General features: G+C 65.4%; 39 protein-coding genes and 1 tRNA gene (1 of these 40 only partly in view). 11 read left to right on the top strand and 29 right to left on the bottom strand.

Annotation, left to right across the window (positions count from 1 at the left end):
- The first annotated feature begins 561 nt into the window (after positions 1–561).
- The 5 genes from QX010_RS22375 (at position 562) to QX010_RS22355 (ending at position 5,468) form a co-directional block, all read left to right on the top strand.
- Entirely contained in the window at positions 562–780 is a 219-nt protein-coding gene (locus QX010_RS22375; RefSeq protein WP_315803983.1) for a hypothetical protein, read from the top strand.
- Between the two features lie 154 nt (positions 781–934).
- Complete coding sequence (locus tag QX010_RS22370) at positions 935–2,146, top strand: ABC transporter substrate-binding protein (RefSeq protein ID WP_315803984.1); 1,212 nt, start codon at positions 935–937, stop codon at positions 2,144–2,146.
- Between the two features lie 10 nt (positions 2,147–2,156).
- A complete protein-coding gene (locus QX010_RS22365) occupies positions 2,157–3,890 on the top strand; it encodes an FAD-dependent oxidoreductase (protein ID WP_315803985.1) in 1,734 nt (577 codons plus the stop codon).
- On the top strand, positions 3,887–4,648 hold the full coding sequence (locus QX010_RS22360) for a glucose 1-dehydrogenase (RefSeq protein ID WP_315803986.1): 762 nt from the start codon (positions 3,887–3,889) through the stop codon (positions 4,646–4,648). Before QX010_RS22365 ends, QX010_RS22360 begins: the two co-directional genes overlap by 4 nt.
- A gap of 31 nt (positions 4,649–4,679) precedes the next feature.
- The gene (locus QX010_RS22355) at positions 4,680–5,468 is read left to right on the top strand and encodes an IclR family transcriptional regulator (RefSeq protein WP_315803987.1); all 789 of its coding nucleotides are present in this window, start codon (positions 4,680–4,682) and stop codon (positions 5,466–5,468) included.
- Positions 5,469–5,471: 3 nt separating this feature from the next.
- Here the strand turns inward: QX010_RS22355 and QX010_RS22350 are convergent, their stop codons facing one another.
- The 3 genes from QX010_RS22350 to QX010_RS22340 all read right to left on the bottom strand — a co-directional run bounded on the left by QX010_RS22350 (position 5,472) and on the right by QX010_RS22340 (position 9,471).
- The gene (locus QX010_RS22350; protein WP_315803988.1) at positions 5,472–6,095 is read right to left on the bottom strand and encodes a glutathione S-transferase family protein; all 624 of its coding nucleotides are present in this window, start codon (positions 6,093–6,095) and stop codon (positions 5,472–5,474) included.
- Between the two features lie 111 nt (positions 6,096–6,206).
- Complete coding sequence (locus QX010_RS22345; RefSeq protein ID WP_315803989.1) at positions 6,207–7,808, bottom strand: FAD-binding protein; 1,602 nt, start codon at positions 7,806–7,808, stop codon at positions 6,207–6,209.
- A 1-nt stretch (position 7,809) separates the two neighbouring features.
- Positions 7,810–9,471, bottom strand: coding sequence for an acetolactate synthase large subunit (locus QX010_RS22340; protein ID WP_315803990.1), 1,662 nt, complete (start codon positions 9,469–9,471; stop codon positions 7,810–7,812).
- A gap of 155 nt (positions 9,472–9,626) precedes the next feature.
- Here QX010_RS22340 and QX010_RS22335 point away from each other — a divergent pair, with 155 nt between their 5' ends.
- Complete coding sequence (locus tag QX010_RS22335) at positions 9,627–10,685, top strand: LysR family transcriptional regulator (protein WP_316181916.1); 1,059 nt, start codon at positions 9,627–9,629, stop codon at positions 10,683–10,685.
- Between the two features lie 21 nt (positions 10,686–10,706).
- On the opposite strand, the gene QX010_RS22330 is transcribed toward QX010_RS22335, so the two are convergent.
- The 13 genes from QX010_RS22330 to rpoZ all read right to left on the bottom strand — a co-directional run bounded on the left by QX010_RS22330 (position 10,707) and on the right by rpoZ (position 23,940).
- A complete protein-coding gene (locus QX010_RS22330; RefSeq protein ID WP_315803992.1) occupies positions 10,707–11,114 on the bottom strand; it encodes an ACT domain-containing protein in 408 nt (135 codons plus the stop codon).
- 9 nt (positions 11,115–11,123) lie between these two features.
- Entirely contained in the window at positions 11,124–12,110 is a 987-nt protein-coding gene (locus tag QX010_RS22325) for a glutathione S-transferase family protein (protein WP_316181913.1), read from the bottom strand.
- 154 nt (positions 12,111–12,264) lie between these two features.
- Positions 12,265–13,311 carry a DUF2278 family protein gene (locus QX010_RS22320; protein ID WP_315803994.1) on the bottom strand — a complete coding sequence of 349 codons (1,047 nt, stop codon included), beginning with the start codon at positions 13,309–13,311 and terminating at the stop codon, positions 12,265–12,267.
- A 30-nt stretch (positions 13,312–13,341) separates the two neighbouring features.
- Positions 13,342–15,090 (bottom strand): phospholipase D-like domain-containing protein, encoded by a 1,749-nt coding sequence (locus QX010_RS22315; RefSeq protein ID WP_316181911.1) that lies wholly within the window; start codon positions 15,088–15,090, stop codon positions 13,342–13,344.
- A gap of 290 nt (positions 15,091–15,380) precedes the next feature.
- Positions 15,381–16,121, bottom strand: coding sequence for a DNA repair protein RecO (gene recO, locus QX010_RS22310; protein ID WP_316181910.1), 741 nt, complete (start codon positions 16,119–16,121; stop codon positions 15,381–15,383).
- A 246-nt stretch (positions 16,122–16,367) separates the two neighbouring features.
- Complete coding sequence (locus tag QX010_RS22305; protein ID WP_315803997.1) at positions 16,368–16,748, bottom strand: hypothetical protein; 381 nt, start codon at positions 16,746–16,748, stop codon at positions 16,368–16,370.
- 2 nt (positions 16,749–16,750) lie between these two features.
- On the bottom strand, positions 16,751–17,677 hold the full coding sequence (gene era, locus QX010_RS22300) for a GTPase Era (protein ID WP_315803998.1): 927 nt from the start codon (positions 17,675–17,677) through the stop codon (positions 16,751–16,753).
- On the bottom strand, positions 17,667–18,752 hold the full coding sequence (rnc, locus tag QX010_RS22295) for a ribonuclease III (protein WP_316181908.1): 1,086 nt from the start codon (positions 18,750–18,752) through the stop codon (positions 17,667–17,669). The genes era and rnc overlap by 11 nt, the downstream gene beginning before the upstream one ends.
- Positions 18,749–19,510, bottom strand: a complete 762-nt coding sequence (lepB, locus tag QX010_RS22290; RefSeq protein ID WP_315804000.1) for a signal peptidase I — start codon at positions 19,508–19,510, stop codon at positions 18,749–18,751. The genes rnc and lepB overlap by 4 nt, the downstream gene beginning before the upstream one ends.
- 287 nt (positions 19,511–19,797) lie before the next feature.
- A complete protein-coding gene (gene acpS, locus QX010_RS22285) occupies positions 19,798–20,217 on the bottom strand; it encodes a holo-ACP synthase (protein ID WP_315804001.1) in 420 nt (139 codons plus the stop codon).
- A complete protein-coding gene (locus QX010_RS22280; protein WP_316181906.1) occupies positions 20,214–20,996 on the bottom strand; it encodes a pyridoxine 5'-phosphate synthase in 783 nt (260 codons plus the stop codon). The genes acpS and QX010_RS22280 overlap by 4 nt, the downstream gene beginning before the upstream one ends.
- 81 nt (positions 20,997–21,077) lie before the next feature.
- Entirely contained in the window at positions 21,078–23,378 is a 2,301-nt protein-coding gene (locus tag QX010_RS22275) for a bifunctional (p)ppGpp synthetase/guanosine-3',5'-bis(diphosphate) 3'-pyrophosphohydrolase (RefSeq protein WP_316181904.1), read from the bottom strand.
- Between the two features lie 169 nt (positions 23,379–23,547).
- On the bottom strand, positions 23,548–23,940 hold the full coding sequence (rpoZ, locus tag QX010_RS22270; RefSeq protein ID WP_006612728.1) for a DNA-directed RNA polymerase subunit omega: 393 nt from the start codon (positions 23,938–23,940) through the stop codon (positions 23,548–23,550).
- A 347-nt stretch (positions 23,941–24,287) separates the two neighbouring features.
- Here rpoZ and QX010_RS22265 point away from each other — a divergent pair, with 347 nt between their 5' ends.
- Complete coding sequence (locus tag QX010_RS22265; RefSeq protein ID WP_315804003.1) at positions 24,288–24,941, top strand: NYN domain-containing protein; 654 nt, start codon at positions 24,288–24,290, stop codon at positions 24,939–24,941.
- The gene (locus QX010_RS22260) at positions 24,922–25,605 is read left to right on the top strand and encodes a uracil-DNA glycosylase (protein ID WP_315804004.1); all 684 of its coding nucleotides are present in this window, start codon (positions 24,922–24,924) and stop codon (positions 25,603–25,605) included. Before QX010_RS22265 ends, QX010_RS22260 begins: the two co-directional genes overlap by 20 nt.
- Positions 25,606–25,622: 17 nt before the next feature.
- Here the strand turns inward: QX010_RS22260 and QX010_RS22255 are convergent, their stop codons facing one another.
- Genes QX010_RS22255 through dapA form a run of 4 tightly spaced genes read right to left on the bottom strand, consistent with a single transcriptional unit; the run spans position 25,623 to position 28,071 of the window.
- Positions 25,623–26,204 (bottom strand): peroxiredoxin, encoded by a 582-nt coding sequence (locus QX010_RS22255; protein WP_315804005.1) that lies wholly within the window; start codon positions 26,202–26,204, stop codon positions 25,623–25,625.
- 56 nt (positions 26,205–26,260) lie between these two features.
- Positions 26,261–26,734 (bottom strand): SsrA-binding protein SmpB, encoded by a 474-nt coding sequence (smpB, locus tag QX010_RS22250; protein ID WP_315804006.1) that lies wholly within the window; start codon positions 26,732–26,734, stop codon positions 26,261–26,263.
- Position 26,735: 1 nt separating this feature from the next.
- Complete coding sequence (gene mscL / locus QX010_RS22245; protein WP_316181903.1) at positions 26,736–27,152, bottom strand: large conductance mechanosensitive channel protein MscL; 417 nt, start codon at positions 27,150–27,152, stop codon at positions 26,736–26,738.
- Between the two features lie 28 nt (positions 27,153–27,180).
- The gene (gene dapA / locus QX010_RS22240; RefSeq protein ID WP_316181901.1) at positions 27,181–28,071 is read right to left on the bottom strand and encodes a 4-hydroxy-tetrahydrodipicolinate synthase; all 891 of its coding nucleotides are present in this window, start codon (positions 28,069–28,071) and stop codon (positions 27,181–27,183) included.
- A 348-nt stretch (positions 28,072–28,419) separates the two neighbouring features.
- Here dapA and QX010_RS22235 point away from each other — a divergent pair, with 348 nt between their 5' ends.
- Positions 28,420–30,774 (top strand): lytic transglycosylase domain-containing protein, encoded by a 2,355-nt coding sequence (locus QX010_RS22235; protein ID WP_316181900.1) that lies wholly within the window; start codon positions 28,420–28,422, stop codon positions 30,772–30,774.
- Between the two features lie 63 nt (positions 30,775–30,837).
- Here QX010_RS22235 and QX010_RS22230 read toward each other — a convergent pair whose 3' ends face one another.
- Both QX010_RS22230 and QX010_RS22225 read right to left on the bottom strand, forming a co-directional pair.
- Complete coding sequence (locus QX010_RS22230; protein WP_316181898.1) at positions 30,838–32,367, bottom strand: porin; 1,530 nt, start codon at positions 32,365–32,367, stop codon at positions 30,838–30,840.
- Positions 32,368–33,041: 674 nt separating this feature from the next.
- Entirely contained in the window at positions 33,042–34,571 is a 1,530-nt protein-coding gene (locus tag QX010_RS22225; RefSeq protein ID WP_315804010.1) for a porin, read from the bottom strand.
- A 400-nt stretch (positions 34,572–34,971) separates the two neighbouring features.
- Here QX010_RS22225 and QX010_RS22220 point away from each other — a divergent pair, with 400 nt between their 5' ends.
- Complete coding sequence (locus QX010_RS22220) at positions 34,972–35,493, top strand: MarR family winged helix-turn-helix transcriptional regulator (protein ID WP_315804011.1); 522 nt, start codon at positions 34,972–34,974, stop codon at positions 35,491–35,493.
- A gap of 64 nt (positions 35,494–35,557) precedes the next feature.
- Here the strand turns inward: QX010_RS22220 and QX010_RS22215 are convergent, their stop codons facing one another.
- Together QX010_RS22215 and QX010_RS22210 are read right to left on the bottom strand one after the other, a co-directional pair.
- The gene (locus tag QX010_RS22215) at positions 35,558–36,652 is read right to left on the bottom strand and encodes a hypothetical protein (protein ID WP_316181895.1); all 1,095 of its coding nucleotides are present in this window, start codon (positions 36,650–36,652) and stop codon (positions 35,558–35,560) included.
- A 586-nt stretch (positions 36,653–37,238) separates the two neighbouring features.
- Positions 37,239–38,768 (bottom strand): porin, encoded by a 1,530-nt coding sequence (locus QX010_RS22210; protein WP_315804013.1) that lies wholly within the window; start codon positions 38,766–38,768, stop codon positions 37,239–37,241.
- A 756-nt stretch (positions 38,769–39,524) separates the two neighbouring features.
- On the opposite strand from QX010_RS22210, the gene QX010_RS22205 reads away from it, so the two are divergent.
- A tRNA-Ser gene (locus QX010_RS22205) sits at positions 39,525–39,618 on the top strand.
- Between the two features lie 132 nt (positions 39,619–39,750).
- On the opposite strand, the gene QX010_RS22200 is transcribed toward QX010_RS22205, so the two are convergent.
- The 5 genes from QX010_RS22200 to gatA all read right to left on the bottom strand — a co-directional run.
- Positions 39,751–40,104, bottom strand: coding sequence for a hypothetical protein (locus tag QX010_RS22200; RefSeq protein WP_315804076.1), 354 nt, complete (start codon positions 40,102–40,104; stop codon positions 39,751–39,753).
- A gap of 126 nt (positions 40,105–40,230) precedes the next feature.
- A complete protein-coding gene (locus tag QX010_RS22195) occupies positions 40,231–40,497 on the bottom strand; it encodes a hypothetical protein (protein WP_315740271.1) in 267 nt (88 codons plus the stop codon).
- A gap of 1,394 nt (positions 40,498–41,891) precedes the next feature.
- Complete coding sequence (gatB, locus tag QX010_RS22190) at positions 41,892–43,370, bottom strand: Asp-tRNA(Asn)/Glu-tRNA(Gln) amidotransferase subunit GatB (RefSeq protein ID WP_316181893.1); 1,479 nt, start codon at positions 43,368–43,370, stop codon at positions 41,892–41,894.
- A gap of 4 nt (positions 43,371–43,374) precedes the next feature.
- Entirely contained in the window at positions 43,375–43,671 is a 297-nt protein-coding gene (locus QX010_RS22185) for a hypothetical protein (RefSeq protein WP_316181891.1), read from the bottom strand.
- Positions 43,662–43,877, bottom strand: partial view of an Asp-tRNA(Asn)/Glu-tRNA(Gln) amidotransferase subunit GatA gene (gene gatA / locus QX010_RS22180; RefSeq protein ID WP_316181889.1) — the 3' portion only. The gene runs 1,260 nt beyond the window's last position; 216 of the gene's 1,476 nt are visible here — the last part of the coding sequence; the start codon falls outside the window, past its right edge; its stop codon occupies positions 43,662–43,664. The genes QX010_RS22185 and gatA overlap by 10 nt, the downstream gene beginning before the upstream one ends.

The following is a 43,877-nucleotide window of genomic DNA, read 5'->3' as shown; positions in this document are numbered from 1 at the left end:
GAAGGCCGGACCTCGACTGAGGCCCGTGGCCCGCCTGCGAAAAAAATGCAGGCGGCAGGTACCACAGGTCAGCCGGACGACCCGGCCCTCCCTGCGCGATGGGCTTACGATTTATACGCAGTCTCCCCGGTGTCCGGGCTTGTTAGCCACCGTCGTCAGCGCGATGCCTGAGGCATCCATCGCCGGCTTGACGCCAGCATCGGGGCGCCAGGACGCTGCGATTTCATCGTCCTGCCGGACTCGTTCGTCCACGCGCATAGAGCACGCTGCGATCCGACAGGCCACCGCTCCCCGCCTCGCGTATCGTGACGATCGCGCGTAACGCCCCTTCGGTGAGGCGGGATGGGCGGAAGCATCGTCCTGATTTGCCCGACGACACAAGCTGATCGGCCTGCGGCAGATTGGCTCGACGGGCAGTTTGCGCATGGCAGATCAGCGATTCTGCTGATCCGAAGCTCGGAAGAGCCGGAACCGGAGCCGCGGCTGGCGCGTTGCCGACAACATCAACACGCGTTGCGTCAACCGATTTTCGACTGAAGCCCCTGCTGCGGACAGTTCTGCATGAAGGATTTTTCAGACGCTGCGTTTTCGCCTGATGTCATCGTGCTGATGACGCAGGCCCTCGACAGTGCCATCGCCGCGCTGCCCGAGCCGGTGAGCTCGACCCATGTCACCCTGCTTGCCGAATCGGTGCTGCGTGCCGCCAAGACCGGAGAGCGGGATCCTGCCGCGATGCAACGACTGGCGCTGCTCGAATTGCAGATCATGCCGCGCGTGTAGCGCGCATCGCGCTACCCAGCCGCCATCCGATATCCGCGACGACCTCCACAGTCGTTGTGCGCTGCATCGCACCCATTCGTAATTGACAAACCAATTCGTCAATGTCTAACTCGCTGCCACCGCCGACAGAGCGGGGCAAACGGGGAGGATCTTCATGCGACGGCAGTGGCTCGCCTGCGCGTTTCTGGCAACGACGACATTCATTTCGACCCACGCCTCGGCCCAGGTGTCCGACGACGTGGTGCGGATCGGCGTGCTCACCGATCTCTCGAGCTGGGGGCGCGACAACAGCGGGCCGGGCTCGGTCGAGGCGGCGAAGATGGCGGTCGAGGAATTCGGGCCCACCGTGCTGGGCAAGCCGATCGAGATCATCAGCGCCGATCACCAGATGAAGACCGACGTCGGCACCACGGTCGTGCGCGACTGGTTCGACAACGGCAAGGTCGACGCCGTCGTGGACATCCCCAACTCCGGCATCGCGATTGCCGTGCACAACATGGTGCGCGAGCGCAACAAGATCGCGCTGCTGTCCGGTCCGGGCGCGAGCTCGCTCACCGACGAGCTGTGCAGCCCGAACACCGTGCATTTCACCTACGACACCTATGCGCTGTCGAAGGTGACGACCTCGGCCGTGATCGGCCAGGGCGGCAAGTCCTGGTACTTCATCACCGCGGACTATGCCTTCGGCCAGCAACTGGAGAAGGACGCGACGCGCTTCATCAAGGAGCTCGGCGGCACCATCCTGGGCGGCGTCAAGCATCCGACCAACACCGCCGATTTCTCCTCGTTCGCGCTGCAGGCGCAGAGCTCGAAGGCCGACGTCGTCGCCTTCGCCAATGCCGGCCAAGACACCGACAACGCCATCAAGCAGTCCGGCGAGTTCGGCCTGGTCAAGGGCGGCCAGAAGCTGGTCGGGCTGTTGATGTTCGACACCGACGTGCATGCGATCGGGCTCGAGGCGGCGCAAGGCACCTACATGACGACGGCGTCGTACTGGAACATGGACGATGCCACCCGCGCCTGGTCGAAGAAGTTCTACGCCCGCGCCAAGGTGATGCCGACGATGATCCAGACCGGCGTCTATGGCTCGGTGCTGCACTATCTCAAGGCGATCAAGGCGGCCGGTACAGACGATCCCAAGGCTGTCATGGCGAAGATGCGCGAGCTGCCGATCGAGGATACCTTCGTTCACGGCGGCAAGCTTCGCGAGGATGGTCGCGTCATCCGCGACATGTATCTCGCCCGCGTCAAGAAGCCGTCGGAGTCGAAGGAGCCGTGGGACTACCTGGAGATCGTCAAGACCGTAAAGGGCGAGGATGCGTTCCGGCCGGTCTCCGAATCCAAGTGCCCGCTGCTGAAGAAGTAGGAGCGCGCGCATGAGCGGAGCAGATCACCAGGCCGGCGAAACCCATGATTGCGACGTGCTGGTGGTCGGCTCGGGCTGCGCCGGGCTGTCGGCGGCGGTCACCGCCGCCCAGGCCGGGCTGAAGGTCGTCGTCACCGAGAAGGAGCCGCGCTTCGGCGGCACCACGGCGCGCTCCGGCGGCTGGCTGTGGATTCCGGGCACGTCGCTGGCCAAGGCCTGGGGCATCGACGAACCGCCCGAGCTGGCGCGCAGCTATCTGCGCCACGAGGCCGGCAACAGCTACGATGCAGCGCGGGTCGACGCGTTCCTGAGCAAGGGCCCGGAGGCGGTCGACTTCTTCACCAGCAAGACCGCGCTGAAGTTCGACATGCCGCTGACCTTTCCGGACTATCACGCCGAGGCACCGGGCGGCACGCAAGGCGGCCGCTCGATGGTCACGCGGCCGTTCGACGGTCGCGAACTCGGCGACCACATCAAGGATCTCGGCCAGCCGCTGCCCGAGCTCACCGTGTTCGGCATGATGCTCGGCTCCGGCAAGGAGATCATCCATTTCATGCGCGCGACCAAGTCGCTGGCGTCAGCGTTCTACGTCGCCAAGCGGCTGTCGAAGCATGCGCTGGACGTGCTGCGCCACGGCCGCGGCATGACCTTGACCAACGGCAATGCGCTGGCGGGGCGGCTGGCGAAGTCGGCATTCGATCTCGGGATTCCGCTCTGGCTGTCGTCGCCGGTGGCCGAGCTGATCCGCGACGGCGAGGCCGTGCGCGGCGCCGTGGTGATGCGCCAGGGCCGACGTATCCGCGTCAATGCGCGGCTCGGCGTGGTGCTGGCCTGCGGCGGCTTCCCGCATGACGTCGACAGGCGCAAGGCGATGTTTCCGCATGCGCCGACCGGACAGGAGCATGTGTCGCCCGGCCCTGTCGGCAACACCGGCGACGGCCTGCGGCTCGCGGAAGCCGTCGGCGGCCGGGTCGAGGATGGCCTGCCGCATGCGGCGGCCTGGGTGCCGGTCTCCGTCACCACGCGCAAGGACGGCAGCAAGGGCGTGATGCCGCACTTCATCGACCGCGCCAAGCCGGGCGTGATCGCGGTGACCGCGGATGGCGTGCGCTTCGCCAATGAAGGCAACTCCTACCACGACTTCGTGCAGGCGATGGTCAAGGCGGCCAAGCCGGGACGCGAGATCGCGGCCTGGCTGATCACCGACCACCGCTCCTTGCGCCGCTATGGCCTCGGCTGCGTGCCGCCGTTCCCGATGCCGCTCGGGCATCATCTGAGCACCGGCTATCTCAAGCGCGGCGCGACGCTGGCCGAACTCGCGAGCACGACGGGCATCGATCCGCGGGGGCTCGAAGCAACCGTGGCCGCGTTCAACGCCGATGCCGCGCTGGGCCAGGATCCCACGTTCGGCAAGGGCTCGCGCGCCTACAACCGCTATCAGGGCGACGCGCTGCATGGGCCGAACCCGTGCGTGGCGCCGATCAAGGACGGGCCGTTCTACGCGATCAAGATGGTGATCGGCGATCTCGGCACCTATGCCGGCATCCGCACCGACGAGCATGCCCGCGCGCTCGACGCCCAGGGCCAGCCGATCGAGGGGCTGTATGCCGCCGGCAACGACATGGCGAGCATCATGGGCGGCAACTATCCGGGTGCCGGCATCACGCTGGGACCGGCGCTGACCTTCGGCTACATTGCCGGCCGGCACCTCGCGGAACGCGCGGGCCAAAGGAGCGCCGCATGAGCGACCATCAGATGTTGGCCGGAAAGCTGGCGCTGGTCACCGGCGCCGCCAACGGCAATGGCCGTGCGATTGCGCTGGGACTCGCGGGCCGCGGCGCCGATGTCGTGATCACCGACATCGACATGGAGGGTGCGGAGCGCTGCGCCGCCGAGATCCGCGGCCATGGCCGCAAGGCGTGGGCCTACAAGCTCGATGTCACTGACGCCGCAGGCTGCGCGGCATTGGCCGCGCAGCTACGCGCCGAGGTCGGACCGATTTCCATTCTCATCAACAATGCCGGCATCATCATCCGAGAGAATATCGACTCGCCGCGGGCCGCGCAGAACTGGCAGCGGGTGATCGACGTCAATCTCAACGGCGTGTTCAACGTCACCTACGCGTTTCTCGCCGCGTTGCGCGCGACGCGCGGCACGATCGTCAACATCGCTTCCGTCGCCTCCTTCATCGGCATCAGCAACACGCTCGGCTACTCGCCCTCCAAGGGCGGCGTGAAGTCGCTGACCCAGGCGCTGGCGCGCGAGCTCGCCGCCGACGGCATCCGCGTCAACGCCATCGCGCCCGGCGTGATCGCCACCGCGATGACGGAGACGACCCGCAACGATCCGGAGCGGCTCGCCGGCTTCATGAGCCGCACGCCGCTCGGCCGCGTCGGCCAGCCGGAGGAGCTCGCCGGCCCAGTGGCGTTCCTGGTCTCGGACATGGCGTCCTACGTCAACGGCGTGACCCTGCCGGTCGACGGCGGCTTCCTGGCGGTGTAGGCACGGCGCCGAACCAGGGGCACAACAAGACATGGGACGAGAGAGCCGCGGCATCCAATCGATCGAGGTCGGCGGCACCTTGCTGCAGGCGCTGGCGCGCAGCGGCGAGCCGATGATGCTGCGCGACCTCGCGCGCGAGGCCGGGCTGCCGCCGGCCAAGGCGCATCCCTATCTCGTCAGCTTCTCGCGCATCGGTTTGATCGAGCAGGACGAAACCACCGGACGCTACGAGATCGGCCCGCTCGCGCTCGAGCTCGGCCTGATCAGCCTGCGGCGGCTGTCGGCGGTGCGGATCGCCACTCCGAAGATCGCGGCGCTCGCCGGCGCCATCGATCACGCGGTCTCGCTCGCGGTGTGGGGCACCAATGGCCCCACCGTGGTGCGGCTGGAGGAGCCGAGCCATCCGGTGCACATCGTGATGCGCGTCGGCTCGATCATGGCGCTCTTGGAAACCGCGACCGGCCGCGCCTTCGCGGCGTTCCTGCCGCCGAAGACGGTGAAGGCCGCGCTCGACGCCGGCCTCGACCGTCTCGGTGTCGGCTACAATCCGAAGCGCGCACTGAGGAGCCCGAAAGTGGCGGAGATGCTGGCCGAGGTGCGCGCGCAGGGACTGGCGCGCGCCGTCGGCGATCCCCTGCCTGGCGTCAATGCCTTCGCCGCGCCGGTGTTCGATCACGCCGGTCATGTCGCGCTGGTCATCACCGCGATGGGACCAGCCGGCACCTTCGATGCCGGCTGGCAATCGCCGCTCGCCAACCGCCTGCGCGCCTGCGCGGCCGAGATCTCCAAGCAGCTCGGCCACGGCATCGCGCAGCCGTGAGCCTCAGGCCGCGACCGAGCGCTTCTCCGGCCACGGCTCGGCCCACGCCGGCAGCCGCATCAGCCCGTCGAGCCAGCGCACGATGTTCGGAAACGCCTCCATCGGCATCTCGGCCTCGCGCCAGTCGGTCGCCATCGAAGCGGCCGCGAAATCGGCAATGGTGAGCCGGTCGCACGCGATGTGGCTGCGCGCCCGCAGATGCGCATCGAGCACGGCGGCGAACGTCTTCAGGTTCGGCACCTTCGCGACCAGCGCGGCACGGTCCGGCGCACCGATCCCGAACGTCTTCTTCACGATGTGCTCGAAATAGAACGGCCCGACCGCGGGCGCCCAGTGGCAATCGGTCCACGCCAGCCAGCGCAGCACCTCGATCTGCTCCTGCGGATCGCGCGCCGGCCACATGTCGCAGCTCTCGCGGATGCAGAGGTGCGCCATGATGGCGGTCGACTCCCACAGCACGGTCTCGCCATCGACCAGCACCGGCGCCTTCATGTTGGGATTGAGCGCGGCATAATCCGGCGTCTTCATTTGGCCGGTGATGTCGATGAACTCGGCCGGGACGCCGAGATGCTTCACCAGCGCCAGCACGCGGCGCGGCGCCTGAGCCTTGATCCAGTAGATCTTCATGACGGGTCTCCATCTCATGTGCCTCGAAGACGAACGTAGCAGCACCGGATCGACAGTGACCGAGCAATAATTCAGCGGCGGTTCCGCTGACTCGTACGGTTCCCGTAGCCGTCACATCGCGCGCACCGCCGCCCGTGCGGTGAGAATGCAACCCGGCAGGAACGTGCCCTCCAGTGACCGCTTGCCCGACGCGCCGCCGCCGCCGAAACCGGCGGCTTCGCCGACCGCGTAGAGGCCGCCGATCGGCGCGCCCGTGGTGTCGAGGACCCGACTCTGCAGATCGGTCTTGAGGCCGCCGAGGCTCTTGCGGGTGATGAGTTGCATATGAATGGCGATGTAAGGCCCGGCGCCCGGCGCCTGCAGCGGCGCAGGCTTGCAGGTGCGGAGCTTGTCGGGCCCCCATTGCCGCGCGTGCAGGATGCGGCGCAACTGGTCGTCGTTGTGGAGCTTGTCGCCATTCCCAAAGTTCGCGTCGAAGGCGTCGGCGGTGGCCTGGAGCACCTCCGGCTTCACGTCGCCGGTGCCGGTCAGCGCATTCATTTTGGCGGCGAGGCCAGCCAGCGTCTCGTCGACCAGGAAATGCCGGCTCTCGCGCTGCATCTGCCTTACCAGGCGATGATTGCCGAGCAGCGTCTCCTTGAGGAACATCGGCATCTGCCGGTCGCGGATGCGCGGATTGTGCTCGGCGCCGGAGATGGCGAATTCCTTGGCGGCGATGCGCCAGTTCAACAGATGCCACGTATACGGCTTCTCCTGCGCCGCGACGCGCTGGCACAGATCATGGGTGTCGAAGCCGGTCACCAGCGGCTCGGGCCCGATCCGCTCGCCGCGATGGTCGAGCCACAGCGCCGATTTGCACGGCACCAGCGACAGGCCGTGGCCGTCGAAATGCGGAAACGGATGCGGGATGCCGGCGGCGTAGTTCCACATCTCGCCGGCATGCGTGATCTCAGCGCCCAGCGCCTCGGCCGCAAGGTGATGCAACTTGCCGTCGGAGAACGGATGCGCGCCATTGAGCATCGCCGCCGGCAGCGGCCGGCTCTTCAGCCAATTGGCGCGGGCCTCCTGGTGGCTGCCATTGAGGCCGCCCATCGCCAGCACTGTCAACGGGGCCGCGATGCGGATCTCGGCGCCGGTCTCCTCGTTGACGGCAACGACGCCCGCCACGGCGCCGCCGGCGCGATCGAGGCCGACGACGCAATGGCGGTGCAGAACCGTCAGTCTGCCGCCACGATCGGCCGCGCGCATCGCCGCGATCATCACGCGCGTCAGCCGCTGCGAGGTGCCCCAGACGATGTGATAGCGCGGCAGCGCATTGCCGTCACCCTGCCGGCCGCGCTCGACCCAGTTCACGGCCGGCATGAAGTTCACGCCATGCGACAGCAGCCAATCGTAGACCTCGGCGCGCGAATGCTCGACGTAATAGCGCGCCCATTGCAGCGGCCAGTGCTCGGCCGCGTCGAGCTCGCCGAACCTGATCCAGTCGCGCAGCGCGATCTCCGGCGTATCCGGGATCTTCATCCGGGCCTGCAACGGCGTGCCGACCAGCGCCATGCCGCCGAATGCCCACAACGCCAGCCCGCCGAACCGCTCCGGCGTGTCCCGGTCCACGATGGTCACCGATTTGCCGGCGCGCAGTGCCTCCAGCGCGGTGACGATGCCGGCGAGACCGCCGCCGGCGATGACGAGGTCGGATTGCAGCGTCGCGCTCATGTCACGGCGCGATCTTGCGCTTGAGCATCCGCGCCACCGGCAGCGGGACGCGGTCGAGCGATCCCAGGAGATGCGGCAGGAGCTTCAGCTTGAGGCCGGTCAGCGCCGGCGGCACCATCGCCTCGATCAGATGCGGCCCCGGCCGTGCCAGCGCCCCCTGCAACGCGCTGGTGAGTTCGTCCGGCGTGGTGACGCGTGTCGATCGCACGCCCATGCCGTCGGCGATCTGCGCGAATTTCAGGACCGGCCCGTGCAAATCGAGCTGCGCCCGCGCCTTCGGTCCGATCTCCTCGGCGCCGACCCGCTCCAGCTCGACATTGAGCACGGAGTAGGAGGCGTTGTTGAAGATGATGGCGGTGACGTTGAGCCGCTCGCGCGCGATCGTCCACAGCGACTGGATCGTGTACATCGAGCTGCCGTCGCCGATCAGCGCGATTACCGGCCGGTCCGGACAGGCGATCGCCGCGCCGATCGCGTTCGGCAACCCCTGCCCGATGGCGCCGCCGGTCAAGGTGATCAGATCGTGGCGCGGCGCGCCCGCGGTGAACTTCGACAGCATCAGGCCGGAGCTGATGGCCTCGTCGATGATGATGGCGTTCTCGGGCAGGAGATGACCCACGGCCTTGCAGACCTTTTCCGCGGTGAGCTTCTTGCCGCGCGGACGCCCGGGCCGCGAGGCCGGTGACAATGCCGGCGTGGCGCTGTTGGCCTCCAGCGCGGCCGCAAGCTTGACCAGGCTGCCCGCGGCGCATTGCGCCGGCGTCGACAAGGTCAGCACCTTGCAGCCGTCATGCGGCAGATAGCTCTTCTTGCCGGGATAGGCGAAGAACGACACCGGCGCCTTGGCGTCGACCAGGATCAGCGTGTCGATCTCCTTGAGCTGGATCTGCGCCATCTCGGCGAGATAGGCGATGCGCTCAACGGCCGGCAGGCCCGCTCCCCGCTGCATGCGCGTCGGAAAGGTCTCGGCGTAGACTTTCACGCCGCAGGCCGCCGCGATGCGCGCGGCCGCCAGCAGCGACTCCTCGTGCAGCGCGGTGCCACCGAGCAGAAAAGCGCTGCGGCCGCCCGCCCTGATCGCCTCGGCGACCGCCTGCACGGTCGCATCGTCGGCGGCCGCCGGCGGCTCGATCACCGGCGCCGGCTCGGCGACGCCGCCCTCCCCCCAGGACACGTCGGCCGGCAGGATCAGCGTCGCAACCTGTCCGGGCCAGGAGCACGCCGCCTTCACGGCCGCCACCGCGTCGCGGCACAATTCCGACGTCACCTGCGAGGTCCAGACGAATTCCGGCGAGACGTTGCGCGCGACGGTCTCGATGTCGGACTGGAGCTGCGCGTCATACGGGACATGGTAGGTGGCGTGGTCGCCGACGATGTTCACGACGGGCACCTTGCCCTTGCGCGCATTGTGCAGATTGGCGAGGCCGTTGCCGAGGCCGCAGCCGAGATGCAGCAGCGTTGCCGCGGGCGTGCCGGTCATGCGGGCGTAGCCGTCCGCCGCGCCGGTCGCCACGCCTTCGAACAGGCACAGCACGGCGCGCATCTCCGGCGCGGAATCCAGCGCCGCGACGAAATGCATCTCCGAGGTGCCGGGATTGGTGAAGCAGACCCGAATGCCGGAATTGACCAGGGTCCGTATCAGAGCTTGCGCGCCGTTGGGCATGAGAAGAGCCTGTTGCCGGGAGACTGCCGCAGCGCGGGGCGACTTGGCCAACCCCGCCATGGCATTTCCCCTGTTTGTATTTGCGCCATTTTGGAATTGACGGTCTCAGAAATCCAATGAATTGTTATGGCTGGATCAATGATTTCGGCTCATCGATGTACACCCCCACCCTGCGCCAGCTGCAGCAGTTGGTCTACCTCGCGGAAGAGCGGCATTTCGCCCGGGCGGCCCAGCGCGCCCACGTCACGCAGTCGGCGCTGAGCCGCAGCTTGCAGACCTTGGAGGACGCCGCCGGGATGCGGCTGTTCGACCGCAGCTCGCGCTCGGTGGAGATCACCCCGGTCGGCGAACGGCTGGTGGCACGGGCCCGGTCGCTGTTGTCTGGCGCCGACGATCTCGGCCGCGAGATGCGCCTGCTCCGCTCGGGAGATGCCGGCGAGGTGACGGTGGGCGTCGGCGCCTTCACCGGGCTGACGCTTCTGCCGGATGCCATGGCGCGGCTGTATTCGGAGCACCCGTCCGTGCGCATCATCGTGGTGCAGGACAATTGGCGCGCCCTGATGGAGGTGCTGCAGCAAGGCAAGCTCGATTTCTTCCTCGCGCACATCACCGACATCCGCGCCGACGACAGCCTCGACATCGAGCCGCTCGGCGGCCTTCCGGGATACTTCTACTGTCGGGCGACTCATCCGTTGGCGCGCCGACGGGAGCTTTCGGCACGCGAACTTGCCGGCCAGCACTTCGCCTCCGTTGCGCTGCCGCCGGAATTCAGCAGGCGCCTGGAAGCGCTCATCGCTGCGCCGGAGGGCCGCGGCTTCGACGTCGCGCTCGAATCCGAGAACGCGAGCCTGCTGGTGCAAATGGCCATTCGCTCCGACATCGTGCTCGTCGCGGGCGACGCCGTTCTCACCCACGAGCTGGCCTCCGGTCAGTTGATCCGCCTCAACGTAGCCGAGCTGAAAGAGCCGCGCGCATCGGATCTGCTGATGGCGCAGTTCGGCATCCTGCGGCTGAAGGGGCGGACCCCGTCGCCCGCAGCGATGATGTTGATGGACCTGGTGCGCGCGCAGGCCGAGCGAACGCTGATCGCGCCACGCCGGCCTCCGGCCCCCCGCGCCGCGCGTGACACGAAGCGGTCGCCGGCCACGACACGCAAGAAACCGAGTGGACTCCGGCGAGGCCGATCGCATCACGTCGGCAGAAGCAAAGCCTGACTGATCGTCGTCCTGCCATCGCTAGGTGGCGGCGCTGCGAGACAGCTCATGCAAGAGTAGCACGGCTTCCTTGCCTCGTGCTTCCGGCACGAACAGATGATCGTGGTGAAACGCCGAGACCGCGTTGACGCTGATGCCGGCGGCCGCGAGCTTCGTCGTCACCGCGGCAAGGAAACCCACCGCATCAAGCGCTGATAGCACCGAGAGCGTGATCAGGCGCGAGGCGAACCGGCAGGGCAACCCTGCCCGCTCTGCTTCCTCGCGCCGCACGATGAGCGTGATCGCTTCGCGCTCCCGGAACAGCATGAGGGGCGTCAGCCCGGCCGGGATGTCCTGATGCGTGTCGACAGTGCAGAACACGAACACGCCGTCCTGCAGCTCGGGAGCCATCGTGCGCAGCAGCGTATCGAGGTTGCGTTCACCCGCCATGGATCCTCGTCAATTCGTCGCCAGGCGCTCGCGCCCATGCGGCGCGGTGAAATCCTGCCGCGGCCCGACCGGGACGATGCCGGTCGGATTGATGGTGCGATGGCTCTCGTAATAGTGCCGCTTGATGTGCTCGAAATTCACTGTCGCGGCGATTCCCGGCCATTGGTAGAGATCGCGCGTGTAGGCTGCGAGATGCGGATAGTCGGCGATGCGACGGATGTTGCACTTGAAGTGGCCGACATAGACGGCATCGAAGCGGATCAGGGTCGTGAACAGCCGGATGTCGGCCTCGGTCAAGGTGTTGCCGAGCAGGAAGCGGCGCGCCGACAGCCGCTCCTCCAGCCAGTCGAGCGTGGCGAACAGCGGGCCGATCGCCTCCTCATACGCCCCTTGCGTGGTCGCGAAGCCGCATTTGTAGACGCCGTTGTTCAGCGTGTCGTAGACGCGCGCATTGATGGCGTCGATCTCGTCACGCTGGGCTTGCGGATAATAGTCACCTTGACTGGCGCCGACGCCGTCGAACGCCGAGTTCAGCATGCGAATGATCTCGGACGACTCGTTGTTGACGATGGCGCGCTTCTGCTTGTCCCACAGCACGGGCACGGTGACGCGGCCGGAATAATGCGGCTCTGCGGCGGTGTAGACCTGGTGCAGAAGGCCGGCGTGATTGACGCTGTCGGCCACGACGCCCGGACCCTCGGCAAAGGTCCAGCCCTGCTCGCGCATCAGCCAGTGCACGACCGATACCGAGATCATGTCATCGAGCCCCTTCAGGGCGCGCATGATCAGGGTGCGGTGAGCCCACGGGCAGGCCAGGCTGACATAGAGATGATAGCGGCCCGCTTCGGCCGCGAAGCCGCCGGTGCCGGACGGGCCCGGACGGCCGTCAGCCGTGACGAAGCTGCGGAATGCAGAATCCTTGCGGATGAAACGGCCGCCGGACGCCACCGTGTCGTACCAGACGTCGTGCCATTCGCCGTCGACCAGCACTCCCATGACGCTCTCCTCTCACGCCGTGACCTGCGCGGGGGCGCAGCAATGTGCCGCCCTCTTGCCTTGGCCCTTACGTGACAGGAGTACACGTCACCCCGCCTCTGCGCCAGCAGAGAGCCCACGCTTCGACGAGACGGCTCCGCCGCGCGACACGCGGTCACGACTGGAACGGGATGGTGCGGCCCGGCTGCGCCGCCTGTTCCCGCGTATAGGAGACGCCGTGCACCTTCACGCCTGCGGCATTCAACAGCGTGATGATGCCGCCCCGGTTCGACAGCGCGACCGGCGCGACGATGGGCACCACCAAGGTGGCGCCGCGCGCGATCGTGCCGCTGAGCTGCATGGCGTTCTTCTGCTTGTCCTTGATCTGCCAGCCGGTGAGATCGACGTCGACATCGGCGGTGTTCAGCAGCGTGACCGTCTCGTGCTCCGGCGTGCGCACGTCGTTGACATAGGCCGCGATGATCCGCACCAGCCCGTCGGGCACGTCGAGCGGCGGAATGTGGTCGCGGTCGGGCGGCGTATGCGGCGCGTTGGGGTGATCGGGATCGGGCGGCAGGATGACCCCGCCGCTGACATCGTCCGAATGCCAGGCCTGGGTCTGGAACTTCAGGAAGATGGCGACCCATTGCTGCTGGTCGGGAAACTCGAAGATCAGTCCACCGTCCTGCCAGGGACCGTTGTCCCCGGCGTATTTGCCGGCCGGATTGCCCTGGTTGAAATGGATATCGTGGATACCGCGGCCGGGCTTGAAGCCGAAATAGCGGTCGGCCTTCTCCTCCGGTCCCCATGCGACGCCGAAGGCATAAATGAGAGCCGTCTCGTCGGACATGGCGCGCTGAACGTAGGCGTCGATTTTCTCGTTGAGATCGTTGTCGGGGCCCGCGGCCGACAGCGGCAGCGGCTTGAGCTCCCACGGCTGCATCAGATTGCCCCGGATGAAATCGAGCGCCACGCCGCCGGGCTTGCTCTCCAATGGATGCAGCCCCTCCGAAAACGCCTTCAGGCCGTCGACGATCGGATGTTCGAAGCGCGAGCGGACCAGGAACTCGACCTCGCTGCCATCCTGGGAACGGACATTGATGGCGATGCGATAGAGCTCACCGTCGGCGGAGACCTGCACCTGATAGTGCGGACTGCTTCCCGACGCCAGACGATTGTTGATGGGCCGACCCTTGAGAAGCGAATAGTCGTTCAATGGCATGGTCGTCTCCAACTCTGTCCGTAACGATATCTAGGACGAGAACAGCAATCGATCGCGTTCGGCCTGCGAGCCGTCGACGTAGAAGCGCTCGAACCAGGCCGGCTTGCCGGACAACGCCGTCGGCTTGCGCAGCGTGATCGCCGCAGGCGCGGACGCGGAGCGCTGCCGCTCGGACTTGCCCTTGAACGCATCGCGCATCCGGTTGCGAAACTGCAGGTGATCGAACACGCGGGTGGCCTCGATCGCATAGGAGGTGGCGATCTTTCGGTCCTCGATCATGATGAGGTGGTCGCCGTTGCCCTTCTCTCCGCTCGGCGAGAAGTTGCTCGATCCGGTGAACACTTTCGCGGTCGGCAGGCTGAAATCGGTCACCAGGAATTTGTGATGGATGTTGCGGCCCTTGCCGCCGGACCATTCGCTGCGGAACGGCTCCGGCGCCTTGCTCGCGAGATAGGCGAAATCGACGAGACCGATCGAGCCGTCGGGCTTGCGCAGCTCCAGGGCGCCGCGCTTGTCGACCGTGCCGTAGCTGAAGATCGGCCGCTCCATCACGCGGTCGAACGCGTCCTTGGTCGGACCGTCGCCGAGCTGGCTCAGAAACGCGACCGAGTAGAACACCGACGAGGTGGCCTGATCGATCGCGGCCCGGATCGGATTGAGCGAGAGATCGGTGGCCTGGTGCGGCGAGAAGCAGAGCTGTACGGTCGGCTTTCCCTCGGTATGGACGGCGTGCCACTTCTTGGAGAAATCATTCTTCCGGAAGACCGAGGGGTCCTCGAAGGCGATATCGAACATCTCGCCGAACAGCCCGGCGACATCAGGCGAATGAAAGACCAGCATGTTGTTGGCCTGAATATAGAGGCCGCGGAAGGTGAAATTGGTCGAGCCGCACAGCACTTTCTCGGGCCTGCCGTCGCGGCGCGTGATCAGGACCTTGTTGTGCTGGAGGTTGCTGAAATGCGTGCGCAGCACGGCAGCACCCGCCTGCTTGAAGCGCTTGGCGCTGCGCGACTCCGCGCTGCCCGGCAGCTTGTGACTGTTATCCTTGGCGTTGGAATCGTCGATGATCGCCCGCAGCCGCGGACCGAACTGCTCGAGCTGGCCGATCACATCGGGCTCGTTGAGGTCATAGGCCATCACGTCGAGCGTGAGCCCGGGATCCGCAAGGGCCTCTTTCAAGAAGCCGAACAGGAGGTCGTAGGCCTCGAACCCCAGCCACTCATAGACGCTGTCGCCGGCCTCGTTGGTGAGGTCGAGCTTGTCGAAGCCCGGCCCGTCGCGGCTCTCGACGGGAATGATCTCGGCATTGTTGCCGAACTGATCGCGATAGGCCTGAGACGAGGCGAAGTTGCGGGTGAAACCGACGTCGACCAGGCCGTCATAGGTCACGGCGCTCTGCGTGATGTCGAGCGTGAGGCTGGTCCCCGCCACCAGCGTGCCGTCGTTGCGCATGTGCTGCTTGGCGACACGATACGTATAGACGCCATCCTTGGGCCGGTAGGGAAAATGGATCCAGCGGAATTTCTGGAACGGCGCCTCGGTCGACGGGAAATTCCGGTTGCCGTCGACCGCCGCGCCGGCTCCCGCCGGATAGGAAAACGCGATCCTGTTGCGCAACTGAGAAAAATCCCGTGCGCCCGGCGACTTCACTTCGATCGAGAATCCGACCAGGTCGGGTTCGGGCTCGGCAACGTCGAAGCCGATCATCGTCATGCGCTCGCCACGCCACAGCTTGGACGTGAACCCGTTGCTGGATTTGCGGTTCTCGAAATCGCTCATGATCGAAATGCCCCACGGTGATGAAAAAAGGCGCGCACGAAACGCATCTCGTCGAAGGGCTGCAATCTTCGCCAGGACCCGCGGCCGACGCAACCTCAAAATGATCTGAGAACTATCATCAACCAGGATTGTTGCACGATCCTGCGTCGGTCGTGTGAAGACGGATGTGAATGACGTCACAATCGGAGACGGTATCGGGATCAGCTTTGCCGCGATGCCCGCGGTGTCGTCAGTCTCGACGTTGGCGAACGAGCGCGCGGGCACATGACGACGAACGTCGAAAACGAGCCCTATCGCAAGGCGGGCCTTGCCCGCGTCACCGCGTTGATGAAGCCCTCGCGGGCGTCGGAATGGCCCTGCCCGCGCGGCTCCAGCACATGACGCAGAAGGAACAGGCCGGTCAGCCGGAAACCGTCGAGCAGATCCTGCTGCGACCAGCCATCGCCCTGCTCGCCCTCGCGCAGGAAGGGCGGCAACGGCAGCAGGCGGTCGGCCCATGGCGCGCCGGCCGTGCGCGACACCGCGCCGCCCGACTTCGGCGATACGTAGATCAGGTCCGAGGTCTCGCCGGTCGCAGCGCAGGAGTCGAGATCGAGCCCGAAGCCGAGCTCGGCGAGGATCGCCAGCTCGAAGCGCACGATGTGGACAGCGGCGCTGCCCACATCCTCGAAATCATCGAGCGCATGTTCGAGCCGCAGATACATGTCTTCGTGCGGATCGCGCTCCGGCAACAGCCGGGCCAGCGAGGCAAGATGCGTCACGCCGTAGGCGCCGTGTTGCGCGGAGATCAGCCCCGCCGCCCGCAAGGTCAGCGCGTCGATGGCGTACATGCCGAGATGCTCATCGAGCCGCGCGCGCCAGATCGCGCGCACCGTATTGCCCGGCTGCAGCACCGGCCGCATGCGCTTGCCGCTCGCCCCGCGCACGAGACCGAGATGCCGGCCATGCTCGCGGGTCAGCAGCTCGACGACAGCCGAGGATTCGCCGTGCCGCCGCACGCCCAGCACGATGCCATCGTCGGTCCATTCCATCTCACGAGCCGCCCAAATGATTCCACACGCGCTTGCCTCCTAGTGCCGGCCGCGGGTGGACAATCAACGTAGCTTGTGCGCGCTGCCGCCACAAAACTCGTCATTGCGAGCGCAGCGAAGCAATCCAGAGTCGGATCGCAGCCCTGGATTGCTTCGCTGCGCTCGCAATGACGTCTTGGTGGCCTTCTGCGCTAGCCCCCAACCTTGGTGGGCGCGCCGCGCTCTACGGCCCTTACGGTCAAAGCGTCACGCGTTGAACCAGCCGCGCGCATCGCCCGTGAACGAGTAGTACAGACCCATCGTCGTCAGCGCGCAGGAGATGACCTCGATGCCGGCATCGAGCGTCATGCCCTTCTGGCCGATCACCTGCACCAGGGAGATGTCGGACAGCACCAGCGCCCCCAGCAGCACCCAGCGCGGCCAGTTCCTGCGGCGCTGCGCCGCCAGATAGACGAAATAGAACAGCAGCAGGATGACCACCCCGTTGAGCACGGTCTGCGCGGTGATCATGTCCTCGGTCATGTCGAAGGTCGGCGTCCGGTCCGACACCGCAACGGACAGCGCGTCCAGCATCAGCGAGATGTAGAGCAGCACTTCGAACCACAGCACGTTGCGCGGCACGCTCATTGTCATTCCCTGGGGAACTCGAGCCCCATCTCCCGGTAGCGGTCGGGATCGTCGCCCCAGTTCTCACGCACCTTCACGAACAGAAACAGGTGCACCGGCACGCCGGTGATCTCTGCGATTTCCTTGCGCGCCTGCGCGCCGATCGACTTGATCGTCGCGCCGCCCTTGCCGAGCACGATCTTGCGCTGGCTGTCGCGCTCCACGAAGATCGTCTGCTCGATGCGGATCGAGCCGTCCTTGCGCTCGGTCCAGCTGTCGGTCTCGACCGTGGACTGGTAGGGCAGCTCCTGATGCAGATGCGAATAGATCTTCTCGCGGGTGATCTCAGCCGCGAGGTGCCGCATCGGCGCGTCCGACATCTGGTCCTCGGGATAATGGAACGGGCCGGGCGGCACCATCTCCGCCAAGGCCCGCCTGAGATCGTCGACGCCGTCGCCGGAGATCGCCGAGATCATGAAGGTGCGCGCGAACGACAGCTTCTCGTTGGCGGCCGCGACCAGCGCCAGCAGCTTCTCGCGCGGCACCAGGTCGACCTTGTTGACCACCAGGATCTTTTCGTGCGCGACCGCAGCCGCCTTGTCGATGATGGACTGCGCCTCGTCGTCGATGCCCTTCTTGGCATCGAGCAGCACGCAGACGACATCGGCGTCATGCGCCCCGCTCCAGGCCGTCGTGACCATGGCGCGGTCCAGCCTGCGCTTCGGCGCGAAGATGCCGGGGGTATCGACCAGGATGATCTGAGACGCCCCCTCGATGACGATGCCGCGGATCAGCGCCCGCGTCGTCTGCACCTTGCGCGAGACGATCGTGACCTTGGAGCCGACCAGCGCGTTGACGAGCGTCGACTTGCCGACATTGGGCGCGCCGATCAGCGCGACGAAACCGCAGCGGGTCCCGGCAGCCGGCACCGATTGTTGTTCAGCCGTCATTGCTGCCGCCGCTGACGCCTTCGCGCTCGATCATGACAGATGCCGCCACCTTTTCTGCCGCGCGCTTCGAGCCGCCGATGCCTTCGGCCGGCTCCAGCCCCGGCAGGTCGACGGCGACACGGAACTGCGGATCGTGATGTGGGCCGGTGCGCTCCACCTCCCGGTAGACCGGGGTCGGCAGGCCCTTGCCCTGCGCCCATTCCTGCAGCACCGTCTTCGGATCGCGCAGCGGGCGCCGCGGCTTGTGCATGCGCTCGGTCCAGTTGCGCTCGACGAAGCCCGCCGCGGCGGTGTAGCCGCCGTCGAGGAAGATCGCGCCGATCACCGCCTCGCAGACGTCACCCAGCACCGACTTGCGCAACCGCGCCCCGGCGCCGGCGCCGACCGCGCCGAGCTTGATGTCGTCGAGCAGGCCGAGCGACTTGGCGACGTCGGCGCAGCTCTCCTTGCGCACGAGATCGGCGAGCCGCTTCGACAACTCCCCTTCGTCCGCGCTCGGAAACGAGCGGTACAGCATGTCGGACACGATCAGGCCGAGCACGTGGTCGCCGAGAAATTCGAGCCGCTGATAGCTGTCGCCGCGCTTCTTGGACGATTTCAGCGCCGAGACGTGGGTGAAGGCGGTGCTGAGCAGCGACGGATCGGCAAAGTGATGGCCGATGCGCGCCTCGATCGCCGCATTGGCGGCCTTGTCCGCGGCCTTGGCGCCCTTGGCGGCGCCGGTCCCCGCGCTCTTGGCACGGCGGCTGCCCTTCGCCTTGCTGCGCGCTTTGCCGTCGGATTCGGCCTCGGCAACGAGCGCGGTCGGGTCGGCCCCATCGTCGGTCGGGCCAGCGGACCCCGATTCGGACTCGACGGTCTTCATGTCCGGCTTGGAGACCGGCTTCGCCTCGGTCCTGGAATCGGCCTTTGGCTCGGTCTTTGGCTCAGTCTTGGGCTCGCTCTTCTGCTCGGGCTTGATCTCAGACTTCGGCCGCGACACAGCCTTGGGCGACGCCTCCAGCGCACCCGTGCCGGGTTGCGGGCTCGATGCGGCAGCCTGCGTGGTCTGGATATCGGGTGAGTCGTCGATCATCGCACGAATTTGAAGATTCGATTCCAGCGCACCGATACCGGCCAGCGCCAGAACGCCCAGGCATGCTCGCCTTCGGCAATGGAAAAGAAGATCAGCTGCGCACGGCCGACGATGTTCTCGAACGGCACGTAGCCGACCTGGCTGAGGAAGCGGCTGTCGGTCGAGTTGTCGCGGTTGTCGCCCATCATGAAGAAGTTGCCGGCCGGCACGGTATACACCGCGGTGTTGTCGACATAGCCGTTGTCGACGCAGTCCAGCGTCTCATAGCTGACGCCGTTCGGCAGCGTCTCCTTCCAGCGCTTGACGCGCGCGGTCGAGTCCGGCTGCCCGCAGGGATCCTCGCCGATGAAGTCGGACAGCCGCTCGCGCTGCACCGGCTTGTCGTTGATGTAGAGCAGCCCTTCGCGCACCTGGATGCGGTCGCCAGGCAGGCCGATCACGCGCTTGATGTAGTCGGTGGTATCGTCCTTCGGCAGACGAAACACGACGATGTCGCCGCGGTTCGGCTCCGAGCCGAAGATGCGGCCCGAGAACAGCGGCGGCGACAGCGGGATCGAGTAGTGGCTATAGCCGTACGAATATTTCGATACGAACAGATAGTCGCCGACCAGCAGGGTCGCCTTCATCGATCCCGACGGGATGTTGAACGGCTGGAACAGGAACGTACGGATCACCAGCGCGATCAGTAGCGCATGAACGACGACACGAACGGTTTCACCGAGGCCGCTCTCAGTCTTGGTTCCGGAGGTCACGCTCATCGCTCTTTCAATGTCCCTTGGCGAATGGTCCGACGATTCGCCAGCCGTTGCCGAACACCCCTCCGTCCGCGAACACCATACCGTTCCGCGGCTTAAGGGAGTCTGTCCTGATTCTGGTGGTTAAGGCCAACTCCGGTTTGACCCAGAATCCGCCCGTGATGCAGCCGGTTCGATCCCGGCGGGTTTTAGACGACTGCGCGGGGCCGCGCAATCAATCGCCGCATCAAAACTACATAACTCGCTGAAATCGATCGCATTTTTGTTTTTCCTGCTGGGGCGGCCGCCCGTCAGGATGTCTCGCGGCGCACCGCCGAAATTATGACGAAGGCTTGCGCCAGCGGCCAGTCGTCGGTGATCGACAGGTCGATGCGCGGCTCGTGGCCCTCGGGGGTCAGCGCCTTCAGCCGTTCGGCCGCGCCCCCCGTGAGCTGCATGGTCGGCCGGCCGCCGGGCAGATTGACGACGCCCATGTCGCGCCACCACACGCCCTGACGGATCCCGGTGCCGAGCGCCTTGGCGCAGGCCTCCTTGGCGGCGAACCGCTTGGCGTAGGTGGCGACCACCATCTTCTCGTTCTTGGCCCGCCGCTCCGCCTTGGCGCGCTCGGCCGCGGTGAAGATCCGGTTCAGGAAGCGCTCGCCGTGCCGGTCCATCACCTCGGCCACGCGGCGGATGTCGATCAGGTCGGAGCCGATGCCGATGATCATGCCGCCGTCCCCAGCCGCGCACGGCCGCGATCCATGGCCGCGCGCATGGTCCGGACGCTCTCGGCGAGGCCCACGAACAGCGCCTCCCCCATCATGAAGTAGCCGATGTTGAGCTCGACGATCTCCGGCAGCGTCGCGATCCGCTCGGCGGTGGCATAGTCGAGCCCGTGGCCGGCATGGACCTCGAGCCCGGCTGCATAGGCCTGCCGGGTGCCGCTGACGATCCGCTCCCACTCCGCGTCCGCCTTGTCGTGGTGGCCGTCGGTGATGGCATCGCACCAGCCGCCGGTGTGGATCTCGATCACGGGCGCGCGCAGCCGCGCCGCCATCTCGATCTGCGCCGGATCGGCGGCGATGAACAGCGACACCCGGATGCCGGCATCGCCGAGCCGGGCGATCGCCGGCGCCAGCGCGTTGTGCTGGCCGACCACGTCGAGGCCGCCCTCGGTGGTCAGTTCCTCGCGCCGCTCCGGCACCAGGCAGCAGGCATGCGGGCGCGTCGCAAGCGCGATCCGCACCATCTCCTCGGTGGCCGCCATCTCGAAGTTCAGCGGCTTGGAGATCTCGGCCTTCAGCCGCGCCATGTCGTCGTCGCGGATGTGCCGGCGGTCCTCGCGCAGATGCGCCGTGATGCCGTCGGCCCCGGCCTCGATCGCAAGCAGCGCGGCGCGCACCGGATCGGGGCTGCGGCCGCCGCGGGCATTTCGCAAGGTGGCGATGTGGTCGACGTTGACGCCAAGGCGCAGCTTCGGAGGATGTGACTTCGACGGATCGGACATGGGCCGGCTCGCAGGACTTTCGAGTAGACTACGGCTTGTTTAGCGCATCCCGAAGCAGAACGCCGCAGCCATCCCCGCAGATTAGCCATTCACCCGGTCGACCCGCGCCACGATGGTCTTGGCGCGCAACTGGTTGATGATCGCCGAGAGATGCTTGAGGTCGTAGACCTCGAGATCGATCGTGAGCTCGGTGAAGTCAGGCGAGCGGCGGCTCATGCTGATGTTGTCGATGTTGCCGTCATGCTCGGCGATCACGGTGGCGACCTGGGCGAGGCTGCCCGGCTCGTTGACGTTCTCGACGCGAATGCGCGCCGGAAAGCGCTGCGGCGAGGTCTCGTCGACGTCCCAGCGCACGTCGAGCCAGCGCTCTGGCTCCTCCTCGAAATCCTTCAGCGCCGGCGACTGGATCGGATAGATCGTGATCCCCTCGCCCGGCGTCACGATGCCGACGATGCGGTCGCCCGGCACGGCACCGCCGTTGGGCGCGAACTTCACCGGCAGGCCGGAATTGAGCCCGCTGATCGGGATGGCAAACGGGCCGCGGTGGGGCTCGGCCGCAGGCGCGGCAGCCTTGGCTGCCGGCGCGGCGGCCGTCTTCTTGGCGCCGTAGCGCACGACGCGCTCTTCCTTGTAGTCCGGATACATTGCGCGCGCGACGTCGGAGGCCTTGATCTCGCCGCGGCCGACCGCCGCCATCACGTCCTCGATCGAGGCGCGCGCCAGACGCGGCAGCGCGCCCTTGAGCTTGTCGTCGGCATATTCGAGCTTGGTCCGCTCGAACAGACGTTCGACGATGCGCCGGCCCAGCCCGGCATATTGATCGCGCACGGCGGTTCGGGTGGCGCGCCGGATGGCGGCGCGTGCCTTGCCGGTGATGGCGAGCGTCTCCCAGGCCGAGGGCGGCGCCGACTGCGCGTCCGAGGTCAGCACCTCGACCTCGTCGCCGTTCTGCAGCTCCGACGACAGCGCGGCGAACTTGCCGTTGATCTTGCAGCCGACGGCGCTGTTGCCGACGTCGGTATGCACGGCATAGGCGAAGTCGATCACGTTTGCGTGGCGTGGCAGCGCGATGAGCTTGCCCTTCGGCGTGAAGCAGAACACCTGATCGTGAAACAGCTCGAGCTTGGTGTGCTCGAGGAACTCCTCCGGATTCGCGCTCTCCGACAGGATGCCGATAGTGTGGCGCAGCCAGGCGAAGGCATTCGATTCGCGCTTCAGCCGCTCCGTCGGCGAGGCGATGTCGTCCTTGTAGAAGGCATGGGCCGCGATGCCGAGCTCGGCGATCTGATCCATGTCCTCGGTGCGGATCTGCAGCTCGACGCGCTGCTTGCCCGGGCCAATCACGGTCGTGTGGATCGAGCGATAGTCGTTCTGCTTCGGCGTCGAGATGTAGTCCTTGAACCGGCCGGGCACGACAGGCCACGTCGTATGCACGATACCGAGCGCACGATAGCAGGATTCGAGATCCGGCATGATGACGCGAAAGCCGAAGATGTCGGACAGCTGCTCGAACCCGATGGATTTGCGTTCCATCTTGGTCCAGATCGAGAATGGCCGCTTGCGGCGACCGAACACCCGCGCCGTCAGGCCATGCTCGCGAAACTTGCGGGCCAGCTGGCTCTCGATCTCGCCGATCAGGTTGCGATTGCGCTCCGCCAGCGCATCGAGCCGCTGCATCACCACGCTGTACGCCTGCGGGTCGAGCGTCCGGAACGAGAGATCCTCGAGCTCCTCGCGCATCTCCTGCATGCCCATGCGGCCCGCGAGCGGCGCGTAGATGTCGAGCGTCTCCTCAGCGATCCGCCGCCGGGATGCCTCCGGCACGAACTCCAGCGTGCGCATGTTGTGCAAGCGATCGGCGAGCTTGACCAGCAGCACACGCACGTCGTCGGCGATCGCCAGCAGGAGCTTGCGCAGATTCTCGGCCTGCTTGGCCTCGCGCGAAACCAGCTCGAGCCGTTTCAGCTTGGTCAATCCCTCGACGAGCGCACCGATCTCGGGGCCGAAGAAGCGGTCGATCTCGGCGCGGGTCGCCTCGGTGTCCTCGATCGTGTCGTGCAGCAGCGCCGCGACGATGGTGGCGTCGTCCAGCTTCAGGTCGGTCAAAATGGCCGCGACCTCGAGCGGATGCGTGAAATACGGGTCGCCGGACGCGCGGGTCTGCGACCCATGCGCCTTCATGGCGTACACATACGCGCGGTTGAGCAGATCCTCGTTCGTATCCGGATTGTAGGAGCGGACCCGTTCCACGAGATCGTACTGTCGCATCATGCGGGAGCGCGGCTTCGGCGGCCGCGGCCGCTCAGCCGGCGGCGAAGGCGCCAACGCGGCCGATTCGGCCGCCGCCTGCATCTGCTGAGGAGTGTGGCCCGAAACCACCATGGAAAATGACTAAACCTTTATCTTCGTGACCAAATCTGCCGGATGGCAGGCGTTTGTCGCAGCCCTATGGTAATCACGGAATCACGTTCAAATGCAAAGGCCCGGACGTGGTCCGGGCCTTCACATTCTCACAAGTTAGCTGGAGCTCGCGCTGACGGTGACGAGACCGTCACTCGTCCTCTTCCGGCTGCTCTTCCGGCGGAGCGAGGCCCTCGAGGCCCTTCAGCAATTCTTCCTCGGTCATGCGCTCGACGGCGACCTCGGTGTCGTCGGCATCGACGCTGGCACCGGCCGAGCCGATCAGCGGCACCGTGTCCGGCTCCGGCTCGTCGACCTCGACGAACTTCTGCAGCGAATGCACCAGTTCTTCCTTCAGATCCTCGGGAGAAATGGTCGAATCCGCAATTTCCCGGAGTGCGACGACGGGATTCTTGTCATTATCTCTATCAATTGTAAGTTGTGATCCCGACGAGATCATGCGCGCGCGATGCGCGGCCAGGAGAACCAGGTCGAACCGGTTGTCGACTTTATCGATACAATCTTCCACAGTGACGCGCGCCATTGTCGCTCCGGTCCTTTGTGTGCTTAATATGCTGATTATGCTGGGCTAGTTATAGAGGCTGGCTGGCTTTCGCAAGGCAAAACTGGCGTCAGGGTTCGGTAAGGGGCAAGGAGTACCGAATTCGGCAACCTTGACTGGCGCTCCGTCCAGACCCGCGGAATTCGGGCCTTGGACAAGAAAACGCTTCATTACGTCGTCACAAGTACGCCTTTGTTGCCCCGATCACTCCGGTTTGCGGTAACCTCACACCAGATGGACCGCCGACGCCTTGGCAGTATCTTGAAATGGAGTGCGCGACCGACTGGAGTCGCGCCCAAAATAGAATCTAACTGAACGCGAGACACTGAATGTCATCTTCGACCAACAAGATTGCGCTCTTCATTGACGGCGCCAACCTATACGCCACGGCCAAGACGCTCGGCTTCGACATCGACTACAAGCGCCTGCTCAAGGAATTTCAGAGCCGCGGCACGCTGCTCCGCGCATTCTATTACACCGCGATCATCGAGGATCAGGAGTACTCGTCGATTCGGCCCTTGATCGACTGGCTCGACTACAACGGCTATACCGTCGTCACCAAGGCGACGAAGGAGTTCATCGACGCCAGCGGCCGACGCAAGGTCAAGGGCAACATGGACATCGAGCTCGCCGTCGATGCCATGGAGCTCGCCGAGCATATCGACCAGATGGTGCTGTTCTCGGGCGACGGCGACTTCCGCTCGCTGGTCGAAGCGATGCAGCGCCGCGGCGTTCGCGTCACCGTGATCTCGACCATCTCCAGCCAGCCGCCGATGATCGCCGACGAGCTGCGCCGTCAGGCCGACGTCTTCACCGACCTCATGGAGTTGCAGTCCAAGCTCGGCCGCGACCCGTCGGAGCGCCCCGCCCCGCGCGAGCCGCGCCACCATTCCCCGCAATTCCTGCAGCGCTCCACCACGCCGGCCGCCCGCGCCACGACCACCGCCACCACCACGCCCAACGATGACGATTTCGAGGACTAGGCGGACGGGCACTCAGCCTGCGCCGCCTGCCCTGTCTTCGACCAATCCCGATCGAGACTGTCCGCTGTGCCCTCGCCTCGTGGAATTCCGCGAGGCGCAGCGCGCGCGCGAGCCGTCATGGTTCAACGCGCCTGTGCCGTCGTTCGGTGATCCCGATGCGCGGCTGTTGATCGTCGGGCTCGCGCCGGGGCTGCAGGGCGCCAATCGGACCGGGCGTCCCTTCACCGGCGACTATGCCGGCGAGCTGCTCTACGGGACGCTGCTGCACTACGGATTTGCGAAGGGCCGATTCGAGGCACGTCCCGACGACGGGCTGACGCTGGTGGATTGCCGAATCAGCAACGCGGTGCGCTGCGTGCCGCCGCAGAACAAGCCGCTGCCCGCCGAGATCAACCAGTGCCGGAGCTTCCTCGGCGCCACCATCGCCGCGATGCCGCGGCTGCGCAGCATCGTCGCGCTCGGCCGCATCTCCCACGACACGCTGCTGAAGCTGCTGGGCCTGCGCGCGGTCGCGGCGCCCTTCGCCCACGGCGCCGTGCACCAGGCCGGCGGGATCAGGCTGTACGACAGCTATCACTGCTCACGCTACAATACGAACACCGGCGTGCTCACGACCGAGATGTTCCACGCCGTGTTCGCGCGTGTGAAGGCGGATCTGGATTAGGTCGGTCCGCCCCATCCTCACGCGGCGACGCGGTTGTCCTTCAGCCACGCCAGCACGTCGCCCGCGTTCCTGTCCGGAGGAAACACCGGATAGAACACGTGGGTGATGCAGGCGTCGTCCACGATCATGGCAAGCCGCTTGATCATGGTCAGCCCGGCGATCTCCATCGTCGGCAACCGCAGGGCATTGGTCAGCTCGAGCTTTTCGTCCGACAGCACCGGAAACGGCAGGTGCAGGCGCGAGGCCATCTCGGTCTGATAGGCATTGCTCTGCGTCGACAGGCCGAACACATGCGCGGCGCCTGCCGATTTCAACTCGCCGAACAGGTCGCGGAAGCTGCAGGTCTGCGGCGTGCAGCCGCGCGCACCCGGGATCATGTCCCAGTCCTCGACCAGCGACACCTTGCCGGGTTCGCCGGTCCGCGGATAGGCGAACACGACGGTCCGTCCCGGCAGATCGGACAACGTGACCAGCGTGTCGTCGGTGGCACGCAGTCCGATCGCGGGAATGATCGTCCCGACCAGATGATCGGCTGCGCCGTCGTCGGTCGGAGCCGGAATCCGGCTCCAGTCGACATCCAAGAGGTTCTTCTGATTCATCGGATGCTGTCCCAAGGCTCAGGCGTGCCGCCGAGGAGCGCGCGGCAAAGGTCTCGTTAGCCGCGCGCCCGCAGCAGCCGGCCCTTCTCGCGGCCCCAATCGCGCTTCTTTTCGCTCTCGCGCTTGTCGTGCAGCTTCTTGCCCTTGGCGACGGCGAGCAGCAGCTTGGCGCGGCCACGCTCGTTGAAATAGAGCTTGAGCGGGATCAGCGTCATGCCTTCGCGCTCGACCGCGCCCATCAGCTTGTTGATCTGCTTGCGATGCAGCAGCAGCTTGCGCGGCCGCTTCGGCTCGTGATTGAAGCGGTTGGCCTGCAGATATTCGGGAATGTTGGCGTTGATCAGCCAGATCTCGCCGTCGCGCGAATCCGCATAGGATTCCGCGATCGTCGACTTGCCGCTGCGGACCGACTTCACCTCGGTGCCGGTCAGCGCGATGCCGGCCTCGATGGTGTCCTCGATCGCATAATTGAACCGCGCCTTGCGGTTCTCTGCGGCGACGGTGATCTTGGGCTCGTTCTTGTCTGCCACGTCAGGCCTTCTTCAGGAGATCCCTGATTTCGGTCAGAAGCTCGACCTCGGGTGTGGGCTTCGGCGGAGCGGCCGGCGCAGCCTCCTGCTTCCGCTTCAACGTGTTCATCAGCCGGATGACGATGAAAAGAACGAAGGCAACGATCACGAAGTTCAGCGTGATCGTCAGGAAGCTGCCATAGGCCAGCACCGCACCCTGCTTCTTCGCATCGGCAAGGTTGCCGGCATTTACCGCTTTGGACAGCGGGATAAAGTAGTTGGAGAAATCAAGGCCGCCGGTGACCGCGCCGATGATCGGCATGATGACGTCGCCGACCAGCGAGTTGACGATGGCGCCGAACGCCGCGCCGATGATGACGCCGACCGCGAGGTCGACGACGTTGCCCTTCATCGCGAATTCACGGAATTCCTTCAACATGCTCGCATCCCCCTCAAGATACGTCGGCTCAGTTGATCAGTCCGGCATGAACCATCGCCTCGCGCACCGCGACCCGGGTCGGCTCCGACACCGGCACCATCGGCAGCCGCAGCTTCTCCTCGATCTTGCCGAGCAGCGACAACGCGTATTTCACCGGCGCCGGGTTGGACTCGATGAACAGGTTGGTGTGCAGCGGCATCAGCTTGTCGTGGATCTTCAGCGCGGTGGCGACATCGCCCTTCTGCCAGGCCTGGTGGAATTCCGAGCACAGCCGCGGCGCGACGTTCGACGTGACGGAGATGCAGCCATGGCCGCCATGCGCCATGTAGCCGATGATCGTCGCATCCTCGCCCGAGAGCTGGTTGAACTCCTCGCCCATCGCGGCGCGCTGCTGCGACACCCGCACCATGCTGGCGGTGGCGTCCTTCACGCCGGCGATGTTCTTCAGCTCGAACAGGCGCTTCATGGTGTCGACGGACATGTCGATCACCGAGCGCGGCGGAATGTTGTAGATGATGATCGGAATGCCGATCGCGTCGTTGATCGCCTTGAAGTGCTGATACAGGCCTTCCTGCGTCGGCTTGTTGTAATAGGGCGTCACCACCAGCACCGCGTCCGCCCCCGCCTTCTCGGCGTGCTGGGCGAGCTCGACCGCCTCTTTGGTCGAATTGGAGCCGGCGCCGGCCACCACGGGAACCCGCCCCTTGGCCTCGGCAATGCACCACTCGACCACCCGCTTGTGCTCGTCATGACTGAGCGTCGGGCTCTCGCCCGTCGTGCCGACCGGCACGAGGCCGTTGGTGCCCTCGTCGATCTGCCAGTTCACGAGGCTGCGAAAAGCGGCCTCGTCCACGGACCCGTTCTTGAAAGGAGTGACCAAGGCGGTGAAAGAACCCCGGAAATTCGTCTTGGCTGCCATGAAACTCCCTCCCAAACGCCGTTTGGCCCCTGTGCGAGCCACTTCATACCGGGTCTACCGACGGGGCGGAAGGCCCGCCCGCGGCTGGGCTGCCTTCTCAACAGGCACACGAATCACTCGAGCCGCTTTGCCGCGCCCGCGATACCCCGGCCCCGCACGCTCCGCACCGATAAACGCGTGAGCACCCTTCTCTCCGACCCGCGCGGCCGCACGCCGCCCTTCGGTCGTGATTTCGCCGCGGTGTTGGCGCAGGTTGCAATCCTTCCCTGTATATTTAGGATTTGTTCACCTTTTCGATAGACCCATGTTGGTCAGGGGATCGAAGTCATCCGCCGCAAAAGGAACGCCGTGCCCTTTTCTGCCCGCGCCACTGCATTGCGATCGACCGCCCTGTCGGTGTCACTCTCGGTGTCCTTGGCCGCCGGCCTGACACTCGGATGGGCTCTCGCCGGACATGGCGCCCTCGCCAAGGACCAGGCTGCCAAGTCCAAGGTTTCAGAGTCCAAGGTTTCGGCATCCAAGGCTCATACGGCCAAGGTTCCCGTGCCGAAGGCGCGTCCGATCGCGCGCGGCGCGGTCCCCAAGACGAACACCAACGAGGCGGCCGGGACGAAGAGCAAGGTCGACGCGCACGCCGAGGCGAAGGCCGAGATCAAGAACACTCCCAAAGGCGCCGGCGCGGCCCCGAGGGACATCACGCCCGGCGCGGCGGCTGCCAGCCTGCCGGCCCGCCAGCATGCCGCCCTGCCCGCCTCCCGCAAGCCCCTGGTGCCGGCTGCGATCGCCGCGACGTCCTCGACCTCGCAGTCCGACAAGGAGGCGCTCGAAAACGTGATCGAGCTCGTCCGCAAGCGCAAGCCCGGCGACGCCAACGAGGTCGTGCAGGCGATCTCGGATCCCGTCGCGCGGAAGCTCGCCGAATGGGTGATCCTGCGCAGCGACAACAACAATGCCAGCGTCGAGCGCTATCGCGCATTCATCACCGCCAATCCGTCCTGGCCGTCGCAGACCTTCCTTCGCCGCCGGCTCGAGGCCGCGTTGTGGGACGACAAGCGCGACGATTCCGTGGTCTGGTCGTGGTTCGAGAACGAATCGCCGCTGTCGGCGAAGGGCAAGTTCGCGCTGGCCCGGGTGATGCTCAATCGCGGCGACCGCGCCAACGCCGAGCGCCTGGTGCGCGACGCCTGGCGCAACGACGCGATGTCCGAGGAGACCGAGAACAACATCCTGGACCAGTACGGCGCCCTTCTATCGGGCGGCGATCACAAGGCGCGGATGGACACACTGCTGTATGGCAGCGAGCACGAGGCGGCGATGCGCGCTGCACGGCGGCTCGGCTCGGGCCACGTGGCGCTCGCAAAGGCGCGAATCGCGACCTACCGCAAAGCCTCCAACAGCCAGAGCCTGCTCGATGCCGTGCCGCGCGAGCTGCACGGCGATGCCGGCTACATCTTCAGCCGCATCCAAGTGCTGCGGCGCGACGAGAAGTTCGCCGAGGCGGCGCAGTTGATGCTCAGCGCGCCCAGGGATCCCGGCCGCCTGCACAATCTGGACGAATGGTGGATCGAGCGCCGCCTGCTGGCGCGCAAGATGATCGACACCGGCGAATATAAGAGCGCCTATCTGATCGCGCGCGACGCGGCGCTGCCGAACCGCGACATCTACAAGACCGAGCAGGAATTCACCGCCGGCTGGATCGCGTTGCGCTTCCTCAACGATCCCGCCACGGCGGCCCAGCACTTTGCGCGCATCGGCGTCGGCAGCGTCAATCCGACCACCCTGGCGCGGGCCGGCTATTGGCAGGGCCGCGCGGCAGAAGCGATGGGGCGCATGCAGGAGGCGCGCGCGGCCTATATGTCGGCGGCCGAGCAGTCCACGAGCTATTACGGACAGTTGGCGCGGGCGAAGCTCGGCCTGCCGCAGCTGGGCCTCAATGCCGCTCCGAGCGGCCGCGGACGCGGCGTCGAGCGGCTCGAGGTGGTGCGCGCGGTGCAACTGCTCTACGAGCTCGACGAGGGCGAGGTCGCGATCCCGATCTTTGCCGATATGGGCGACAACGGCGACCCCGACGTCCTGGTCGGAATCGCGGAGGCCGCCGCGCGAAACAGCGATGCGCGGGCGATGCTGCTGGTCGGCAAGGCCGCGCTCAATCGCGGGCTGCCGTTCGACCACTACGCCTATCCGGTCACCGGCATTCCTGCGTTCCGCTCGCTCGGACCGGAAGTCGAGCCGAGCGTGGTCTTCTCGATCGCGCGTCAGGAGAGTGCCTTCAACCAGGCGGTGGTCTCGCCGGCCCAGGCCTATGGGCTGATGCAGGTCACGCCGGATGCCGGCCGCTACGTCTGCAAGCGCGCGGGCGTCAGCTTCGATCTGAACCGGATGAAGACCGACCCGGTCTACAACGCGCAGCTCGGCGCGGCCGAGCTCGGCGGCCTGCTCGAGGACTATCGCGGCTCGTACATCATGACGTTCGCGGCCTACAATGCCGGCCGCGGCAGCGTACGGAAATGGGTCGAGCGGTATGGCGACCCGCGCGATCCGAAGGTGGACGCGGTGGATTGGGTCGAGCTGATCCCGTTCGCGGAGACCCGCAACTACGTGCAGCGGGTGATGGAGAACCTGCAGGTCTATCGCGCCCGCTTCGGCGGCGGCTCGCGGCTACAGATCGAGGCCGATCTGCGCCGCGGCGCTGTGGTGGAGTAGCGAAACCGAATCGGATCGTCGACAATCGCTATTCGCTACTCCCTGCTCCCTATTCGCCTCTCATCACCAGTTGCGCTGAGCGCGCAGCAGCAGCGAGACCGAATCCTGGTCCTTCAGCTGATAGGTCGTGGCCGGTTTGGCAACCGCCGCAACCGCCGGCGCATTGGCGACGCCCGCGAACTTCTGATCCAGCCGGGTCCAGGCGACGTCAGCCGAGAAGGTCAGATTCTTGACCGGCGTCCAGCGCGTGATCACACCCAGAGTCGAGATGTTGAAGTCCGGGTTGCAGTTCGCACCGACGATGCCGAGAGCGACCATACCCGCACCGTTGCAGATCAGGCCCTTCGCTGTCGCATTATAGCGCACGGCGCTCCATGAGCCGTACACCGCGGTGTTCCAAGCCGGATCCCAGTTGTGGGTGAAGGCGCCGCGGACGCCGTAGGTCGTCGTCAGCTGCTGCTGGGTATTCGCCCCGAACACCGAATCCGACACGCCCGCGAAGCCCAGGCTCTGGAAAGCGCCGGCCATGTTGCTGCCGCCGTACATCGCGTAGTTGATCGGCGCGAGGCTCTGGAAGTTGTAGCGGCTGGCACCGTTGGTGTAGACGCCCTGCAGATTGATGGTGTCGCCGGCGCCGGTCGGGATATTCTTGATCGACAGGGCGAGCTGACCGGCGTAGCCCCATTTGTCGGCGGGATGCCCGGTCGTCTCGTTGGCACCGAAGAAGGCGGCGTGGTTGTCGTGCGCCGCGAAGGACGCCTGGAACAGGCCCCAGGCCTGATCGACGCGCACCATGCCGACGATGTCGGGCGCGACGTTGCCGCCGAAATTCGACGTACCATAGCTGCCGGTGAGCACGCCAGCGGCCGTCTGTCCCGCCGTATTCCAGATCTGCGACTGCGAATACTGCGTCGCATCCTGGGCCGAGATCGCGGCCGTGATGCCCGAGCCGAAGTCCGCGGTATAGGTGAACTGGTTGACGCCGGTGATGGTGCCGCCGCCGCCGGTCAGACCGTCGAAATTGTTGCCGGGGTAGTTGGCCCAAGGTGCGTCGAACTGCGACACGGCCTTACCCATGGTGAAGCCGGCGAACTGGATGAAGGCATAGAAGACGCCGATCCCGCCTTGCGCGATGTTGCCGTCAGCCTGCGCTCCAGGCGCGCCCGCCGTCGAATAGGCGGTTGCGCCCGTGGCGGAGCCGGTCCCGGCATAGCTGCCCCCGGTCCACTGGAAGACACCGTCGAAGAAGGTGCGCACGACGCCATATTCGGTCGCGGTGCGGGTGTCGATGTTGAGGTCGGCGCGCGAACGCGTCGTGTAGTAGTTGCTGAGACGATTTCGCCCGCCGGCGACGCCGTTCACGGCATTCTGGAAGATCGTATTCGTACCGAAGCCGGCCTCGGCACGCAGGTAGCCGCCGAGCTTGATGCAGGTGTCGGTACCCGGAATGTAGAAAAATCCGGCGCCGTACATCGAGCAGACCCTGACATACTCGACCGCTTTGGCCTTGATCGGAAGGTCGGCGGCCTGAGCCCCACCCATGGCGAGCAACGCCGCCCCTGAGCCCAGAACAAGGCTCCTCACAGTCTTCATACTAACCTCCAAATTGCTCAGTTCAGACCGGCCCGGCTCGACATCGAACGACCGCCCCAACGGTCAGCCCGTCTCCAGCTGCACCACAGTGCTCGCGCATAGCGTTGCAGTGGGAACGATCGCGAGGCAGAGTTGGTGCTTTATCGGACCATTCTCGTGACCGGCCGGATCACGCATGTGGCGCGGCCGCGGCACGGCACACGGTCGCCAGATCCCCAAGAGTAATGTGTCAGGGAAGACTTTCGCCGCCGAATGCGTGTCGCGCTCGTGGCGGCAATGCAGCAGGACGCGCGTCGAGAAGCGCGGCGAGCGCGAGGCTCCAATTTTCCGGCTCTGTCATCCCGGCGATCGTGGCACGGGCCCTCGCCTGCCCGGGATCACGCAGGCCAAGCTTGGCTCAAACGTGCGGTCGAACCGAACGACACCGCCGACCGCCTCTCACGCATGTTTGAGCCGGATGGCCACGAGGCGGTCGCGAAATTCCATCCAGATCGCACTCCGTCGCGTGGCCGCGCGGTGTGGTTCTCGGGCGGGTCTGCAGCATGTTTGTCAGCGACAGAGCGGAGCGGCGAGGAATGCGGATCTCGGCGCCGGAGCACGCGCTGGCGAGGCAAAGAAAAACCCCCGGCAGTTGCCTGCCGGGGGTTCGTCAAACCGTCGTCAGACGATCTGAATCAGAAGTTGCGCTGAGCGCGGAGCAGCAGCACAGCCGACTGCTGATCCTTCAGCTCGTACACCGCGGCCGGCTTCGCGACAGCAGCAGCAGCCGGAGCGGTGACCGAACCGGAGTGCTTCTGGTCGAGCCAGGAGTAGGCGAAGTCAGCCGAGAAGGTCAGGTTCTTGACCGGGGTCCAGCGCGTGATCAAGCCGAGGGTGGCCAGATCGAAGTCCGGATTACAGGTCGAACCCGCGTTGAAGGCCGCGACAACGCCCGGGCTGGTGCAGATCAGGCCCTTGGCCGTGCCGTTGTAGCGGACGGCAGCCCACGACCCGTAGATCGCAGTGTTCCAGGCCGGATTCCAGTTGTGGGTGTACGCACCGCGCATACCGTAGGTCGTGGTCAGCTGCTGCTCACCACCGGTCGTGAAGACCGAGTCGCCCACACCGGCAAAGCCGATGCTCTGGTAGGCGCCAGCCAGACCCGTGCTGCCGTACATCGCGTAGTTGTTCGGCATCAGGCTCTGGATGTTGTAGCGGCTCGCACCGTTGGTGTAGACGCCCTGCACGTTGATCGTGTCGCCAGGTCCGGTCGGGATGTTCTTGATCGACAGGGCCAGCTGAGCCGCCCAGCCCCACTTGTCGGCCGGGTGGCCGGAGGTCTCGGACGCGCCGTAGTAAGCGACGTGGTTGTCATGCGCCGCGAACGACGCCTGGAACAGACCCCAGGCCTGGTCGACACGGACCATGCCGACGAAGTCCGGAGAGACGTTGCCACCGTAGTTGCTGGTGCCGTAAGCACCACCGATCACGCCAGCCGCCGTCGAACCCGCCACGTTCCAGAGGTTGTTCTGGTAGTAGGCGCTCGCATCCTGAGCCGAGACCGAGGCCGTGATGCCGGAGCCGAAGTCAGCAGTGTAGCTGAACTGATTGACGCCGGTGACCGTGCCGCCGCCGCCGGCGAGACCGTCGAAGTTGTTGCCCGGATAGTTGACCCAGGGCGTGTCGAACTGCGACACGGCCTTACCCATGGTGAAGCCGGCGAACTGGATGAAGGCATAGTACACGCCGACCGAGCCCTGCGCGATATTGCCGTCGGCCTGTGCGCCCGGCGCACCAGCGGTCGAGTAAGCGGTCGCACCGGTGGCCGAACCCGTGCCGGCATAGCCGCCGGAGGTCCAGCTGAAGGTCAGGTCAGCGAACGTACGGACCACGCCGTACTCGGTCGCCGTGCGCGTGTCGATGTTGATGTCCTGACGAGCGCGGGCCGTGTAGTAGTTGCTCAGGCGGTTATGCGCACCACCCTGGCCGCTGTACGTGCCGTTGAAGTCGCTGTTCGTGCCGATCGCCGTTTCAGCACGGAGATAGCCACCGAGCTTGATGCAGGTGTCGGTGCCGGGAATGTAGTAGAAGCCCGCACCATACAGGGAGCAAACCTTCACATACTCGACCGCTTTGGCCTTGATCGGAAGGTCGGCCGCCTGAGCCGCGGACATGGCGAGCAGAACTGCCGCCGAGCCGAGGACAAGGCTCTTAACCGTCTTCATTTAAACCTCCAAGTTGCTCTTTTGAGAAAGAACCGGACCAAGATCCCCCAGGACGATCCGCTTCCTCTGCTCCCGAAAAACCGCTTCAGCCGCTTCGCGCCATCGGACACACCCGCATCACGCGAGGGACTTAAGCGAACCACCTGTCACGGGACGATCGAGTAACCCCCCACCGTCGCCAGGAACTATGCCTTCGCTCATTCGGTAAGCAAAATAGTTTATGCAGTCAGGTAATTGAATGAAGCCGAAATGTGTCTTGAGGGCAACACAATGGCAGCTAGTTGTGCAGCGCACGGGGGACGGCGCATGTCCTCCTAGATAAGTGATTTTGTTGCGGATTTTTTTTCTTTAGGGTCGAGCTTCGTACTGGAACTCCTGAGCAATGGCGCCCTTGAAGAACATGTCTGCCGCACCTGTGGAAGCGGACGCGCAACCGCAGACTGCCGAACATCTGCCGAAGAATCGCGACGCCATTCTTCGCTTCGCCAGGGAGATCTCCACGATCAACGTCCATCTGGAGGAGCTGAGGTACTTCTGGGCCAAGCGAATCGGCATCAGTGGCCCGCAATGGATGATCCTGATGGCGATCTCCGAGCTGGATCAAGGCGAGGGAGTCGCCGTGAATGCGGCGGCCAAGCGGCTGCACGTCGACCCTTCGTTCGTCACGACGCAGTCGAAGCTGCTGGAGAAGAAGGGCTTCATGGAACGCAAGCCCGCCCCCAACGATGCACGCGTGGTCCGGATGTCGCTCACCACCAAGACATCGGAGCAGTTCGCCGAGCTGGAAGCCCAGCAGGCGCAGATCTTCAGCTTCATCTTCGAGGAATTCGACGCTCGCGAGCTGGCGACCTTCACGGACAAGCTGGCTGGCCTCAAGGACCGTTTCGAGAAGGCCAGCGCGCGACTCACGATGGGGCTCTGAGGCCCCCGAGGCGACCACGGCCCGACCGCCTCTTGCAGGCAGCGGGCCCAGACATGCGGTCGCGTCAGCCTGGAGGCCGCTGAGACCCCGCCAGACGCCTCGCGATCCAGTCGAAGACGAAGGCATCGGCTTCGAGCCAATCGGCGCCCGCGCTGGAGACGATCTTCAGAGTGATGTCCGGGTGCTCGCGCTTGATCTGCGCGATCAGCCGGGTTGCGATGTCGGCTCGAAGCCAGCCACGCTCCGGCACCGTCACCAGCAGCGGACACATGATCTGCCGCGCCGCCAGCCCTTCCGTCGCGATCGGCGGCCTGCCCCGCTCACACGCACCGGGTCGGCGCGACAGGAAGACACGCTCGTGAATATCCCACAAGCCGGCGTCGCAGACCGCCGCAGCATAACGCGGATCGAGTGCGATGCCGCGCGCGACAAAGGACGAACTCCAGTCGTCGGCCAGAATCGCGATCCGGCCTTCGTCCACGTCATCGCGGGACGTCACGTAGTCCGTCACGCTCGCGATGGCCGATTCGAGATCGCGACGGCCGACGATCTCCTCGAAGCGGCAGTCCGGTCCGCTGCCCAGCAGATCGACCACCAGCAGCGCCAAGCCACGCTGCTCCGCATGGGCTGCAAGCTTGAACAGCGACGTTTCCTTGCGACGGCCGGGCTCACCGATGCAGATGACGGTGGGCGCCCTGCCCGCCTCGCCACGCGCCGGCAGGAAATAGGCTTCGAGCGGATAGTCGGCGCGCCAGTGGATCGTGACGACCTCTCCTTGCGGATCGGCACAGCGCAGGAATTCGCGCGCACATTCGCGCATGCGGGACAGCACGACGTCCTGGCGGGAACGCGAGCTGCTGAACGGACAGGCCGCAGCCTCATAACAATCCACTGCGCGCGACCATTTGCGAAACGCCAGCTCGGGACGACCGCTGCTCACGGCGTCGGCGGCGGCAGCCTTCATGGCGTCCGCGCATTGCATCCACTCGCGATACCAGGACTCGTCGTCGCTGGCGTCGATCCGCTGCGCAACCGCCAGACATTCCGCAAGCTCGGCCCGGCCCTCGGGCCGCGCTTCCAGCAGCCGCGTGATGGCGCCCGCCAGATCGTCTTGCTCGGACCACGGACGCAGCACTCCCACAGAGCCTTCCGAACTCATCTTTGGACTCATTCCTCACTGGCGTGACGGTGTGGCCCCGTCATCTGGCGGTCATGGTGACCATCCGGCATTTCCCGGTCAAGCCGATGCACAACGATTTTTGGTGAGACGATGGATGTATGCGCTGATGGCACGCGCCTACGGAGATCACGCTGAGGCTCTGCAATCGAGAGGCAACGTCAGATCTTGGGTGCCGAGGAGATCCCGATGTGAAAAAGCCTCCGGCGGGGCATCGCCGGAGGCTTCCTGGAGTCTAACATCGTATGATCGTCGTCTTGCGTCTGCGGTGTCGTCCTCACGAGGACGAATGATTACTCAGGCATGAGAAAATTAGCTTATCAACTCATCTGTTTTCAACACCATTTTTAAAAAAATACCAGCGTGCAGCCAACCTACTGAAACGAATGCGACTTTCGAGCTACAGGCAATCGAAGCTCTGCTCAATTGGCTCGATCCATCGATCTGGCATCGATCGCTTCTCGAGCGCACCGGACCCGGAGTCACTCCGGAATGAGCGCCCGCACACAAGCAAAAACCCCCGGCAGTTTCCTGCCGGGGGCTCTTGAACCCGATCAGACGATCAGGATCAGAAGTTGCGCTGAGCGCGGAGCAGCAAGGACACCGAGTTCTGGTCCTTGAGCTGATAGACCGCAGCCGGCTTGGAAGTCGTGGTCGTAGCCGGGGAAACAATGTTGCCCGAGTACTTCTGGTCGAGGTTGGTCCAGGCCACGTCGGCCGAGAAGGTCAGGTTCTTGACCGGGGTCCAGCGGGTGATCAAGCCCAGCGAGGAGATGTTGAAGTCGGGGTTGCAGGTGAAGCCTGCGCCCGCGATCGCACCCATCGCCGCGCTGCCGCAGATCAGGCCCTTGGCAGTGCTGTTGTAGGACACGGCAGCCCACGAACCGTAGATCGCGGTGTTCCAGGCCGGGTTCCAGTTGTGGGTGTACGCACCGCGCATACCGTAGGTCGTGGTCAGCTGCTGCTCACCGCCGGTCACGAAGACCGAGTCGCTGACGCCAGCGAAGCCGAGCGTGCCGTAGACACCAGCCGTGCTGCTGCCGCCGTACATCGCGTAGGTGGTCGGCACCAGGCTCTGAGCGTTGTAGCGGCTCGCACCGTTGGTGTAGACGCCCTGGATGTTGATGGTGTCGCCGGGGCCGGTCGGGATGTTCTTGATCGACAGGGCCAGCTGAGCAGCCCAGCCCCACTTGTCAGCCGGGTGACCGGTGAGCTCGGTGGCGCCGTAGTAGCCGGTGTGGTTGTCATGCGCCGCGAACGACGCCTGGAACAGACCCCAAGCCTGGTCGACACGAACCATGCCGACGATGTCCGGGGACACGTTGCCACCGAAGGTGTTGGTGCCGTACGAACCGCCGATGATGCTGGCCGCGGTGATGCCCGACACGTTCCACATGTTGGTGGTGTAGTACTGGCTCGCGTCCTGCGCCGAGATCGCCGCAGTGATGCCCGAGCCGAAGTCGGCGGTGTAGGTGAACTGGTTGACACCGGTCACGGTGCCGCCGCCGCCCCACAGGCCGTCGAAGTTGTTGCCCGGGTAGTTGGTCCAGGGCGCGTCGAACTGCGACACGGCCTTACCCATCGTGAAGCCGGCGAACTGGATGAAGGCGTAGTACACGCCGATGCCGCCCTGAGCGATGTTGCCGTCGGCCTGAGCGCCAGGAGCGCCAGCCGTCGAGTAGGCAGTCGCGCCGGTCGCCGAGCCCGAGCCAGCGTAGGTGCCGCTGGTCCAGGTGAACGTCAGGTCAGCAAAGGTGCGGACCACGCCGTACTCGGTCGCGGTGCGCGTGTCGATGTTGAGGTCCTGACGAGCGCGGCTGTAGTAGTAGTTGCTCTGGCGGTTCATGCCGCCGGCAACGCCGTTGACCGCGTTGTTGTACTGGCCGTTGCTGGCGAACGACGTTTCAGCACGCAGATAACCGCCCAGCTTGATGCAGGTGTCGGTGCCGGGGATGTAGTAGAAGCCAGCGCCGTAAAGCGAGCAGACCTTCACATATTCGACCGCCTTGGCCTTGATCGGAAGGTCAGCTGCCTGAGCCCCGGACATGGCGACGAGAGCGGCCGCCGAGCCCAGGACAAGGCTCTTGATCGTGTTCATAATGTTAAACCTCCAAGTTGCTCAGTCAGGGAAGGTTCCGCCTCCGCTGGGTGAGAGACACCCTTGGGGTTGGACCCGTTATCCCTCTTCGACCCGTCGCTCAGCCGCTTCGCGCTATCGGACACACCCGCATGAACGCGAGGGACTTGAGCGAACGACCTAAACGGGACGACGTCGGGATGCCCCCCTTCGTCGTGCGAGCAGAATTACCGAAGGCCTTTGCACACGCAACAAAGGAACCATCATTGCGGCGCCCAAGCGGCGCCTTTTCGGACCGGTGTTGCACAAAAGGCACGGAACCGTGGTTCTGCGGGAACACCTAAGTCGCTGTTTATGTTGTCGTTTTGTCACAACGCAATTTGAGGTGCTTAAGGCCGCGAGCACTCGCCCGCCCGGAACCCGCCCCAAGTCAGGCGCCGGGGCCGTGAATCCAGCCACGCGCTGAACGAGAATCGGGCCGGACGACAATGCCGTCTGCGCCCCTGCCACCGCCCACCTTGCCAACCACCCTCTATATTAGAGGTCCCCATATTAGAGGTCCCCCGCGTCAGGGATCATCGAGAGGGCTCGCGACGCCCGTCGACTTCCACGCCGTGCCGCGGCCGATCAAACGGCAGGCTCGGCCGGGATCGATGGCCGAAGGTGAAGGGCACCGTGGCACCGGTCCGGCGAAGCCGCGGCCCTGTGAGGATTTCGAAACCGCATGCAATCTGCCGCTTGCGGCTCAGCGCGGCGTCGGGCATACCGACCGTCGCCGGAGACGTGGCCGAGTGGCTGAAGGCGGCGGTTTGCTAAACCGTTATAGGGTTGTAAAGCCCTATCGAGGGTTCGAATCCCTCCGTCTCCGCCAGCCGCCCTTGGGCGCGGCCAACAGCCCCCTCCCCCCCGATCATCCGCATAAAAGCCGAGCCGTTCACGCACCTGCCGGATCGCAACGGAGCGTGGCCGTCGTGATCACGGTTGCCGCTCAATCCCGCGCGGTTCAATCGAACAAGCCACGGCTGATGTTGATCACGAAGGCGGCGGGCACGCCGATGATGGTGCCGACGAACCCATAGCCGAGCGCAGCCCACCATGACGCTGCGCCTCCTGCTCCCATCGCGGCACCATAGATGGCGCCGAGACCGGCACAGAGGGCGGTCACCACGACGAGGCGGCGGTCATTATGGGCCTCGACCCGCAGACGCTTCAACTCGCGCCGGCTTTGCACCGCAGGCCCGGCCGGCTCGGTCGATCCACAATGCGGGCACGCCACTGCGCTGAAGGAGACGCCGCTGCCGCAGTCATGGCAGTCGATCAGCTCTTGCCGCCGCGCCTGTCGCCGTGCCTGGCCCATGCCGTCAATCCCGCTTGTCTGCGTCACACCGAACGACAGATAGGAGATTTATGGGCGCGCGACGAGGCCCGCTTCCGACGAGAATGAGCGATCGGGCGAGATCCGCCAAGCCGCGGCTTGGCTCGCTCAGTGCGCGGTCATCCAGGCGCGCGCCTCGCGCTGCGCGGTCGCGATCTCGGCGTCCGACATCTGCTCGGCGACCTCGCGGCGCATGGCCACGGCATCGACGCGGCCCCTGAGGGCGGCGAGATTGAACCATTTGTGCGCGGCGATCAGATCGACCGCACCGTCGCGACCGCTCGCATAGAGCATGCCGAGCTCAAACAGCACATCGCCGCTGGCGCCCTGCTCCGCGGTGGTCACGTCATCGAAATTGAGTTGTCCCTGAAACATCGTCGCTCTCCTTCGCTTCGAGGAGGCGGCCGGTCACCCGAGCACGCCCCCGTCCAACTGTTCAACGCCTAGTTATCCCCATGCCGTCTCGCGGCTTATGCGCGAAGGATGACCGATCAAGTTTGAAAGGCAGTTTAAACATCGTGCTGAACGAGCCCTGAACACGGAACCCCGCATTTTCCGGGGCCGGGTTCAATGCATTGATTCGAAATGGATTCTTCAACCCGGCAAAGAGCGGTTTACCGTTCTGTTTGGCAAACTCATAACCATCCGCGAAAGCGCCTCGCCGCGCTGGCGCGGAGCGCACCACGCCGCTGGTCAACAGCCGCACCGCGACTGGACACGTCCCGACAGCACGGTGCGGGAGATTGCGCAGCGCGCGCACGCCTGCGCCGGGCTGCCGATGATGCTGTTCGTCTATGGGGAGGTTGGAGGCACACAGTCGCCAAGGGCGCGGTGCTCAGGGATCGAGGGCGTCGGCGAACACGTCAGGATCAGATCCCACTCTGGCTGATAGCCGCTCGTGAGATTGCAGACCGGAAACGCGATCTGCACCGAACGAAGAAATCCCGTTTCTTCTGCCGGACCGCACCGCGAGCGAAGCCGCTCTCGAGTTCGATCCGACCGTTGACCTGATGTCTCGCCGACACCCTCTATCGTCTGTTGGAGCTTCAGGAGATCCGCCCGGCTCTCGAGGAGCCATGCAGACCTAACGTTCCAACGACGTGCCGGCATCAGCTGCCGGACTCATCTCGCAAGGACTGCGAGAGTTACTTCTTCTTGGCGACCTTCTTGGTCTTCTTGGCAGTCTTCTTCGCCGCGGTCTTCGCGACCTTCTTCACTGCCTTCTTCGCCTTCTTCGCTTTCTTGGCCATGTTGCCCTCCGATGTGAGATGGCTTAGTCGATGCGTGCACTCGGGAATCGAGCTGCACTCCTCATCGATACACCAACGAGTGAAAAAAAACAGCTTCCGGCTTAAGGAAGTGTTGACAGGCGCGCGCGCACGCGGCTGGCGCAACGCGCGAAGCAGCGCATCGATCGATCGCGAAAATCCAAACGTCGCTCTGCGCAAGGCCGCGATCGCAACTAATCGCGATTGCGCAAAAAGCCTGTGCTGCAAGTATTTTTCTGAGCGACTGAACGGCACGTCGCACGCGGCGACGCCGGCGTGTCGGCGTGCAGACTCGCACCGCGAGAGCAACGCGCGGACTCTGAGTCGTAAATTTTGGCAACGAAAAAATTTTCATTGCACACGCCCTCGTGTGCGTTCGAACGCTCGGCAATGGTGGCTTTTTTGCGAATCGCACGCGGCGATTCGCCGGACCGCGGCGCCAAAACAAAACGGCGCGCACCCTCGTGCGCGCCGCCGGAACGAAGACGAGCGACCGTCGTTTCAGATGCCGAGCTTGCTCTTCAGGAGATCGTTCACCGCCTGCGGATTGGCCTTGCCGCCCGACGACTTCATCACCTGACCGACGAACCAGCCGGCGAGTTGCGGCTTCGCCTTCGCCTGCGCGACCTTGTCCGGATTGGCGGCGATGATCTCGTCGACCACCTTCTCGATGGCGCCGAGGTCGGTGACCTGCTTCATGCCGCGGCTCTCGACCAGCTCACGCGGATCGCCGCCCTCGCTCCAGACGATCTCGAACAGGTCCTTGGCGATCTTGCCGGAGATCGTGCCCTCGCCGATCAGCGCGACGATCGCCGCGAGCTGAGAAGCCGAGACGGGCGACGACGCGATGTCACGGCCTTCCTTGTTCAGCCGGCCGAACAGCTCGTTGATCACCCAGTTGGCGGCGAGCTTGCCGTCGCGCGCCCGGTCGGACAGCGCCTCCAGGACGGCCTCGTAGAACGCAGCGCTCTCGCGCTCGGCGACCAGCACGGAGGCGTCGTAGGGCGACAGGCCGAAATCCGCGATGAAGCGCGCCTTCTTCTGGTCCGGCAGCTCCGGCAGCGCCGCCTTCAGCTCGTCGACGAAGGACTGCGAGAACTCCAGCGGCAGCAGGTCCGGGTCCGGGAAGTAACGGTAATCATGCGCCTCCTCCTTGGAGCGCATCGAGCGCGTCTCACCCTTGTCGGGATCGAACCGGCGGGTCTCCTGCTCGATCGTGCCGCCGTCCTCGATGATCTCGATCTGGCGCCGCGCCTCGGCCTCGACCGCCTGGCCGATGAAGCTGATCGAGTTGATGTTCTTGATCTCGCAGCGGGTGCCGAGCGGCCCGCCCGGCTTGCGCACGGAGACGTTGACGTCGGCGCGCAAGGATCCCTTCTCCATGTCGCCGTCGCAGGTGCCGAGATAGCGCATGATCGAGCGCAGCTTGGTCACGTAGGCCTTGGCCTGCTCGGCGTCGCGGATGTCAGGCTTGGAGACGATCTCCATCAGCGCCACGCCGCAGCGGTTGAAGTCGATATAGGACAGCGACGGCGACTGGTCGTGCAGCATCTTGCCCGGATCCTGCTCGATGTGCAGGCGCTCGATGCCAACAGTGGCGGTCCTGCCGCCGTCGAGCTCGACCGTGACCTCGCCCTCGCCGACGATCGGGTCCTTGTACTGGCTGATCTGGTAGCCCTGCGGCAGGTCGGGGTAGAAATAGTTCTTGCGGTCGAACACCGAGCGCAGGTTGATCTTGGCATTGAGCCCGAGCCCGGTGCGCACGGCCTGCCGCACGCACTCCTCGTTGATGACCGGCAGCATGCCCGGCATCGCCACGTCGACCAGCGAGACGTGGCTGTTGGGATCGCCGCCGAAGGCGGTCGAGGCGCCCGAGAACAGTTTCGACTTCGAGGTGACCTGGGCATGGATCTCCATGCCGATCACGACCTCCCAGTCGCCGGTGGCGCCCTTCATCAGCTTGCCGCTGGTTGCCGTCATGGCTCTAACTCCCAAGCAGTGCGGAGACGATCCGCTCGAATTCGATATCCAACGCATCTTTCGCGACCGGCTGCCCGGCCTGGCGATACCAGTAGCCGGCATTGCCGAGGTCGCCCTCGACGCGATGCAGATGTGCGTGCGCCCAGGCCGCGTCGCGGCCGGGCTCGTCCTGAATGATCTTGTGCGCCCGGTCCCAGTCGCCCCTCGCCAGCCACCACAGGCCGGTGAGCATCGGCGTCAGGCCGGCCGCGGGCGCGTCGCCCGCGAGGCTCGTCTTGAAATCGGCGACGCTTACCACCACCGAACCGGCGTGAAGCGTCCCGCCGCCTGCTCGATGACCTCGCCGAGCGAGAACAGCGTCTCCTCGTCGAACGGCCGGCCGATCAGCTGCAAGCCCAGCGGCAGCCCCTGGCTGTCCTTGCCGGCGGGCACCGCGATGCCCGGCAGGCCGGCCATGTTCACGGTCACCGTGAAGATGTCGTTGAGATACATCTCGACCGGATCGGC

The organism is Bradyrhizobium sp. SZCCHNRI1009 (assembly GCF_032487575.1).
Classification (GTDB): Bacteria; Pseudomonadota; Alphaproteobacteria; order Rhizobiales; family Xanthobacteraceae; genus Bradyrhizobium.
Note: the sequence above shows the minus strand (reverse complement) of the source record. Positions and strands in the feature narration are given on the sequence as shown.

Coding starts and splice junctions, on each gene's coding strand:
- lepB (WP_315804000.1), bottom strand. CDS start 19,510: ATGAGCGTGACCTCCGGAACCAAGACTGAGAGCGGCCTCGGTGAAACC.
- QX010_RS22225 (WP_315804010.1), bottom strand. CDS start 34,571: ATGAAGACGGTTAAGAGCCTTGTCCTCGGCTCGGCGGCAGTTCTGCTC.
- QX010_RS22220 (WP_315804011.1), top strand. CDS start 34,972: ATGTCTGCCGCACCTGTGGAAGCGGACGCGCAACCGCAGACTGCCGAA.
- QX010_RS22210 (WP_315804013.1), bottom strand. CDS start 38,768: ATGAACACGATCAAGAGCCTTGTCCTGGGCTCGGCGGCCGCTCTCGTC.
- QX010_RS22265 (WP_315804003.1), top strand. CDS start 24,288: ATGTCATCTTCGACCAACAAGATTGCGCTCTTCATTGACGGCGCCAAC.
- QX010_RS22330 (WP_315803992.1), bottom strand. CDS start 11,114: ATGGCGGGTGAACGCAACCTCGATACGCTGCTGCGCACGATGGCTCCC.
- dapA (WP_316181901.1), bottom strand. CDS start 28,071: ATGGCAGCCAAGACGAATTTCCGGGGTTCTTTCACCGCCTTGGTCACT.
- QX010_RS22375 (WP_315803983.1), top strand. CDS start 562: ATGAAGGATTTTTCAGACGCTGCGTTTTCGCCTGATGTCATCGTGCTG.
- QX010_RS22360 (WP_315803986.1), top strand. CDS start 3,887: ATGAGCGACCATCAGATGTTGGCCGGAAAGCTGGCGCTGGTCACCGGC.
- QX010_RS22260 (WP_315804004.1), top strand. CDS start 24,922: ATGACGATTTCGAGGACTAGGCGGACGGGCACTCAGCCTGCGCCGCCT.
- QX010_RS22350 (WP_315803988.1), bottom strand. CDS start 6,095: ATGAAGATCTACTGGATCAAGGCTCAGGCGCCGCGCCGCGTGCTGGCG.
- mscL (WP_316181903.1), bottom strand. CDS start 27,152: ATGTTGAAGGAATTCCGTGAATTCGCGATGAAGGGCAACGTCGTCGAC.
- acpS (WP_315804001.1), bottom strand. CDS start 20,217: ATGATCATCGGCATCGGCTCCGACCTGATCGACATCCGCCGCGTGGCC.
- rnc (WP_316181908.1), bottom strand. CDS start 18,752: ATGATCGACGACTCACCCGATATCCAGACCACGCAGGCTGCCGCATCG.
- QX010_RS22315 (WP_316181911.1), bottom strand. CDS start 15,090: ATGAGCGATTTCGAGAACCGCAAATCCAGCAACGGGTTCACGTCCAAG.
- rpoZ (WP_006612728.1), bottom strand. CDS start 23,940: ATGGCGCGCGTCACTGTGGAAGATTGTATCGATAAAGTCGACAACCGG.
- QX010_RS22255 (WP_315804005.1), bottom strand. CDS start 26,204: ATGAATCAGAAGAACCTCTTGGATGTCGACTGGAGCCGGATTCCGGCT.
- QX010_RS22280 (WP_316181906.1), bottom strand. CDS start 20,996: ATGTCCGATCCGTCGAAGTCACATCCTCCGAAGCTGCGCCTTGGCGTC.
- QX010_RS22275 (WP_316181904.1), bottom strand. CDS start 23,378: ATGGTGGTTTCGGGCCACACTCCTCAGCAGATGCAGGCGGCGGCCGAA.
- gatB (WP_316181893.1), bottom strand. CDS start 43,370: ATGACGGCAACCAGCGGCAAGCTGATGAAGGGCGCCACCGGCGACTGG.
- QX010_RS22305 (WP_315803997.1), bottom strand. CDS start 16,748: ATGAGCGTGCCGCGCAACGTGCTGTGGTTCGAAGTGCTGCTCTACATC.
- recO (WP_316181910.1), bottom strand. CDS start 16,121: ATGGAATGGACCGACGATGGCATCGTGCTGGGCGTGCGGCGGCACGGC.
- QX010_RS22215 (WP_316181895.1), bottom strand. CDS start 36,652: ATGAGTTCGGAAGGCTCTGTGGGAGTGCTGCGTCCGTGGTCCGAGCAA.
- QX010_RS22365 (WP_315803985.1), top strand. CDS start 2,157: ATGAGCGGAGCAGATCACCAGGCCGGCGAAACCCATGATTGCGACGTG.
- QX010_RS22230 (WP_316181898.1), bottom strand. CDS start 32,367: ATGAAGACTGTGAGGAGCCTTGTTCTGGGCTCAGGGGCGGCGTTGCTC.
- QX010_RS22340 (WP_315803990.1), bottom strand. CDS start 9,471: ATGCCCAACGGCGCGCAAGCTCTGATACGGACCCTGGTCAATTCCGGC.
- era (WP_315803998.1), bottom strand. CDS start 17,677: ATGACGGCTGAACAACAATCGGTGCCGGCTGCCGGGACCCGCTGCGGT.
- QX010_RS22195 (WP_315740271.1), bottom strand. CDS start 40,497: ATGTTTCAGGGACAACTCAATTTCGATGACGTGACCACCGCGGAGCAG.
- QX010_RS22345 (WP_315803989.1), bottom strand. CDS start 7,808: ATGAGCGCGACGCTGCAATCCGACCTCGTCATCGCCGGCGGCGGTCTC.
- QX010_RS22355 (WP_315803987.1), top strand. CDS start 4,680: ATGGGACGAGAGAGCCGCGGCATCCAATCGATCGAGGTCGGCGGCACC.
- QX010_RS22200 (WP_315804076.1), bottom strand. CDS start 40,104: ATGGGCCAGGCACGGCGACAGGCGCGGCGGCAAGAGCTGATCGACTGC.
- QX010_RS22370 (WP_315803984.1), top strand. CDS start 935: ATGCGACGGCAGTGGCTCGCCTGCGCGTTTCTGGCAACGACGACATTC.
- QX010_RS22325 (WP_316181913.1), bottom strand. CDS start 12,110: ATGGGAGTGCTGGTCGACGGCGAATGGCACGACGTCTGGTACGACACG.
- QX010_RS22335 (WP_316181916.1), top strand. CDS start 9,627: ATGTACACCCCCACCCTGCGCCAGCTGCAGCAGTTGGTCTACCTCGCG.
- QX010_RS22320 (WP_315803994.1), bottom strand. CDS start 13,311: ATGCCATTGAACGACTATTCGCTTCTCAAGGGTCGGCCCATCAACAAT.